Genomic DNA, 56,680 nt, shown 5'->3' with positions numbered 1-56,680 from the left:
AAAGGCGCCAGTTCGGCGTCCATCGAAAAGGTCTCGACGGTCATTGCCGGCTGGCCGCCGCGACCGCCGGCGACAGTGACATTCGAGAAGGTCACCGAGGGAAACGGCAGCAGTTTCGCTGTCGCAGCGCCCTGAACGGTGACCTTGCGCCCCAGAATGGCGCTCGCCTCGCGCTCGAAATCGGCACGGTAGCTCGTCCAGTCGATAAAATACGGCACCACCAGCGCCGCACACAGCACCAGCACGAAAAAGCCACCGAAGATCACGAACAGGCGTGCGAGCATCAACCCCCAAGCAGTTGATTGAAAATCAGCCGCACTCTACCCGCATCAGCGTGTCGATAAAGAGGCAAATCGATCGCGCCAAGAGCAAAAGGCTCTAGTCGGCCGGCAGTATCTTCCCAGGGTTCATAATGTTCTGCGGATCGAGCGCCTGCTTGATCGTGCGCATGATGTCGACGCTGCGGCCGAGTTCATGGCGCAGGAAGCCGATCTTGCCTTGTCCGATGCCGTGCTCGCCGGTGCAGGTTCCATCCATGCCGATCGCCCGCATGTTCAGCCGCGCGACAAACTCTTCCGTCTGCTCGATTTCTTTCGGATCGTCCGCGTCCATCAGCACCAGCACATGGAAATTGCCGTCACCGGCATGGCCGACGATCGGCGCGATCAGTCCCATCTCGGCGATGTCGGCCTCGGTTTGCGTGACGCATTCGGCAAAGCGCGAGATCGGCACGCAGACGTCGGTCGACAGCCCTTTGGCGCCCGGCCTGAGCGTCAGCGACGACCAATAGGCGTCGTGCCTGGCCTTCCACAGCTTCGTCCGTTCCTCGGCGACGCTGGTCCACAGGAATGGTCCGCCGCCATATTCTTCGGCGATCGTGCCGAAGGTTTCGGCCTGCTCGGCAACGCCGGCATCACTGCCATGGAATTCGACGAACAGGCACGGGCTTTCGGGGTAATCGAGTTTCGAATAGCTCTTCATCGCCCGCATCTGCAGCGCGTTGACCAGTTCGATGCGCGCCACCGGAATGCCCATCTGGATTGTCGCGATCACCGCGTTGCAGGCCGCCTCGACGCTGGAAAACGGGCAGACGCCGCCGGAAATCGCCTGCGGAATGCCCTGCAGCTTAAGCGTCAGCTGGGTGATGATGCCGAGCGTGCCTTCGGAGCCGATCAGGAGCCGCGTCAGATCGTAGCCGGCAGAGCTCTTTTTTGCGCGCTTGCCGGTCGTCAACGTCTCGCCGTCGGCCATCACGGCCGTCAGCGACAACACATTCTCGCGCATCGTGCCGTAGCGCACCGCATTGGTGCCCGACGCGCGCGTCGCCGCCATGCCGCCGAGCGACGCATTGGCGCCCGGATCGATCGGAAAGAACAGGCCGGTGTCGCGCAGGTGCCGGTTGAGATCCTCGCGCGTCACACCGGGCTCGACAGTGCAGTCGAGATCCTGCGGGTTGACCGCGAGGATGCGGTTCATCCGCGACGTATCGACAGAAATGCCGCCGCCCGGCGCGTTGGTATGGCCCTCCAGCGAGGAGCCGACGCCGAAGGCGATCACCGGCACGCGGTGCGCGGCGCAGGCCGACACGATCTCCTGCACCTCCGCCGTCGTCTCTGGAAATGCCACGCCGTCCGGCGCCTGGGTCGGAATGTAGGTGGTGGTATGCGCGTGCTGGGTACGGATCGCCTGCCCGGTCTGGAACCGTTCGCCGAGCCCCTGCTTGAGGATGCCGAGCACCGCGGCGATGCCTTCTTCGTTGCGCTCGACCGGATTGAGGTCGCTCAGAGCCATCGTTTCCTCCGCGAATGGACAAGTGTCCACCCTTGTTATGGACTTATGGATGCCTATCGCATCGGCCCGAAAATCGAAATCGATTTTCGGAAAGCACGATGCGAAGATTCAACGTGCTAGAGCGTACTTTGTGCGTCCAATTGGACGCACGTCGCTCTAGTCTCACCAACCACGTCCTGTCCAGCGAGAAGGAAATTTTCGATGTCCACCCCTGCCCCCTTCGTCTCTCCCCCCATGGCCATCGAAAAAGACTGGATCGACTATAACGGCCATCTCAACATGGCCTATTACAACGTGCTGTTCGACCGCTGCTCCGACGAAGCGTTCGAAATGATGGGAATGGGGCTGGACTATGCGAAGCAGCGGCGGTTGACGATCTACACGGCGGAAGTCCATCTCTGCTATGTCAGGGAGCTGCATCTCGACCACAAGGTCGATGTCTCGTTCCAGCTCCTCGACCATGACGACAAGCGGCTGAGAGCCTACCAGGAAATCCGCCATGTCGACGGCTGGCTCGCCGCCACTTCCGAATCACTGTCGCTGCATGTCGACATGTCCGGACCGAAGGTGGCGCCCTTCCCGGCCGATGTCCTGGCCAAGGTCGAAGTCATGCGCGCCGCCCATGCGGCGCTGCCGATGCCTGAGCGCGCCGGCCGTTCGATCGGTATTCGTCGCAAGACGCTTGAACCGCAGTCAGACCGCCGTTAACCTTACCAGGATTTTAACGTGAACAAGCCGAATTGAGGCATTGAACGACTCAGCGCGGCGTTCGAGAACCGTCCGCATTGCGATACGGGCGGCGGGGGCTGAAGCGGTTCGGGGAACGTGCATGAAAACCGATATTAAGGTCGAGGCGGACAGGCTGGCGGCCGACCCACGCATCAGCGACTATGATTTCTGGCGATCGCTGAAGAACCTCAACAATGAAATTTTTACCATCGCCAACAACAACGAGCCGATCCCTTTCGCCATGATCCGCTGGCGCGCCATCCTGAAGCAAGCGCGGATGAAGCGCGGCCACGCCTGATCGGTGCGGAAAGAAATGGCCTCGTCCTCCGGTTGCATTTTTCTGGGGCGTTTGCGCCGCCCCTCATCCGGCTGCCGCCACCTTCTCCCCGTATAGTGACCTATCGGATTCACACATCGCAAAAATCGACTCAGGATCAATAACTTAGATGACCATCGGTGTTGGAAGCGCCGGATGCAGCGCGCGACCGGCGACGTTGAAAAAACTCGCTTTTCCAGCACGTTCCCTCGTGATCGATCAATCTCGGCAGAGATGTGTGAACATGATAGGTATAGTGACGGGGAGAAGGGAGCTTGCCGCAGCTTGTCGCTCTTCCTGCAACACTCGAGAATAGCGAATTCCCGTCGCGAAGGCGTCCTTCTCCCCGTCTCTATACTGTCTCTATACGGGGAGAAGTGCCCGGCAGGGCGATGAGGGGCGGCACGACGTTTCCAGTCAAGATGATGTACTGACGAGCGACCACCACCACCTTCAGGGCTGCCGCTTCACCGCCGCCAGCGGCGAACGCGCCACCACCGGTGACGACTGGATGATTGCGGTGTTGGTCATCGCAAACGGAATGATGCGGTCGATCACCCGTTCGAGCTCGGCCACCGAGCCGACATGCGCCAGCGCGATGAAACAGTCCTCGCCGGTCACCCGATCGCATTGCGCGATTTCCGGCAAGTCGCGGATGATCTCGGCGACCACAGCCAGTTGCCCCGGCACCGGCCTGATCCGCAGCCATGCCGACAGCTTCATGCCGAGCGCGGCCGGGTTGATCCGCACCGTGTAGGCCTCGATCACGCCGCTCTCCTGCAGCCGCTTGATGCGTTCGGCCACACTCGGCGCCGACAGGCCGACCGAGCGCGCCAGTTCAGCGGTGCTGGTGCGTGCATCCTTTTCCAGCAGGCGCAGGATTTTCAGGTCAACCGCATCCAGGTCGGAATTTTCGTTTTGAAGGCGTTTCAGGGAAAGTTTCCTTTGCTTCGGAAAGCTGATTGTCTCTCCGACTAATCTCTATCCATATAAACCGGAAAGAATGCCTGCGATGATGATCGCATGGATGATCCAGCGCAATCCCCAGCTGCAATCCCTTCCCTCGCCGGCCCTGTTTTTGGCAAGCTGGCGACCTCGCTGCCGCCGCATGTCTGGTTCGGCGTCAGCGCCGTGTTCCATTATCTCGGGCCGGCTTTCGCCGTTCTGCTTTTCCCACATGTCGGCGTGCTCGGTATGGCCTGGCTGCGGATCGTCACGGCAGCCCTTGTCTTTACGCCGCTGACCCGGCCCTGGAGGGTCTTCGCCCGCGCCGACCGGCCGACACGGCTGCTGCTTCTCGGTTTTGGCGCCTGCCTCGGCGTGATGAATTGCGCCTTCTACCTGGCGCTCGACCGCTTGCCGATCTCGCTGGTCGCGGCAATCGAGTTCGTCGGCACCATCGGCGTCGCGCTTGTCGGCGTCAGAAGCCCGCGCAATCTCGCAGCCCTTGCCGTTGCCGTCATCGGCACCTTGCTGCTGATCGACGTCAAATGGTCAAGCGACCCGATCGGCCTGTTCTGGGCCTTCCTCAACGGCGCGCTGTTCGTCGGCTATATCGTGCTTGGCCATCGCGTTGCCCGCGCCGGCGCTGGCGACGGCATCGCCGGCCTAGGCGCCGCCATGGCGGTCGCCTTCCTCGTCGTGCTGCCGATCGGCTTCACCGATGCGCTGCCGGCCTTCTCGGCGCCGCCACTGCTCATCGCCGCCATCGGCGTCGGCATCTGCTCCTCGGTCATCCCCTATATCTGCGACCAGCTTGCCATGTCGCGGCTGCCGCGATCGAGCTTCGCGCTGATGCTGTCGTTGCTGCCTGTCACCGCCACGCTGATCGGCGTCATTGTGCTCCGCCAGATACCCAGCCCTATCGATTGCATCGGCATCGCGCTGGTGGTGGCCGGCGTCGCTTTCCACAAACCGGCAAATGCCTGATCAGGCAAGCTTCTCCTTTAGAAAGGCGATCGTCCGGCCCCAGGCGAGGTCGGCCGCGTTCTTGTCGTAGCGGGCCGCTGACGTGTCATTGTTGAAGGCATGATTGGCACCTTCATAGACATAGAGCGTGTACTCGACCTTGGCTGCATCGAGCTCTTTCTTGAAGGCGTCGATACCGGCATTGATGCGGGTGTCGAGCCCGGCATAATGCAGCAACAACGCCGCCTTGATCTTGGGCACGTCCTCGGCCTTCGGCTGCATGCCGTAATAGGCGACACCGGCGGTGAGGTCAGGCGAATTGACCGCCAGCATGTTTACCGTGCCGCCGCCCCAGCAGAAACCGACCGCGCCGACCTTGCCGTTGCCATCCTCGCGGCCCCTGAGGAAAGCCACCGTTGCGACCGCATTGGCGACGGTCTGCGCCGGATCGAGTTTGGAAAACTGGTCACGCGCCTTGTCTTCGTCGGCCGGCGTGCCGCCCAGGGGTGACAGGAAGTCCGGGGCAAGCGCCACAAATCCTTCCAGCGCCACGCGCCGCGCCACATCGCGTATATGCGGGTTGAGCCCCCTGTTCTCGTGCACGACGATGACGGTGCCGAGCTTACCGGACTGGCTGGCTGGCTTGACCAGATAGCCCTTCATCTCGCCACCGCTGCCGGGATAGCTGATATCCTCGCCCGTCACGCGTGAATCGTCCTCGGCAATAATCGCCGCCCGGGCTGAATTCGCCGCCAGCAGCGGTGCGATTGCTGCGGCAGCGGCACCTGATCCGGCAAGCCTGGTCAACTGTTCCATGAAGCGCCGCCGGTCGAGCGTCAGATGCGTGTATTCGTCATAGGCGTCGATCATCGCCTGGGTAATGGCGGGTCTCTTCACGGCTGGGCTGGCAGGGCTCGGTTTTGTCATTGCGCTCTCCTCGGCTTCGGCAACATGTCCGCCGCGCAAGATAGGGTAGCAGCCCGCACGGTCCAGTCACGGATCAGTGAGGCGCTGCTGACACAACTGCAGGTCCGCCAGACCGGCGGCTGGTCCAGGATGACACCGTTCGACTGGTGCGCTGTCCCACTTTCTCCGACCCGCCGTGCCTGTCGAGCAGGCCGGCGCTATGGCTGGCGTGCCATCGGATTTGCAACTGGACAGAGAACAAAACAGAGACACTTCTGGCCTTTCGCTGCCGAATCACTACATTCGGGGCAGATGTCCGGCTTTTCGGAAGATATGCCTTTTTTTGATGAACCGAACGCGCGGCCCGTGGCCCCGTCGGGCATTGCTGCGCGCGCCATGGCTGCCCGCAGCGGCCATACCAATGCGCCCGATTATCTGAACGGGCTCAACCCCGAGCAGCGGCTGGCGGTGGAAACCACCGAGGGTCAGGTTCTGGTGCTGGCCGGCGCCGGCACCGGCAAGACGCGCGTCCTGACCACCCGCATCGCTCACATTCTCGCCACCGGCAAGGCCTTCCCGTCGCAGATCCTCGCCGTCACCTTCACCAACAAGGCGGCGCGCGAGATGAAGCAGCGCATCGGCCTGCTGATCGGCGAAGGCAATGTCGAAGGCATGCCGTGGCTCGGCACCTTCCACTCGATTGGAGTGAAGCTGCTGCGCCGTCACGCCGAGCTTGCCGGGCTCAAATCCGACTTCACCATTCTCGACACCGACGACGTCGTGCGCCTGATCAAGCAGCTCATCCAGGCCGAAGGACTGGACGACAAACGCTGGCCGGCCAAGCAGTTCGCCCAGATGATCGACGGCTGGAAGAACAAGGGGCTTGGCCCCGCAGAGATTGCCGAGGGCGACGCCCGCGCCTTCGCCAACGGCAAGGGCCGCGAGCTCTACAAGGCCTATCAGGAGCGGCTGAAGACGCTGAATGCCTGCGACTTCGGCGATCTTCTGTGCCACCCGATCCGCATCTTCCGTGCCAATTCGGACGTGCTGAAGGAATACCACAAGCGCTTCAAATACATTCTCGTCGACGAGTACCAGGACACCAACACCGCCCAATACATGTGGCTGCGGCTGCTGGCGCAGCGGCCGGATGCCGGACGCGCTTCAACATCAACGGATTTGCGTTCGGCCGAAGGCCGCAAGCCCGACCGGGCGCCGGCCGGCCAGGCCGCCCCCGCGGAGGCCAGCGAGCGAAGCTCGCGCGCGGCCGTGAGCGAAAGCAAAGTAAACATCTGCTGCGTCGGCGACGATGACCAGTCCATCTACGGCTGGCGCGGGGCCGAGGTCGACAACATCCTGCGCTTCGACAAGGATTTCCCCGGCGCCACCATCATCCGGCTGGAACGCAACTACCGCTCCACCGCGCACATACTCGGCACCGCCTCCCACCTCATCGCCCACAATGAAAGCCGCTTCGGCAAGACGCTGTTCACCGAAAAAATCGCCGAGGATGACGAGAAGGTGCATGTCCATGCCGCCTGGGATTCCGAGGAAGAGGCCCGCGCCGTTGGCGAAACCATCGAGGCCTACCAGCGGCAGAAGCACAATCTCAACGATATGGCCATTCTTGTCCGCGCGTCCTTCCAGATGCGCGAGTTCGAGGATCGCTTCGTCACCCTCGGACTCAACTACCGCGTCATCGGCGGCCCGCGCTTTTACGAGCGCCTCGAAATCCGCGACGCCCTGGCCTTCTTCCGCGTTGTCGCGCAAGGGGCAGACGACCTCGCCTTCGAGCGCATCGTCAACGTGCCGAAGCGCGGGCTGGGCGAAGCCACCATCCGCCAGATCCACGACACCGCCAGGGCGCTGCGCATCCCGATGCTGGAGGCTGCGGAAAAACTCGCTGAGAGCGACGAGCTGAAGCCGAAGCCGCGCGCAGCGCTGCGCGAGGTCGCTGCCAATTTCGAGCGCTGGCAGAAGGCGCTGGAGACCACGCCGCACACCGAGCTGGCCGAGACCATCCTGGAGGAGAGCGGCTATACCGACATGTGGAAGAACGACCGCTCGGCGGAAGCGCCGGGCCGGCTGGAAAACCTCAAAGAACTGATCCGCTCCATGGAGGAGTACGAATCGCTGCGCTCCTTCCTCGAACATGTGGCGCTGGTGATGGACGCCGAGCAGAACGCCGAGCTCGACGCCGTCAACATCATGACGCTGCATTCGGCCAAGGGCCTCGAATTCGAGACGGTTTTTCTGCCTGGCTGGGAGGAAGGACTGTTCCCGCATCAGCGCGCGCTCGACGAGGGTGGCCGCTCCGGGCTTGAGGAAGAGCGGCGGCTGGCCTATGTCGGGCTGACCCGCGCCAAGAAGAACCTGCATTTGTGGTTCGTCTCCAACCGCCGCATCCACGGTCTGTGGCAATCGACGATCCCGTCGCGCTTCCTCGATGAATTGCCGGAAGCCCATGTCGAAATCGCCGAGAGCGGCAACTCCTACGGTGGTTACGGCAATTCCTATGGCGGCGGCTCCGTCGCCTCCGGGCGGGGCGGCCAGGGGGCAGGACGGCAGAATCCTTATGGCGCTTCGCGCTTCGACAATGTCGGCGCAGAAAAATCCGGCGCCTTCTCCAGCACCTATGCAACGCCGGGCTGGCAGCGCGCGCAGCAGAACCGCACCGAGGCGACCGACCGCAACTGGGGCTCGCGCTCCGGCCACCAGGTCGAGCGCATCGGCTATGGCGAGACCGACAGTGGCTATGGCGCCGGCCGCACCTCGATCAAGGGCCGCACCATCGACGGCGAGTTGGTCGCCAAATCCGTTGCCGACACGCCATCCCGCTTCAGCGTCGGCGACCGCGTCTTCCACCAGAAGTTCGGCAACGGCAACATTGCCGCCATCGACGGCAACAAGCTGACCATCGACTTCGACAAGGCCGGCCAAAAACGCGTGCTGGACGGGTTTGTCACCGGCGCTTGAGTATCCCCCTCACCGATACCGCGCCTGGTTCCATTTGTGGCCGAGCAGCGACAGGATGATGATCAGCCCGTTGAAGAACTGGACATAGAAGCCGCTCAGGCCTGCCGCGACGACGCCGGTCTGGATGAACGACACGGTGACGGCGCCGATGGCGCCGCCGACCACGGTGCCGACGCCGCCCCAGGTCGGCGTGCCGCCAACGAACACCGATGCCAGCACCGGCAGCAAATAGCCGTCGCCGGCCGTCGGCCACCAGGTGAAGTTGATCATCACCGAGAAGGTGCCGGCGATCGCCGCCCCGATGCCGACGAAGACGAACACTTTCACCCGCACGCGCTTGACGTCGATGCCCATCTGCTGGGCGCTGTCGGGATTGTCGCCGACCACCTTCACCTGCGCGCCGAAGCGATGCCTGTTGTAGAGCAGCGCCGACAGCACGACGAAGCCGATGGCCCAGAAGATCTGCACCGGGATGCCGTAGAGCTGGCTGGAGAAGATCTTGTAGGCCCAGCTGTCGGCAAGGCTGGTCAGCGCCGTCGCCTTGCCTTCGTTGATGATCTGGATCAGGCCGCGCAGCAGGAAGTTCATGCCGAGCGTGGCGATCAGCGACGACAGCCCGCCATAGACGACCAGCGACCCGACCAGGAAGCCGAGCAACGTGCCCGTCGCAATGGCGGCGGCGATGCCGAGAAACGGGTCGTAGCCGGCCTGCACGACCAGCGCGAAGACCCATGAGGCAAAACCCATCGTCGCCGGAAACGACAGGTCGATCTCGCCGCAGGTGACGACGAAGACCAGAGGCACCACCACGAACAGCGCAACCGGCAGCGTGGTGAGCACGGAACTGTAGAGGTACCAAGTGGTGAAGACGGTCGGGTTGGCGATCATGAACACCGTCATCATCACCACGAACACGGCAAGCGTGCCGAGTGCGGCGCGGTTGTCGAGGATGAAGCCGCGCATCCAGTGATCGGATGGGTGTTTCCACTCTTTCCGGGGATTGCCGGGACCGGAGATTGCGGACGGCTCGTGCAGATCGGGCTCCATTGTCTTGCTCATCGTGCGCTCTGCCCCGGGTCGCCGGCGTCGTGCAGTCCCGGCAAACCACCGGGGTGCGCGACGTCTTCCATGAAGTTGATGAGGTCTTCGGCCGACTTGACTTGGCTGCGGTCGGCGGTGAGCGCGACCTTGCCGCGGTCCAGCACGACGAAACGATCGGCGATGTCGAAGACGTGGTGGATGTTGTGGCCGATGAACAGGATCGACCGCCCGCTCGCCCGCACCTGGCGCACGAAATGGAAGACTTTGGCGGTCTCGGTCAGCGACAGCGCCGTCGTCGGCTCGTCGAGGATGATCAGGTCGGCCTGCTTGTAGATGGCCCGTGCGATCGCCACGCCCTGGCGTTCGCCGCCGGAGAGCTGGCCGACGATCGATTGCGGCGTGAACACTTTCGAGGTGAAGCCGATCTCGCGCATCAGCCGGCTCGCCTCCTCGATTTCCTTTTTGACCTTCAGCCAGCCGAGAAAGCCGGTGAGTTCGCGGCCCATGAAGATGTTGCGCACGATCGTCTGCTGCACGGCCAGCGCCCGGTCCTGGAATACCGTCTCGATGCCGGCGTCGCGCGAGCGCGCGGCGCTCCAGCCGGTCACCGGCTGGCCGCGGATGAGGATCTCGCCGCTGGTCGGCTTGACCACACCGGAGAGGATCTTGATCAGCGTCGACTTGCCGGCGCCGTTGTCGCCGATCAGGCCGACCACCTCGCCGCGGTCGACGCTGAGATTGACCCCGCCGAGGGCATAGACCTGACCGTAGGACTTGCTGATGTCGCGCAGTTCGATGATGCGTTCGGCCATGGCGATCCTCACTTGGTTCCGGCTGCGGTCGGAAGACCGGCAGCCGTGTTAAAGGTCAGCGCAGCGCCTGCTTGGCGAGCTCGGCGACGATCTCGTAATTGTCGGGCGTGACGAAGCCGGCGCCGGTGTCGACATTCATTGGCGCCAGGCCAAGCACCACCTGCTGGCAGAGGCTGAGGATCGGCAGATAACCCTGCAGGAACGGCTGCTGGTCGGCCGTCAGCTGGACCCAGCCACCCTTGAAGCCCTCGACGATCTGCGGGCTGGTGTCGAAACCGAAATTGAAGATATCGCCCGCCTTCCTGCCCGCCGCCTGCATGTAAGTCGGGACGTTGCCCAGCATCTGTCCGCCGGGATAGCCAACCGCCTTGACGTCGGGATTGTTGAGGAGTGCTGCGGTAATCACCGGAATGGCCAGATTAGGGTCGGAAGCCCATTCGCCGCTCGGCGGCGAGGAGAGCTGGATAACCTCGACGCCCGCCTCCTTCAGGGCGGCGACCGTGCCGCGCTCGCGCGCGCCGCGGCTCTCGTTCTCGAACGGGCCGATCATGATCGCCTTGTCGCCGGCCTTGAGCCCGGCCAGCTTGAACGCCTCGGCGCCGAGCGCGCGGCCCTGCTCTTCCTGCTGGGCGCCGACATAGCCGCCGCCGAACGCTGCCGTGACCTTCGGCACCGGCACGTTCTGGTACATCATCCTGATGCCGTCCTTGTGCGCCTGTTCGGCCAGCGGCATGATTGAAGCATCGCCCGGGTGGCCCATCATGGCGATGCCGCCGGGCTTGACCGCGACGGCCTCGCGCAATTGCTGCACCATCTTCTCGACATCCCACTGGGAGAAGATGTAGTCGACCTTCGGCCCAAGATCGGCCTCGGCCTGCTTGGCGCCATTGTAGACGATGGTGCCGAAGGCGTCGCCCTCGGCGCCGCCGACGAAGAAGCGGATGTGGACGTCCTTGCACCACTGGGCATCGAGCGCCTGGGCAGGCAATGTGGAGATTGCGGCGGCGAGCGCCGTGGCGGCCGCCACGACGGTCGCGCGCAGAACTGTCCTTCTCATCGTGATGCTCATGCACTTATCCTCCCTTTGTCCCTCGCAAGCCGAGGGGTCTTCGACGAATGCTTCGGCTTCTCGCCGCAATGCTTCGCTGGCCGGCTCCCTGTTTGATGCATGTCGTTGTCGCAAAACCGCTGCACACTTTTGCGCGACATGCATTAGCCTCACGCCGGGTTCGGCAGATACGTCGCACCTCCCCGGCATTGCTTGAGATAGTCCAGCGCCCGCACTTGCCCTGTAATCTCAAGGTCGCCGCGATAGACCGGGTCGTGCCAGCCTTCGATGTCGATGGCGCCCTTGTATCCGGCCAGCCGCAATTCGCTGATCACCCGCGTCCAGTCGCTGTCGCCGAAGCCAGGCGTGCGCATTTGCACGAACGGCAGCCGGCCGAACACGCCATGCTCGCGGATCACGTCCCAGCGCACCGTCGCGTCCTTGCCGTGGACATGGAAGATGCGCGGCGCCCATTTGCGGATCTGCGGGATCGGATCGATCAGGTAGACGAGTTGGTGGCAGGGCTCCCATTCCAGGCCGAGATTGTCATCGGGCAATTCGTTGAACATCAACTCCCAGGCGTCCGGGTTGTGGGCGATGTTCCAGTCGCCATCAGCCCAGTTGCCGTCCATCGCGCAATTCTCGAAGGCGATGCGCACGCCCTTGTCGGCGGCGCGCCGGGCCAGTGGTCCCCAGACCTCGCGGAAGCGCGGCAGGCTGTCGGGCAGCGGCTTGCCGCGGAGGCGACCGGTGAAGCCGCTGACCATCGAGGTGCCGAACAGATGCGCATGGTCGATGAGTGTTTCCCAAGCCTCGAGCACGCCGCGATCGGAATCGCCGCTTTCCAGCGGATTGCCGAAGACGCCGAGTGAGGAGACGACGACGTCGGCGTCGCCGATCGCTTCGTGGATCTGGCCGGCCAACCGTGGCAGATCCTTGCCGCCCAGCGTCTGCCAGAAGAAGGGCTGGATGCTCTCGAAGCCGAGCGGCAGGATCGCCTTGATATAGGCGGCCGGGTCATCGAGATTGGCCCGCACCATGGTGCCGATCCTGATGTCGAGAAGCGGGTTTGGCATCCTCACCCTTCCTGTGCGATCGCGACCCGGCGCCCGGTTTCGGCGCTTTCGATCGCGGCAAAGACCATGGCCAGGCTCTTGATGTTGTCGGCGCCGCGCGTCTCCGGCTCGCTGCCGGTTTCGACGGCGCGCACAAAATCCTGGATGATGCCGAGATGGCCGCCGATGCGGTCTCTCGGATCGAGCGGCGGCACAGTGAGCGGCTCTGTGCGATCGAACAGGCCTTCACGGACAGGCCGTGCGACTTCCGCCCTCAGCCCATCCTCACCGTCCCAGACCAGGCTGCCGTGCTCGGCGACGATGCGCCATGTGCTCTCCCAACTGGTGCGAAACCCGTCGGCGCACCAGGAGCCGGCATAGGTGAACAGCTTGCCGCCGCCGAGCTCGAAGATTGCGGTGGCCGACGATCCCTGCCGGTACCAGGAATTGACCGGCTCCCATTCTTGGCAGTAGACGCTGGCCGGTGCAGCGCCGACCATGTAGCGGGCGGCGTCGAAAGTATGGATCGCCATGTCGAGCAGCAGGACATGGCGCATCTCCTCGCGAAACCCGCCGAAATGCGGCGCGACGAAGAATTCGGCGTGGATGCTGGTTGGCGCACCTATGGCGCCGGAATCGAGAAAACGCCTGATGCGCCTGACGTTCGCGACATAGCGGCGGTTCTGGACGACAGCGTGCACGCGCTCGGTACGTCGGGCAGCCTCGACGATGGCGCGTGCGTTCTCCGGGCTGTCGGCCAGCGGCTTCTCCGTCAGGAGATGGCAGTGATGGGCAAAGGCCGAAAGCGCGACTTCGCGCCGGGCCGCGGGGACCACCACGTCGAACACAGCGTCGGGCTTGGTCTGGTCGAGCACGGCGTCAAGATTGGTTCCGACAATGGCGCCGGCAAGCTCATATTCGCGCGCCCTCGCCTTCGCCCTGTCGGCATTGAGGTCGACAAGGCCGACTATAGCGAGCCCGTCGATCTGCCTCGCCGCATCGAGCCAGTGCTTGCTCATCGCTCCGCAGCCGACCAGGACGACATTCATCATCCAGCGCTCCTCCTCCGCTCGGCCCTCCAGACCGACCGTCACGGCATTCACAGCATGGCCGTAAACGTTTTGCCGTAAACGTTTACGAGAACACACCCGAAGGCGTAGAATGTCAATTGGCCGCTCGCGAAAATCACCTTGATTAGCTTGGCCTGAAGAGCGGCCGATGATAGCCAAGCAAGGGGAGAACCGTCCTTTGGCGTCCAGCATCCACGACCTTGCGCGTCACCTGAACATTTCGATCGGCACCGTGTCGCGCGCGCTCAACGGCCGTGCCGACGTCAATGCCGACACCCGCCAGCGCGTGCTCGATGCGGCGGCAAAGCTGAACTATTCGCCGAACCAGTCCGGCCGCAGCCTGCGGCGCGGCGCCACCCAGTCGATCGCCTTCATGCTGCAGCCGCATCCGGGCGACCAGCAATATGGCGAACCGTTCTTCATTCCGTTCCTGACCGGACTGCAGGCGAAACTCGCCGAAAGCGGGCTCGACCTGATCGTGGTGATGGGCGCGCCGGGCGACTACCAGCAGGAGCGCCTGCGCCGGGTGGTCGAGACGCGTCGGGCCGACGCCGTGGTGCTGGCCTATACGCGTCGCGAAGACGAGCGCATCGATTACCTGACCAGGGTCGGCTTCCCGTTCGCGACGCTCGGCCGCAGCCGCTCCGGCGGCAAGACCCATCCGTCGCTCGACCTCGACTTCGAAAAAGCCGGGGCGGACGCGGTCGACCGCCTGGTGGCACGCGGCCATCGCCGCATCGCCGCCATCCGCCCGTCCCTCAACCTCAATTTCGGCTATCTGTTCCTGGCCGGCTATCGCAAGGCCTTGCGGAGGCACGGCATCGAGGTCGACCCCGGGCTGATCGCGAAAGGCTTCATCAACGAGGCCGGCGGCAACGCGGTGACGCCGCAGGTCATGCGCTCGAAGGACCCGCCGACCGCCATCATCTTCAACAATGACGCGATGGCGCTCGGCGGCTGCAAGGCGCTGGCCGAGATGGGCATAAAGCCGGGCCACGACATTGCGGTGATCGTCATCGTCGAGACGCCGCTCTGCCGCTATTTTTCACCGGCACTGACCGGTTTCCGCCCTTCCCTGGAGCCGATGGGACGGCGGCTTGCCGAAATATTGCTGGCGTCGATCCCGGCCTTCGCCGGCCCCGACGGCGCGCGGATCATCCGTGAGGTCTGGCCGCTGGAGCTGATCGCGCGCGACAGCGATTGACGATGGCCGCACTCACCTTCCCGCTGTTGCTGATCGGTCCCTGTTGCTGATCGCCCCCCTGTAGTTGATCGGCGAGGAGGCGCTGTGGTAGAGCTTCCGGTCGGTGCCGAGCTCGTTATCGCGCGTCATGGCAATCATTTCGAGGTCCGTTTGTCCGGGAATCGTGACGCTAACGCCGCTTTCGCGCCATGTGGTCCCTTCCCGGAGTTGCTCCTGATAGATTTAGCGGTTTTGCCGGTGGCGCCGCGCGAAATCATCCTTAAACTTCAGCGCATTGGTAGGAAGAATCCATGGGCAAGGGCCGGGTCGAGGCATTTAGCGATGGCGTCATAGCCATCATCATCACCATCATGGTGCTGGAATTGAAGGTGCCGCATGGCGCGGAGTTTTCCGCGCTGGCACCTCTATGGCCCACTTTTCTCAGCTACGTGCTGTCCTTCATCTATGTCGGCATCTACTGGAACAATCTGCACAACATGTTTCACACCGTGCAGCAGGTGGATGGCCGCGTGCTGTGGGCCAATCTGCATCTGCTGTTCTGGCTGTCGCTGATGCCCGTGACCACCGCTTTCATGGGTGAAAACCATTTCGCGCCGGTGCCTGTCGCAATTTACGGTGTTGTCCTGGCGCTTTGCGCGGCCGCCTACTTCATTCTGGTCGTCATGCTGCATCGGCTGCATGGCAACGACACTGCCTTCGCCAGAGCGGTAGGCACCGACCGCAAGGAAAAGATCTCGCTGATCCTCTACATCGCCGCCATTCCGCTGACCTTCGTCAATCAATGGATCAGCGTCGCGCTCTATGTGCTGGTTGCCATGATCTGGTTCGTACCGGACAGGCGGTTCGAGAGGCTGCTCGAAAAATAGGTCTGCCTATTCCCGCATCGCTTTCAGCTTTTCCGCCACCGAGGCCGCAAGGTCGGCATAGCGCTCCTCAAGCCGCTCGGCCGCTTTGATCACCGAAAAATCATGGCCGAATTTCTCCAGCGCCATGCGCAGCTTCTCGACGAATTCCGCCTGTTTTTCGAGCGCCGAGAACAGCGTCCTCACTTGCGCTTCGCTGATGTCGGGATTGGCAAGCATTTGCGGCACCTCGCGGCTCATCTGGTCGCCGGTGGCGGTCTGTTCTTTCAGGATCTCGATCCAGTCGGTCAATCGGTAATCTCCTTCTTACGCGTACAGCATGCGCAGCGCCTGCCGATGTGGTCAACCCAAGGACGCCCAAACGGGCTTGCGCGAGCCTGTCGCCGCGTTAAGTTCGGCGCAACCTGAACGAGGACACCATCGATGACCACCGACGCCGAAATCCAGAGCGCTTTGCCTGCCCTTAGCTCCGGCAACGTTGCCGTCATCACCGGCGGCGCCAGCGGCATCGGCCTTGCTGCGGCCAGGCGGCTGGCGGCAATGGGCCTGAAAATCGTGCTTGCCGATATCGGCGGCGCGCGGCTCGATGAGGCTGCCCGCGCCGTTGCCACGATTGCCGGGGACAGCGCCGTGCTCGCTGTCGCGACCGACGTCTCGCAGCCCGACGAAGTCGACCGGCTGGCCGAAAAGGCATTCGATGCCTTCGGCGGCGTGTCGCTGTTGATGAACAATGCCGGCGTCGGCAACAATCCCGGCAAACCCTGGGAGAACCGCGACGGCTGGAAGCGGCTGCTGGACATCAATTTCTGGGGCGTCGTCCATGGCGTCGAGGCCTTCGTGCCGCGCATGCTGGCGGCCGGAAAACCGGGCCTGATCGTCAACACCGGCTCCAAGCAAGGCATCACCACGCCGCCCGGCAACCTTGCCTACAACGTCTCCAAATCGGGCGTGAAAACCTTCACCGAAGGCTTGGCACATGCGCTGCGCAACGAGCCCGGTGCCAACATCGCCGGCCATCTGCTCATTCCTGGGTTCACTTTTGCCGGCCTGACCGAAGGTGCGACCGAAAAGCCCGCCGGCGCCTGGACCGGCGAGCAGGTGATCGACTTCATGCTGGCCGCGCTGGTGCGTGGCGACTTTTACATCCTGTGCCCCGACAACGAGGCGACGCGGCCCATGGACGAGAAACGCATGGCCTGGGCGATCGGCGACATTATCGAAAATCGCCCTGCTCTGTCGCGCTGGCACCCGGACCACAAGGACGCCTTCGCTGCGTTCATGGACAGCTGACGCTCACGCCGCATGCGTCTTCGAGCCGTGCTTTTGCGCAGCGGCTTTCTTGACCGCCATATCAGAGACCTGCCGGTCATGCCGCTTCGCCGCCCGCTCACATTTCTCGCGGATTTCCTCGACCTCGGATTCGGTCAGATGCTCGATGCCGATAAAGCTGTTTTTGGCTTTGCTGACCCGGATCAATTCATCGAGCTTCGCCTGGATCGCGGCGCCGTCACGGTTTTGGGTGTTCTGGATAAGGAACACCATCAGGAAGGTGACGATCGTCGTGCCGGTGTTGATGATGAGCTGCCATGTATCGGAAAACCCGAACATCGGTCCGCTTGCCCCCCAGGCGACAATGATCAGGAAGCAGACGGCGAATGTCGACGGCAGACCGGCTTGATGCGCAACATAGTTGGCGATCCTGGTGAAAAGCTTCTCCATCATGGCAGGAGAAACAACCAGCATCCGCTCCGGGTTCCCTCCTTTCACCGCAGTAGCCGTTCACAGACCCGCAAGGATCAGGGGCTTTCGTGCTCCCAGCGATCGAGGAAGACCTCGATCGGCATTGCCTGCATATCGGGAATGGCCCTGGCGAGTTTTTCGACCGACCAGTCCCACCAGCCGAGGCATTCAATCCGCGCAGCGGTCTTCTCGGCAAAGCGCTGGCGCAGCGGCTTGGCCGGAACCCCGGCGACGATCGCATAGGCAGGTACATCGCGCGTCACCACCGCATTGGCGCCGACGATCGCGCCATTGCCGATGGTCACATCGGGCATGATCACCGCGCCATGGCCGATCCAGACATCGTGGCCGATGCTGACGGTTTGCGCCCGTCGTCGTTCCCGAAATCCGGCGTCGACGCCGAGCCAGCGAAAATACTCGTTCGGGCGATAGCTGACCTTGTGCTGGGTCAGCCGCTCGATCGGATGCTCGAGCGCGTTGATCCGGCTGTTGGCGGCGATCGAACAGAACTTGCCTGTTGTCGTGTAGATCGCCTCGGCGTGGCGCTCGAAATAGGAGAAGTCGCCCACTATGACTTCGCGCAAGATGACCCGCTCGCCGATCGAGGCGTAGCGCCCAAGCTTGCATGCCTTCAATTCCGCGGTCGGATGGATGCGCGGCTCGGGGTCTTTCAGGACAAGATTTTCGGGACGGTCCATGCCGGCGGCTTTACGCCCGAGCGATTGGTCCCGCAAGCGGGACCGTCACCTGTTTCCAGAACCTATTTCGGCTTGCCGTTGGTCCACATCACGTTCTGGCCATAGAGCGGCACCGTGGTGACCGACATTTTCGCCGAACCGTCCTGCACCTGGCGCGAGTGCGACAGATAGATCAGGGTCTCGTTGGCCTTGTCGTAGATGCGGTTCACCACCTGCTTCTTCCAGATCAGGCTGATGCCTTGCTTGAACACCTCCTCGCCGGCCTCGCTCATGTCGATGTCGCCGATGGTGATCTGTCCGGTCTGACGGCAGGCGATCGAGGAATCGGACGGATCCTCGAACCAGTTGCCCTTCTGCAGGCGATCGATCACGCCGCGATCGAAATAGGAGACATGGCAGGTCACGCCTTCGACCTTCGGGTCCTTGATCGCCTCGACGATGATGTCGTTGCCGAGCCAGTCGACGCCGACCTTGCCGACCTCCTGGGCGACAGCCGCACCAGCACCGATGACAAGGCACGCGGCCAAAGCGCCGCCGATCAGTTTTCGCCCAATCATTCCTTGCCCCATCAGACGTTGCAACAAAGCCTCCTGCCGTTCGAGTTTTGCCGACCTCAGGTGGGACGGGCGGCAGCACATTGCAAGCCGAACATTTTTTTAAGGGAAAGCCGGTTGCGGCAACGCGACATCTTTGCGCGCGCCAGATCAAACCGTTAAGAGTGTTCGCCCAACAAGCTCCAAGGGCGCCGACACGGCGCCAATGAAAATTGCGACGGACAGCCAATTGATGATGCGTTCAATACTGGTCGGCATTCTCGTCCTGATGGCGGCGGGCATCGGCTGGCTCACCTTCGAATGGTACCGCGGGCATTATGGCGGCGAGCCGTTCGGCGCGCCGTTCACGCTGGTCGACCAGAAGGGCGCTCCGGTAACCGAGGCTGCCTTTCGCGGCCACCCCAGCGTCGTCTTCTTCGGCTTCACCCACTGCCCGGAAGTCTGCCCGACCACGCTGTTCGAACTGGCCGGCTGGCTGAAGACGATGGGTGACGATGGCAAGAACCTGCGCGCCTATTTCGTGACGGTCGACCCGGAGCGCGACACGCCCGAAATCATCAATGCCTATATCAGCAACTTCTCTGACCGCATCCTCGGCATCACGGGCGACCCCGAAAAGGTCCGCGCCATGGCCAAATCCTTCGGCATCTATTCGAAGAAGGTCGATACCGGCAACGGCGACTACACGATGGACCACACCGCTTCGGTGCTGCTGCTCAACGCCAGGGGCGATTTCGCCGGCACCATCGCCTATGGCGAAAGCCCCGACGCCGCTATCGCCAAGCTCAAGCGACTGGCGGCAGGTTAGTGCATGGTCCCGAATCGAAGGTCGGCGCCAGCGAAAAGTGGGAACCGGTTTTCGGACAAGATCATGCTCACAAAGAAAATCGTTTGATGACCCAAACGCGACTTTATTTCACCACTGGAAAGATCGAGGCCGACCGTATCTTCGCGGCGTTCGAAGCGGCATTCGAAGACGAGGGCCTGCCGATTGGCCTGGTCGAAGTCGACGAGGACCGCGATATCCACGAAGTGTCGCTCTATGCCGACGGCGATGTCGATGCTGTGGAGGCGCGCACGAAGGAGATTCTTGCCGGGCTGGCCCTGTCGAGGCCGATTGCGCGCGAGCCCGTGCCTGATGTCGACTGGGTGACGCGTTCTTTGGAGGGACTGAAGCCGGTGCGCGCCGGCCGTTTCCTCGTCCACGGCGCGCATGACCGCAGCAAGCGCCACAGCGGCGAACTCGCCATCGAGATCGAAGCGGGCCTGGCTTTCGGCACCGGCCATCACGGCACCACCGCCGGTTGCCTCGAAATGCTGGAACAGGTCGTGCGGCGCGAGCGCCCGCGCAACGCGCTCGACCTCGGCACCGGCAGCGCGGTGCTGGCCATCGCGCTGGCCAGGCTCGCCCATATTCCGGTTCTGGCGACCGACATCGATCAGGTCGCCATAAAAGTCGCCGCCGCCAACGCGCGGCTCAACCACGTCAAGGCGCTCGTCGAAACGGTGACGGCGCCGGGCTTCCACCATCCGATTTTTGCCGCGCGCGGCCCCTTCGACCTCATCGTCGCCAACATACTGGCGCGGCCGCTGATGCGGCTGGCGCCCGAAATGGCGGGGCATGTCGCCTCGGGCGGCTCGATCGTGCTGTCAGGCATCCTCGACCGGCAGCGCGACGCGGTGATCTCGGCCTATGTCGGCCAGCAGTTCCGCCATGTCAGTACCCTGCATCGCGAGGGCTGGGTGACAATCCACCTCAAGCGGTGACGCGCAGCAATCGCTCAGACGTAGCGCGACCTTGACCTCTTTTTCAGTTCTTCGCGATCATAGCCGTGCGCTTTCAGCGTTTCGTCGTCAAAGCCAAGCAGAACGCCGCTCACATAACGGCTCGCTTCGCGCTGGCGCGCTTCGATGAGAGCATTCACAGCGCTTCTGAAAAATCCGCGTCTGGCTGGAATCGTGGACATGATGGTCTCCTTTGCAGGGCAACAAGACTCTTTCCTCCACATCGAAAAGGTAAGCTCTGCTGACCTTTTTTTAAATCGCTGATTCTGCATGGCGTCCATGCGAAAAAGCGCACGTCGATGACCACTGTCGATGGCGGCGCTGCCCCTCATTGCCCTGCCGGGCATTTCTTCCCGTATAGTGACGGGGAGAAAGACACCTTCGCAAAGGATTTCGCCAACCTCCAGCGTTGCGGAAAGGATGCCGAGGTTGCCGCCAGCTCCTTCTCCCCGTCACTATACGGGGAGAAGATGCCGGCAGGCAGATGAGGGGCAGCGCAGACCTGAAGCGATTGCCCTGCTGGACCGAATCCGGCCGATTGTCGGCCGGCGGCTGGCGTAGCAAAAGTCGATTCCGAATTTCGGGGTCATGCGCTACGCTCACATCCAGCATCCGAGGAGAGGCCATATGTTCCAGACTTTTGATTCCGCAGGCGACCCCGCCGTCGGCAAGTCGCGTGTGGCGTTGCTGCGTCAATGGCTGGCGGCCAATGGGCTGGATGGCTTCATCGTGCCTCGTGCCGACGAGCATCAGGGCGAATATGTCGCCGACCGCTCGGCGCGGCTGAAATGGCTGACCGGCTTCAGCGGCTCGGCCGGCGTCGCCATCGTGCTTGGCGACCGCGCCGTCATGTTCGTCGACGGGCGCTACACGCTGCAGGTGCGCCAGGAGGTCGATCTCGACGTCTTTTCGATCGAAAGCCTGGTCGACAATCCGCCCGCCACCTGGATCAAGGCCAATCTCGGCAAGGGTGTGCGGCTTGGCTTCGACCCGTGGCTGCAGACGATCGGCGACGTGAAAGCGCTGAAAGCGTCGGCCGAAAAATCGGGGGCGACATTAGTGCCGCTCGAGAAAAATCCGATCGACGTCATCTGGGAGGATCAGCCCGAACCGCCGCTGGCGCCGGTCGAGATTCATCCGATCGGCTTTGCCGGCGAACTGGCCAAGGACAAGCTGGCGCGGCTGGCCGAGTCCATCGGCAAGGATGGCGCCACCCATGCCGTGCTGACCGACCCGTCCTCCATCGCCTGGGCCTTCGATATCCGCGGCGGCGACGTGCCGCACACCCCTGTGGCGCTCGGCTTCGCCGTGCTGGCCGCCGATCGATCGCATCTGCTTTTCATGGATCAGCGTAAGTTTTCACGCACCGTCGCGGCCTATCTGACGCAGCTTGCCGAATTTCACGAACCCGGTGAATTTGAAGCTGTTATCGCAGCCCTGGCCAAAGGTGGCGCGAAGATCGCGCTGGACCCGGTGCTGGCGGCGGAGAAGCTCAGGATGCTGGTCGAGGACAATGGCGGCACCGTCATCACCGCGCCAGACCCTGCCCGCATTCCGCGCGCGACAAAAAACCAGGCCGAGATCAACGGCGCCCGCGCCGCGCATCGCCGCGATGGCGCCGCGGTGGCCAGGCTGCTTTGCTGGCTCGACCGCCAGGAACCCGGCAAGCTCGACGAGATCGCGGTCGTCACCAAGATCGAGGAGTGCCGCCGCAGCACCGGCGAGGAAACGCAGATGCCGCTGCGCGACGTGTCCTTCGACACCATCGCCGGCGCCGGCCCGAACGGCGCCATCATGCACTACCGCGTTTCCCGCGCCACCAGCCGAAAGCTTCAGTCTGGCGAATTGTTCCTGCTCGATTCGGGCGGGCAGTATCAGGACGGCACCACCGACATCACCCGCACCGTGCCGATCGGCACACCAACCGAGGAAATGCGCGAACGCTTCACGCTGGTGCTGAAGGGCATGATCGGCATTTCCATGCTGCGCTTTCCCTCGGGCACGCGCGGCTCCGAGATCGACGCCGTGGCGCGCCTGGCGCTGTGGAAACACGGTTGCGATTTCGCCCATGGCACCGGCCATGGCGTCGGCTCCTATCTGGCCGTGCACGAGGGCCCGCAACGCATCGCCAAGACCGGCACCGAAAAGCTGCTGGCGGGCATGATCGTCTCCAACGAGCCGGGCTACTACAAAGAGGGTTTTTACGGCATCCGCATCGAGAACCTCATTCTGGTGACACCGGCCGAGCAGATAGAGGGCGGCGACATCGCCATGCACGGCTTCGAGACGCTGACGCTGGCGCCCATCGACACCAGGCTGGTGCGGTCCGACCTTTTGACGCGCGACGAGCTGCATTGGCTCGACACATACCACGCCCGCGTGCTGTCCGAGATCGGACCGATGCTCGACGGCGAGACGCTGGCCTGGCTGGAAAAGGCAACCGCACCGCTGCCGCACGACCAGAAGATTTGATTTTCGGCAAGGCGGTGGGTCAGCTTTCGACCCGGGGCAGACCGGCACCCCTTGGAAATTACGAGTGCGAATCGGACCTGGCTTGTGCTTAGCTGCCCGAAGATATCGCACAGACGATGCCGATCTGTAGTCTTATTGCTGCCAACCGGCTTTCTTCAACAGATGCGCCATATCGTCTGCCCAATGTAAATTGCGCAGCCTGAGCGGCGCCAAGGCATCGCCTGAAGGATTTTCCATTTCCCGCATCAGCTCAACGCAAGATCTTGCCTCCGGCAGGCGGCCGAGCGAAACGTAGCAGCAGGCGAGTGTTTCGTGAGTAGGCCGCCATGCGGGAGCGATCTTGCGCGCCTTGATGGCTGCGGCAAGCGCCTCGTTTGCCTGTCCTGCGAATAGGTAGGCGAGCGCCACGACATTGAACCAGACGAAGTTCTGCGGATCGTAAGGGTTCAACATAAGGCCGTGTTCGAGCGGCGCTATCGCTTCGGATGCGCTGCCGCGGAAAAGCTGCCCCATTCCCAATACCAGATGGCCAAGGGCGAAGCTTGGGCTGATCTCGATCGCCTTTTCCGCGGCAAGAACGGCCTGTTCCGGTGCATTGGCGTAGATGCTGCAGATGGCCAGCGCGTAATGCGAATAGGGGTTCTTCTCGTCGAGCCGAACCGCCTTCAAGGCTGCATCCAGGCCTTCCCGGATATCCTGTGCCGGCTTGTCGCTCCAGCCGTAAGCAACGATGCCGGCGCTCACGCGGCCGAGCCAGAGATGGGCCTCTGCGAGCTCAGGGTCGAGCCTGCATGCCTCCCGGAACAGCTTGCGGGCACTCAAGTGAGTTTGACGGCCGACATGGTGGAAATGCCAGGTACCTTGCCGCACCAGGTCCCACGCCGTCGCGCTTCCGCTGCTGCGTGCAGCGGCTGGAAGCGACTCCGTCTTGAGAAGTTCGGGCTCGATCGCGCCAGCCACCCGCTCGGCTATGGCATCCTGGACGGCGAACGCCTCCGTCATCTCCATCTCGTATCGTTCGGCCCAGATCTGATTGGCCGAGGCGGCATCAACCAGTTGCGTCGAGACCCGGATGTGCTCACCGGACCGGCGCACGCTGCCTTCCAGCACGTAACGGACGCCAAGCTCGCGGGCCACCTGCTTGGAGTCGACCGACTTGTCCTTGTAGACGAAGCTGGAACCGCGCCCGATCACCCGAAACCACCGGAACCTTGTCAGCGCTGTGATGATGTCCTCGGTGATGCCGCCAGCCAGGTAGGCCTGTTCCTTGTTGTCGCTCACATTGGCGAACGGCAAAACCGCGATGGATGGTCTTTCGGGAAGACTCGTCGGCTGGCCGGAACTAGGAAGCCCGCCATCTGCAGCGCCGTCCAGTACACGGACGCTGCCGGCGAAACGATATCCGGTGCGCGGGACCGTGGCGATCCACTCGCTGCCGTCCGGCTGTGAGCCGAGCAGCTTGCGCAGGGCGGCAACCTGCACAGAGAGATTGCTTTCCTCGACAACGGCATCGGGCCAAGCCGCTTCCATGAGTGCCGTCTTGCTCAGCACTTGCGTCGGTGCCGCCAGCAGGGCTTGAAGCAACGACAAGCCTTTTTGCCCGAGCGCAACCGGCCGGCCCTCTCGGACAAGCGCCCCGCGCAGCATGTCGAACACGAACGGGCCGAACGCTAAGCAGCGCGGTGATGCGACATTCCGTTTATCGGCTTCGGAAGAATTCGGAACTTTTCGCCTCCCCCTTTAGGACTTCGGCCGGACGAGCGGTCATTTTGGCCGTCTTCGCACAGACTAACACAAATGGAGGTCGAAAATGACGATGTTGAAGCAACCGTCCGGAGCGAACAGTGTGGCGCCCAGCGAGGGAAAGGCTGTGGTCGTCAGAGGTGGCAAGGCATATCGGGCCGAACAGGGGTCGGACTATCTACCGGGAATCAGTTCAGAGACCGTCGGCGCAAAGGCGCTTTGGCTGGGCATCGCCACAATGCCTCCGGGGAGACGGACCAAGGCCCACGTCCATGCGCGTCACGAAACAGCATTTTATATGCTGAGCGGAGACGAGCTGGAGATGTGGAGTGGGGATGAACTGCAATTTCGGGACGTCGTGCATCCCGGTGACTATCTCTACATTCCAGCCAACGTGCTCCACGTTGCCGTGAACCGGTCAAGCACGCCCGCCACCTTTATTGGCGCCCGCAACGAACCGACCGCGCAGGAAAGCGTCGTCCTGTTCCCGGAGATGGACGGGAGAATACCGTAGAAAGGCGACCTAGTAGGAATGATTGGTAGAGCCAGGTCAATCGGCATGGGATCAGCTGTGACGGAGGGGCTTGGCAACTCCGACACATCAGGGCAACGGGCTGCGAGTGCCGCACGACCAGAAGTCTTGATTTTTGAAAGGGCGCGGGCCGCCGCAGCAGACACACTGGGCTGCCGGTCTTGGCAAATTGCCGGCTAGATATTCTCGCGGGTGTATATTTCAAAGGGCAAGATGGTGGTGAAGTTGCCGTTCTCATTCGGGGCGGAGACGGCGCGCACCATGCCGGCGAGGGCTTCCTGCGCGATGCGGGCGAGTGGATGTGAGATGAGGAAGGTCAGCGTGCCGTCTAACAGCGCTGTGCGGGTCACGTCCATCAACTCGTAGCCGACGACGACCAGTTTGCCGGCCCGACCGGTTGACCGAAGCGCTGCGATCGCGCCGGTGATGCCGCCACCGGCGATGTAGAGGCCAGAAATATCCGGATTGTCGGCGAGCAGCTTCTCCGTCATCTCCTGCGCTATGGCTCTGGATTCGAAGGTCAGCACCGGCTCGAGCAGGGTGAAGCCCGGCGCGTGCTCGCGGAAATAGGAGCGGAAGCCGCTCTCGTTCATTTCCTGGCACCGGTAGCGGTGATTGCCAACGAGGATGCCGAGCTTTCCGGGCTCGCGGCAGACGTGTTCGAACACCCAGGCGGCTGTGCGCCCGACCTTCCAGTTGTCCAGGCCGATATAGTGAATCTCCCCGGTCGCCGATATCTGCGAGATAAGCGCAAAGACCGGCACGTTGCGGGCCTGCAGCGCCTCGACCGCCTGGACGACAAGCGGGTGGACCGCGGCGACCACGCCCAGGGCGTCGCATTCCCCGCCCAGCGCCAGCATGCGCGACGCAATGTTCTGCGGCGACAGGTCGTCGAGAAATTCCGTCCGCACCTCGATTTCGCAGTCGCCGACTGCTTCCGCCGCCAGACTCAGCGCCGAGGCCACGTTGTGATAGAAGGCGCGGCCGGGCTGATGCAGCAGGAAGCCGAACCTGTAGCGCGGCCGGGCGGCCGCGACGCGACTTCTGAGCGCGCCCATGCCGTAGAAGCCGACCTGCTCCGCCGCCAGCCTTACGCGCTCGCGTGTACCTTGCCGGACGACGCCCGAGCCGCTCAGCACCCGGTTGACAGTGGCCACGGAGACCTTCGCCTCGATCGCCACATCCTTGATCGTTGGACGCTTGCGCTGATCCATTCTATCTCATCCATACATTATAATGATACAAAAGTATCACAAATAAGGCCGTTCTGATACGAATGATACAAAAAAATTGGAATAAACGTTCTACTATTGATTCATTTTGGATCAAGATGTTTATCAGTCAAGAAGCAAGCAAGGCGGACGCGCCGCCAGCCGATGGATAACAGCTCCACAGATGCGTTCCGGCCTCCGGTATGGCGGGGCGAGGCTGCGCATGCGGGCTATCCTTGCCGGCGCTGCCCAGTGGAGGTTCTGGCATGGACGATCTCAAATACGGCGTGCGGGACAAGCGCGGAGACTGGAAGCCGAGCGGGCGCCTCGAGATAGCGCCGTTCTGGAGCTGGCCTCCGAAGCTGCCGAAGGTCCTGGCATGGCTGCCGGGCTACATCTGGCCGTGGAATGCCTTCCACATGGCCACCGCACTTCTCTACTGGTTCTACATCGTCCCCGACGTCGAGACGATGAAGACGATCAGCTGGGGCTGGGCGCTATGGCTTTATGCCGTCAATGCCGCGGCGATCTTCGTCTTCTACGGCATTTTCGAGCTGCGCTACTACGTCCAGCGCGCCCAGGCGACGCGCTTCAAATACAACCACAAATTCCCAGGCGACACGCCTTCGGATGTCTTCTGGTTCCAGAGCCAGAACCTGGACAACTTCCTGCGCTCTTTTTTCATCACGATCCCGCTATGGACTGTGGTCGAAGTCATCTTCCTGTGGTGCTTTGCCAATGGCTACGTGCCGTGGGTCGGCTGGCAGGACCACCCTGTCTATCTCGCAGCGCTGGTGCTGATCGCGCCCGCCATCCACGAGGTGCACTTCTTCTTCATCCACCGGCTGATCCACTGGGCCCCGCTCTATCGCTGGATCCACTCGGTCCATCACAATTCGATCAATCCCTCTCCCTGGTCATCGCTGTCGATGCATCCGGTGGAAGGCTTCCTCTATCATGCCGTCGCCTTCTGGCACCTGGTCATCCCGTCCAATCCGATTGTTGCGCTGTTCCAGCTGCATGTCGCCGGCTTCGGAGCGGTCAACGGCCATCTCGGTTTCGAAAAGCTGGAGCTGACTGAGGATACGGCCCTCTCAAGCGAAGCCTATGCCCACTACCTGCACCACAAATATTTCGAGGTGAACTACGGCGGCGAGGGGCTGATCCCGCTCGATAAATGGTTCGGCACTTGGCACGACGGCACCAAGGAGGGCGACGCCCTGATGGACGCCCGGTTCCGGAAAAAGCGGGAGCGCGTGAACGCCAGGGCGGCGAGCCACTGACGCGACACAAGGCGCGCAACCGGGAGGGAGGCGGCGCGCTCGAGATTTTCTAAAACCCCGTCTGAAGACGGCAAATGGGAGGAGAAAGATATGAAGCGTATCACCAAACTCTTGTCGGCGATCGTGCTGGCCGGCGTGGCTGCGACAGCCGCTACGTCCGCCATGGCGGAGTCCAAGGGAGCGAAGATCTTCGTCATCGGCGGCAAGGCCGATGATCCGTTCTGGTCGATCGTCAAGCGCGGAGCAGAGGACGCCGGCAAGGTCGTCGAGGCGCAGGGCGGCTCGGTGACGTGGCTCGGGCCGCAGAACTATGACAATCTCGGCGCCGATGCGGCTGACCTGATCCGGACCGCGATCTCGCAGCATGCGGACGCCATCGTCGGCCCGGACTGGGTGCCTGAATCCATGGACGAAGCCTTCAAGGCTGTGGTGGCGGCCGGCATCCCGCTCATTATCTACAATGCTGGTGGTCTCGACGCGGCCGACCGGCTTGGCGCCATGAACTACATCGGCAGCGACGACTACAAGGCGGGCTTTGCCGGCGGCGAGTATTTCGGGAACCACGACCTGAAGAACGTGGTCTGCGTTAATACCCTTCCTGGTGCTGCCAACCTTCGTGCGCAATGTGCGGGCCTGCTTGCCGGTATCGCCAAGCATGGCGGCAAGGGCGTCGAATTGCCCCTGCCGATGAGCAGCTTCGGCAACCCGACCGCAGTAGCACAGGCCCTCAAGGCGCATCTGCTGCAGAACCCGGACGTCGTCGGTGTGTACACGATCGGCAATGTCGACGCCAACAGCGCTGCAAACGGTATCATGCAGGCGGGCTTGAGCGACAAGGTCAAGCTCGGCGGCGTCAACATGGACCAGACTATCCTGGCCAACATCAAATCCGGATCGCAGTTGTTCACCATCGACCAGCAAGGCTACCTTCAGGGTTACCTGGCGGTGTCGATCCTGAACGGTCACGTCAACTATGGTCTGACCGTTCCGACACGCGAGATACTGACCGGCCCCGGCGTCGTCGATGCATCGAACGTCGATGCGACGATGGCGGGCGTGCAGGCTGGCGCGCGATAGCATCAGTCGCAAACGCTTCGCAATCGATGTGTCCGGCCTGAAAGCAAGGCCGACGGCCGGGCATATTCTCGCAGTGAGTACTGCGCCGCAGTGTGAGCAGCGCGTCTCAAAGAAACGCCGGGGATTCCCAATGAATTCAATGGTCGAAATTCAAACAGCTGCCAAGGCTGGGTCAACCCCCAACCTTTGGTCGTCAATCGGCATTCTCATGCGTCGCCCTGAAGTGGGATCTTTTCTGGGTATGGTGGCGGTCTTCGCGTTCTTCGCCATTTTCGGCGGCGCCAATTTCGTAACCGCGGGTGGCACGGCGAGTTGGCTGAACGTTGCATCCGAGATCGGGATCGTGGCGCTTCCGGTCGGACTCCTGATGATCGCGGGCGAACTGGATATCTCCATCGGCTCGGTCATCCCGGCGGCATCGATGACCGTCGCGACTATTTCGGGCTACTATGATCTTCCGATCATGGTCGGTGTTCTTGCCGCGCTGGGCCTCGGACTGCTCGTGGGCTTCATCAATGGGGTTCTCGTCATTCGAACGGCCGTGCCGTCGCTGATCGTCACGCTCGGCAGCCTCTTTGCCGTGGCAGGGCTAACGCTCGGCGTCGCCATCATTCTGACCGGCAGCACCGGCGTCGCGATCCGGGCCGACCCGTTGGCCAAGGCCATTTTGGGGCAATTTGTCGGCGGAATGTTCCAGGTCACCATTTTCTGGTGGCTAGGCGCCGCTATCATCGTCGGCTACCTGCTGCACTTCTCGCGATACGGCAACTGGATCCTCGCACTGGGCGGCGACAAGGTAAGCGCGCGCAACGCCGGGATACCCACCGACAGGGTGATCACCCTGTTGTTCATGGGCAGCGGCCTGTGCGCGGCATTCGTCGGCGTGTCGCAGGCGCTCCTGTACAACAGCGCTCAGGTTTCGACCGGCCAGTCATTCATCTTCAACTCGATAATATCGGTGGTCATCGGCGGCGTGCTGCTTACAGGCGGCTTCGGTTCCGTGGTGGGTATCGTTTTCGGAACAATCACCTTTGCCATTGTCAACCAGGGCATCTTCTACACCGGCTTCGATGCAAATTGGGCGAGCCTTATCATCGGTGTCCTGCTGCTGGCGGCAGTCCTCATGAACAACACGTTCCGCAAGATGGCGTTGACTTACACGCCGAAGAAGAAGTGAGGACGATCACTATGGCCGAACCAATTCTGCAGCTGTCGAACGTCAACAAGTCTTTCGGGCCTATTGATGTGCTCCACGACATCTCCCTTGCTGTTAAGGCCGGCGAGGTCCTCTGTTTGCTCGGCGACAATGGCGCCGGCAAGTCGACCCTGATCAAGATCCTTTCCGGCGTCCACCAACCGACTTCGGGTACGATCTTGATGGATGGTGAGCCGATCCAGTTCGCGAGCCCTCGCTATGCCAGCGATCTCGGCATTTCGACGGTCCATCAGTTCGGCGGAGCGTTTCCTCTGATGAGCATCGGGCGATCGTTCTTCGTGGGCGTTGAGCCGACAAGGAAATGGGGACCATTCAGCATCTACGATCGCAGGAAGGCGAATGAAATTGCCGTCAAAGCGGTCCAGGAGTTTGGCATAACGCGGATCGACGACGGCGACCGCCTCGTGGGCGGTCTGTCCGGCGGCGAACGCCAGTCGTTGGCCATTGCCCGTGCCGTCCATTTCGGTGCCCGGGTCCTGATCCTCGACGAACCGACCGCGGCGCTCGGCGTCAAGGAAGCAGCCCATGTGCTGAGGATCGTGCTCGAGGCGCGCAAGCGTGGCCTTGCAGTGATTTTCATCACCCACCAGGTCATTCACGCCCTGACCGTAGGCGATCATTTTGCTGTCCTCATCAGGGGTGCCCTGGCAGCCGATTTCCGCAAGGGCGAAAAGACTCGCGAGGAAATCACCGATCTTATGGCTGGCGGCGAAGCGATGGCGGAGCTCGAAGCCGAAATCGAATCGTATCAGTCGGCGCATGAAGGGCGCGCACCACCTGTTGCCGATTTGCGGTAGACAGCGCCCGACGAGGATCTCGGAAGTTGCCCACCTCCACAGGGGCATCTTCTGACCCGGCCGGCGGAATGAGCTGCTCCGCCGGCCGGTTTCTGCCAGAAACCAGAGAGAGAAAATCATGACTGTTCGCATCGCTGTAATCGGCGCCGGAATCATGGGCGCGGATCATGCGCGCATTGTTGCCGGCGATTTGCCCGGGGCCGTTCTGCAGGTGGTTTGCGACCCGTCGCAAGAGCGCGCCCGGACCCTGGCCGACGAATGCGGCGCAAAGGATGTTGCATCCGATGCGCTTGCGACGATTGCACGTTCCGACGTCGACGCCGCCCTGATCGCGAGCCCGGACGAAACTCACGCGTCGCTGACGCTGGCTGCCATTTGGGCCGGAAAACCCGTTCTCTGCGAGAAACCGCTGGCACCCAGTTCGGCCGATTGCATGCGTGTCATCCAGGCGGAAATGAAGGCCGGTCGACCGTTCGTGCAGATCGGCTTCATGCGTCGCTTCGATCCTGCCTATGCGGAGATGAAGGCGTTGCTCAGCGATGGCACCCTCGGCCAGGCAGTCATCATGCACAATTTCCACCGCAACGTCTCGGCGCCGGCAAACTTCACCGGGCTGATGGCGATCACCAATTCGGCGCCGCACGAATTCGACGTGGCGCGGTTCGTCCTCGACACCGACTATTCTTCGATCTCGGTCTTCCAGCCCGCAGGGGTCGACGCTTCACGGACCGGTGCGCCGGTCTTCATGGTGCTGGAAACATCTGGCGGCCAGCTGGTGAATATCGAGATCAACAACAATGCAGCCTATGGTTATGACGTACGCGGTGAGTTGGTGGGCGAGAAAGGCTCGGTCTTTCTGGGCGCGCCGGTCCACTCCCGCATCAATATCGAACTCCAGTCGCTGGAGCGCTACGCCCCCGATTGGCGTCCTCGTTTTGCCGAAGCCTACCGGCTACAGAACAAGGCTTGGCTCAAGTTCGTCGAGACGGGTGTGCCCTCGCCGATCGCAGCCAATGCGTGGGATGGCTACTGTGCGACGCTGACCGCCGAGGCCGGCGTAAAGGCGCTCTCCGAAGGCGGCAAAGTGGTCGTCGAATGCGCCGAAAAGCCTTCATTCTATCATCGCTAGGGAAAGCATCATGAAACTGGGTTTTGTATCCGACAGCCTTGGCAGTCGTACGTTTGAAGAGTTGTTGGACGAGGCGGTGCGTCTCGGTGTCGATGGTGTCGAGATTAACACCGGCGGATGGTCGACGGCACCGCATTTCGACCTGGCCAGGATGAAGTCCAGCGCAGGCGCCCGAACGGAATTTCGCAACGCCTTTGCGGACCGCGGCCTCGACGTGATCAGCCTGAATGCCAATGGAAACCCGCTGCACCCGACCGAGCCTGCCCAGGCAGAGTGCCTGAAGGACACGATCCGCCTCGCTGGCGAAATGGGCATCAAGACCGTCTGCACCATGTCGGGTTTGCCGGCCGGGAGTGCCGAGGACAGGATGCCGAACTGGGTCGTTTCGTCCTGGCCACCGGAGACCCAGTCGATCCTGCGCTATCAGTGGACTGACGTGCTCATTCCGTTCTGGGAAGAAATCACAGCGCTGGCGAGCGAAAGCGGCGTAGAACGCATCGCGCTCGAACTTCACGGCAACCAGTGCGTGTACAATGTGCCATCGCTGCTGAGGCTACGCCAGGCAGTCGGACCTCTCGTCGGTGCCAACCTCGATCCCTCGCACCTGTTCTGGATGGGTGCCGATCCGCTCGTCGCGGCCGAGGCCCTCGGCGGGGCGCTGTTCCACGTTCATGCCAAGGACACGATGCTGAACGCGCCAGTCCAGGCAACGACCAGTCTTCTGGAAAACGGCAGCCTGATGGACATCCCGGCACGTTCCTGGAGCTACATCACGCTCGGATTCGGCCACGGCGAGGAATGGTGGCGCAAGTTCTGCTACCGGCTGAAAATGGCCGGCTACGACGGCTGGCTGTCGATCGAGCATGAGGATGTCATGCTCAACAGTCTCGAAGGGCTGGAGAAGTCGGTTTCGCTCCTCAAAGACGTCATGCCTACCACGGCGAGCGACTACAAACCGCAAGAAATCTGAGGAAGAAAGATGACTGAATGGATCGACGCCTGCTCGGCAGACGACATCGAGAACGAAGACCTGATCCGCTTCGATCATGATGGCCGGACCTTCGCCATTTATCGCAGTCCCGATGACGAATTCTTTTGCACCGATGGCCTGTGCACCCACGAAAAGGTGCATCTGAGTGGCGGCCTGGTCATGCAGTACAGGATCGAATGCCCGAAGCATAATGGCGTGTTCGATTACCGGACCGGCGAAGCGCTGCGCGCACCGGTCTGCGTGAACCTGAAAACCTACAACACCAAGGTCGAGGACGGCCGCGTGTATGTTGAGATCTGAAATGGCTGGTACCTTTGTCCTTGCGGCCTGCGCCGAGCGACCGGCACAGGCGAGATCGACTACAGGGGCATCGCCCTGCACTGAAGGGCATGGGCTACCGCGGGCCGGTGGGGATGGAGGCGTTTGCCTCCGGCGATCCCGAGGTGGCGCTAGGCCTTCCGCGAAGCTTCACAGTCTGAGGGAACAAGAATGGTCACCAAGAGCACCCGACCCACCGTCGCCGACATACGCGCCATGAAAGGCCGTGCACAAAAGATATCCATGCTTTACGTCACTACCATCGAAGAGGCGGCGGCAGCGGACGCGGCCGGCGTCGACATGCTTTCGATCGAGGGCCGCTTCTTCTCGCCCGAGATGCGCGAGGCGGCCGGCCGATGCTTCGTTCAGGTCGGGCTCCCCTACGGCCCTGCCGGCGATCTGGCGACAGCCAAGGATTATCTCAAAGCCGCCTATCACTTCATGCGGCTGGGCGGCGATTGCTTCTATTGCGCCGCCTCACTCGATATCCAGAAGGCGCTCTGCGACAACGCGGTCCCGATCGTCGCCCACGTCGGTTTGATCCCTTCGCAATGCACCTGGACCGGCGGGTTCAAGGCCGTCGGCAGGACGGCTGAGAGCGCGCGCGTCGTGTGGGACCATGTGAAACGCCTGGAGGCCATTGGCTGCTTCGGCGCGGAGTTGGAGGTGGTGCCCGACCGGATCGGCGAACTGATCACCAGGAGTACGCCGATGATCATGCTCGGCATGGGTGCCGGACCGCACGCCGACGCGCAGTACCTTTTCAGCGAGGACGTGCTCGGCCACACCGCTGGCCACAAGCCGCGCCACGCGATAACCTATCGCAACTTCGCCGCCGAATATGAACGGTTGCAGCGCGAGCGCATCGCCGCCTATCGCGAGTTCATCTCCGACGTGCAAACCAGCGCCTATCCCGAGCCGCAGCACGTGGGCCCCATCACCGACGAAGAGCTTTCTGCATTCAAGGCGGGTCTGGGCCTCTAGACTGGCGAATTCCCCAACCCGGACCGAGCTCCGTCTCAGGTGAAAGACTTGCGCGCGGCGTACTCAGCCGGTCCGGTTAGCCGACGAACTGGCGGGCGAGGACCAGCACAGCGGCGCCGGCCAAAAACATCGCCATAAGCCCGCCGCGCAGCGAGACCAGCCCGGCGACGATCAATGCCGCCCATTCCGCCGGCCCGGCGCCAAGTGCTGCCGGCGCCACCAGCGTCGTCAGCACCGCGGCAGGCACGGCGTTCAGCCCGGCCTCGACGCGCGGATGGATGTTTTCGAAGCGCGAGATCACCAGATGGCCGCCGATGCGGGTCAGATAGGTCGCAATCGCACCGGCGATGATGATCCACAGGGTTGTGCTCATGGCCGCGCCTCAACACCGCTATGGTGCGGCGGCAGGATGACCGCGAGCAGCACGCCGGCCACGGCGCCAATCGAGACGTGCCAGGGCGAGCCTACCGTCTTGTAGGCGATGATGGAGGCGGCAGCACTGGCGACGACCACCGGCAGCCACAGCGGCCGTTTGCGAAAGCCCATGACCAGTCCGAGAAAATAGATCGGCAGCAGGAAGTCGATGCCCAGCGCATGTGTGTCAGGAATGAGCCTCCCGAACACCGCGCCAAGCGCGCTTTCGGTCACCCAGAACACATAGACCGGCAGGCCAAGCCCCATATACCAGGCGAAGCCGACCGTCTCGCCAGTCTCCGCCTTGCGCTCAGCCACTGCGAACTGCGGATCGGTGAGCAGAAAATAGCCGACGGCCTGCTGCACCGGCGGCCAGTGCGCGATGCGCCGGCCGATACCGGCGGAATAAAGCACATGGCGGAAATTCACGGCGAAGATCGACAGCACGATCAGCCATGGCGCGACATGCTGCCCGAATAATTCGATGCCGACCATCTGGCTGGCGCCGCCGAAAACCATGGCGCTCATCAGGAAGGCTTCAAGCACCGAAAAACCGTTGTCGACGGCAAGCGCCCCGAACAGCAGTCCAAATGGCGCCGCCGCCACCACGACGGGCAAGCTGAGCCGCACGCCTTGCCAGAAATCGCTTTTTGCGCGGTTTTCGGAGATTGCTTCCGCCGACATCAGCCACTCCTTAGAGCGCCGCTCGTCCTTTTGGACGAGCCAAGGACGCTCTAACACTTTGAATCCACCGAGCGCCGCTCGTCCTTTTGGACGAGCAAAGGACGCTCTAACATTTTGACTCCACGCGTCGGGCCATCCGAAAATCGATCCCGATTTTCCGGCCGATGCGGGGGAAAGAGCGTATGTAGGGAGCGCCGTCAGCCTTGTCACACCAATTCGCTTGAGCCAACGATCAGCGGAAATGATCCGTCGTCGCAGGTTCAGGCGTGTGCATTCGGCCAGGTGTTCAGTCCACCGGGACCTTGGCTTCGATCGCCCTGCCCCAGTCGAGCAGCGGTTTTGCCCGCAAGGCGAAATCGACAAGCTCGTCGACCAATGCCGGCCCATGGATTCCCGCAGGGTCGATTTCGTGCCGGACAGCGAAATGCCGGTTGCGGATGGCCGCCGCGAGATCGGCCTCCGTGACATGCTCGAAGCCGCGTGGCGCTCGCTTCATGCAGCCTTCCGCATCGAGTTCGAGACGGTTTTGCTTCAGCGCCTTGATCAGCGCCCGGAATTCTCCCGGCCGCGTCGCGATGGCGTTGCGCATCGCCAGCAACAGCGGCGGCCCGGGCTGCCACCAGGCAACGCCGGCAAAGCAGCGCTCAAGCCCGATATGGACGAAGAACACGCCCTGTTCCATCTTGGTGCCGTCAGGCGAGAGGATTGCCGACAGATGCCGGTTGTAGGGCCGCTTGTCCCTGGCGAAACGCACGTCGCGATTGATCCGGAACAACGACTTCTTGCGATCGCCGCGCAAACCCAGCCCTACCGCCGCGAAGCGCTCGGAGAGCGTTTCGACCAGATCGCCGAAGGGGTCGCGCAGCTCGCCTTCGAAGAGGTCGCGGTTTTCCAGAAACCACTCCCGGCTCTGATGAAAATCGAGCGCTTTGAGGAAGGGAATGGCCTTTTGGCCGAAACCGCTAAATGCCACCGTCACGCCTTGCCGATCCGCGCCAACCACGCATCCTCATCGATCACTTCGATGCCGAATTTGGTCGCATCTTTCAGCTTGGAACCGGCGCCTGGGCCTGCCACCACGAGATCGGTCGTCGCAGAGACTGAGCCGGCGACCTTCGCGCCGAGACGTTCAGCCATCGCCTTGGCCTCGGGGCGTGTCATCTTTTCCAGCGTGCCTGTAAACACGATCGTCTTGCCGGCGACCGCGCTGCCGGCTGAGACGTTCACAATGTACGGCTTCGGGTGGACCTGCGCGAGCAAGGCTTCAAGCACGTCGTCGTTGCGTTCATTGCCGAAGAAATCGCGAAGCGCGCCTATCACCGTGTCGCCGATGCCATTGATCGATGGAAAAACCGTGTGTGGATCGGCCGCCGCCGCAGTCTCCTTGCCGATGCGGATCAACTCCTCAATGGTTGAGAAGGTTCGGGCAAGTACAGCGGCCGTGGTTTCGCCGATATGGCGGATACCCAGCGCAAAAATAAAACGATCGAGTTCCGGTTCGCGGCGAGCGTCGATGGCGGCGAACAGCTTGTCGAGACCTTCGTAGTTGCGTTCCTCGACACCACGCACATTCTTGCGCGTCTTGCCCGATGCGGCCTCGCGCTGCCTGGCCTGCTCCTCGCGCCGCTCAGCCAGCGCCTTGGTCACGGCGGGACGGCGATCCTTGAGAGTAAAGATATCGGCGGCTGTTTTGATCAAGCCCGCATTGAAGAACAGGTCTATGTTTTCGGCGCCCAGGCCTTCGATATCCATGGCGCCACGTGACACGAAGTGGCGCAATCCTTCCACGGCCTGCGCGGGACAGATCAGTTCGCCGGTGCAGCGTCGGCGGGAATCTTCCTTGCCGGTCTTTTCGTTGATCTCGCGCGTTGCGGGTGAGCCGCAGATCGGACAGGTGTGCGGGAATTCGTAGGGCACGGCATCAGCCGGGCGCTTGTCGATAACGATGCTGACGATCTGCGGAATGACGTCGCCCGCCCGCTGGATGACGACTGTGTCGCCAATACGCACGTCACAGCCGTCGCGGATTGGCTGGCCGTTGCTGTCCAGACCCTTGATGTAGTCTTCATTGTGCAGCGTGACATTTTCGACCACCACGCCGCCAACGGTGACGGGCGCAAGCCGTGCAACGGGCGCCAGAGTGCCGGTGCGGCCGACCTGAATGTCGATCCTGAGCACGGTCGTCATTGCCTGTTCGGCAGGAAATTTATGAGCGATGGCCCAGCGTGGTTCGCCAGTGGCGAAACCCCATCTGCGCTGCAATTCCAACTGGTCCACCTTGTAGACGACGCCGTCGATGTCGTAGCCGAGCGACGAGCGCTGGGCCTCGATCAGGTGATAGTGCGCGACCAGTTCGTCGACCGACTTCGCCCGCACCATCAGCGGACTGATCTTGAACCCCCACTCAGCGAATTTTTGCACTGAATCGTATTGAGTCGGAGCGGGATCCTCTGACGTATAGCCCCAGGCGTAGGCCAAGAACTTGAGGTTGCGGCTGGCGGTAACGGACGGATCCTTCTGACGCAGGGATCCGGCCGCCGTATTGCGCGGATTGACATAGTCCTGGCCGCCAACCGCCGCCGACCGTTCCTTCAAAGCCTCGAACTCCGCATAGGTCATATAGACCTCACCCCGTATCTCGATCACATCAGGCCAGCCCGAGCCTTTCAGGTGCTTGGGGATGTCGGCGATTGTCCTGAGATTGGCGGTGATGTCCTCCCCGACGGCGCCGTCACCGCGCGTTGCTCCCTGCACGAACACACCGCCTTCATAACGCAGCGAAGCCGATAGCCCGTCGATCTTCGGCTCAGCCGTGAACGCAATGTCCAAATCCTTGTCGCGGTTAAAGAAGCGCCGGCCGCGTTCGATGAAGTCGGTGACATCTTGGTCGGTATAGGCCTTCGCAAGACTGAGCATCGGCACTGCATGGCGCACCTTGGCAAAGCCTTCCGCCGGTGGCGCGCCCACTCGGCGCGATGGCGAATCCTCTAGCACCAAAGCGGGGAAGCGCTGTTCGATGGCAAGGTTGCGCTGCGTTAGCGCGTCATATTCCGCGTCCGTTATAATCGGTGCGTCCTCGGTATGGTAGCGCCGGTCGTGCTCGGCGAGCTCCGCCGCCAGCCGCCTTAGCTCGCTTGCGGCTTCACTTTCGCTGAGCGAATCAACTGGTTTTTCGGCCATGCATTGCTCCCTTCCCGGTGGCGCGACACCATAGAACAGGATTTTCCCATGAGGGAGAGACCGGGTACCAGAAAATCATTCCTGAACAGCGGGATGGAGCCACATCCTGACTCGATTCACAACGCCGAGCATGAGCTCCGCAAATGCATGTCGCGCAAAAGTGCGCAGCGGTTTTGCGATAACGACATGCATAAAAACAACAAGCTAAAGCGCGTCGCATGAATCCGTTCAAATGCGATGCGCTTTAGGCCGCGGTGTTTTCGCGAAGCAGCCGCTCGGCCGCGGCACGCGCCTCGTCGGTGATGGTCGCCCCGGCAAGCATCCGCGCGATCTCTTCCTGGCGCGCCGCCCGGTCCATCTCGGCGATGCCGGTGGCGACGCGATCGGCGCTGCCGGATTTGGAGATCAGGAAATGCGTTGCCGCGCGTGCCGCCACTTGTGGTGCGTGCGTGACGGAAAGCACCTGCACGCGCTTCGACAGCCGCGCCAGCCTTTGGCCGATGGCGTCCGCCACCGCGCCGCCAACGCCGGTGTCGATTTCATCGAAGACCAGGGTCGGCGCCGAGCCGCGGTCGGCCAGCGCCACCTTCAGCGCCAGCAGGAACCGCGAAAGTTCGCCACCGGAGGCGACTTTCATCATCGGGCCTGGCCTTGTGCCGGGATTGGTGCGCACCCAGAACTCGACCTGATCGATGCCGTCTTCCATGCGGCTCTCGGCCTCGCTTGCCATCTCGACGATGAAGGCTGCCCGTTCGAGCTTCAGCGCCGGCAGTTCGGCCATCACCGCCTTGGTCAATCCGACCGCCGCCGCATGGCGAAGCGACGAAAGCTGTGCCGCGGCAATGTCATAGGTCTCGCGCGCCGCGGCGGCTTGCTTTTCCAGCCCGTGCAGGCGCTCCTCGCCGGCGTCGAGATCGGCGAGGTCGGCCACCATCGTGTCGCGCAATTGCGCCAGATCGTCGACCGCAACACTGTGCTTGCGTGAGGCGGCGCGCAGCGAAAACAGCCGCTCCTCGGCCTGTTCCAGCCGCCGCGGATCGTATTCGGTGGCGCGAAGTGCCGCTTCCACGCCCGATTGCGCCGCGTCGAGCGACAGCATCGCCTCATCGAGCGATTTGACCACGTCGTCGAGCAGGCCGGGCGCCTCGCTCACCTTGCGCTGCAGCCGCCGCAACAGGCTGGCGAGTTGCGGCAGAGGCGAGGACGGGCCCGAGAGCACATCTTGCGCATCGTGGATTTCCGAGGCGATCTTTTCCGCCCGCATCATCGAGGCGCGCAGCTCGGCAAGGTCGGCTTCCTCGCCGAGCTGGGGGTCGAGCTTCGTCAATTCGGCGACCGCGGCGCGCAGATAGTCGGCCTCACGGGCCGCCGCTTCCACCTTGGCGCGGTGTCGCGAAAGCTCCTGTTCGCAGGCCCGCCAGTACCGCCACGCCTCGCCGGTCGCCCGCACAGCGCCGAGATGACCGCCAAAACTGTCGAGCAATTCGCGGTGGGCGCCGGGATCTACCAGCGCACGCTCGTCATGCTGGCCGTGGATCTCGACCAGCGCGTGACCGACGTCGCGCATCAGTGTCACGCTGGAAGGCTGGTCGTTTACGAAGACGCGGGTACGGCCATCCGCCGTCTGCACGCGGCGCAGGATGATGTCGCCATCGTCCTCGATGGCGTTGTCGGCAAGCAGCATGCGGGCAGGATGGTTGCGCGGCACGTCGAACACGGCGATGACCTGGCCCTGTGCCGCACCATGCCGCACCAGCGAGGCGTCACCGCGGGCACCAAGCGCCAGCGACAGCGCGTCGAGCAGGATGGATTTTCCAGCGCCGGTTTCGCCGGTCAGCACCGAAAGACCGGACGCGAAATCGATGTCCAGCTTCTCGATCAGAACGATATCGCGGATCGACAGTCTGGAAAGCATGGTTGCGCGCCGCTCAGGCGCCGGTGATCAGCTTCCCGGCCTTGGCGATCCACGACCCGGCATTCTCGCGCGGCTCGAGCCCACCAGTCTGCAGGAGCTTGTAGGAATCCTTGTACCACACGCTGTCGGGATAGTTGGTGCCGAGCACCGCAGCGGCAGTCTGCGCTTCCGACGTCAGCCCCATCGCGTAATAGGTTTCGGTGAGGCGCGCGAGCGCTTCCTCGACATGGCGCGTGTTGGAATAGGTCTCCACCACGACGCGGAACCGCTTGACGGCGGCGATGTATTCACGGCGCTCGAGATAATAGCGGCCGATCTGCATCTCCTTGCCGGCGAGTTGGTCGTTGGCGAAGCGGATCTTTTCCTTGGCGTCGTCGACATATTCGGAATCGGGCCACCGCGTCACCAGATCCTGCATCGTCTGCACGGTCTGACGCGCTTCCTTCTGGTCCTGGGTGACATCCCTGATTTGCCGGTAGTAGCTCAGCCCGATGATGTACTGGGCATAGGCAGCGTCGTCGGTCGACGGATAGAGCGTGAGATAGCGCTTGGCCGAACCGATCGCCTCGGTATAGTTGCCCTGGCGATAATCGGCAAAGGCGCCCATCACCATCGATTTGCGGGCGTATTCGGAATAGGGATGCTGGCGGTCGACTGCACTGAATTTGCGGCTCGCCTCCTGCAGGCGCCCGGCATTCAGATTGGCGAGGCCCTGATTGTAGAGAACGTCTGCCGGCTCGGTCTGCTCGACATAGGTCGACAGGTCGACATCCTTTTCGGACGACATGCAGGCCGACAGGAACAGCGATGGAACAACCATCGAAAGCGCCAGGAGAACAGCCCGATGCGGCGCTTTCGATTGACCAATTCGCTTGAAGAACATGATTGGATTCCGCCCTTTCGGCGTCATTTCAGTCGACATTTCGCCCTGGGGCAGCAGGCATAACCATAATCGCCGTGCCCGGCAACGCTATCTCCGGCCATTCGCACATTTTTGTGGCAGCCTGACGCAGCCCGCACACTTGCGTGATTTCGCCGGCCGATGGTGCATTCATGCAACACGGGCCGGCGGCCATAAAACTCGAAAAACGTTAAGAATCAGATCATCCAGGGCGCGTAGACAGGTGCATAGACGGCGCTCTTTTCGACGGTGCGACCGCGCTCGCGGCGTGTCGTCTCGACGATCTCGAACGCCGAACGGTCCGACAAAAGGCGGCGCAGCGCTGCCGCATTCAGCCTGTGGCCGCCGCGATAGGAACGGAAGCAGCCAATGAACCGGGCGCCGGCCAGCGCCAGATCGCCCATGGCGTCCATCGTCTTGTGGCGCACGAACTCGTTGGGATAGCGCAAGCCTCCGATGTTGATCACGCGGTTGTCGTCGCCGATCACCAGGGAGTTTTCCAGCGAGGAGCCGAGCGCATAGCCGGCTGCCCACAGCCGCTCGACGTCCTTCATGAAACCAAAGGTACGGGCCCGCGCGATATCGCGGCGAAAAATGTCGGCGTTCATGTCGGATGCGAAGAGCTGACGGCCGATCGCCGGGCTTTCGAAATCGATCTCGATTTCGAAGCGCGTGCCGTCATAGGGCCTGAACTCCGCCCAGGAGGCACCGTTCTCGATGCGAACCGGCTTGACCACCCGGATGTAGCGACGCTTGACCGGCAGCTTATCGATGCCCGCCTGGTCGATGGCCTCCACGAACGCCATGGCGCTGCCGTCGAGGATCGGAACCTCACAGCCGTCGATCTCGATGACGACATTGTCGATGCCGAGCCCGAAAACCGTGGCCATCAGATGTTCGACGGTGGCGATGTGCTCGCCTGCCGGATCGCCGAGCATGGTGCAGAGATCGGTGGCGCCGACCTCGGAGACGAGCGCACGGAATTCCCGGGCTTCGCTTCCATTCGAAAGCTGGAACACGACACCCGTATCAGCGTCTGCCGGCAGGAAATGGACGGTAACGGAATTGCCGCTGTGAACGCCGGTGCCGGTCAGCGTCGCACGCGATTTAAGTGTCGTCTGATGGTCGTGCAAAACAAACCCCATAGCCCATACTGCCTTCGTCCGCTTCACTAGCCCAAGGGCGCGGCTCTTTAATCGGCAGGCAGGGCCACTTCCCCGAATCCCAGCAAACCGAAATTGATCGAGGCGAAGATAGTGGTCCGGCAGGAAGTCTCCAAATCACGGTTTCTTACTCTCTGTAACCGCAATCCGAAGCGGATACGGTCTCGCAACTCCCTGTTTTACAAGTACTTTTGACGTTAACAGGCAAACAATTTCTTGTCTGCCTGTTAACAACTGTTACGGACCGTTAACAGGTCAGTTGGCCTGGCGGCGCAGGAATGCCGGAATCTCCAGCTGATCGTCCTCCTGGACAGCCCTGCTCTGCGGCGTCAGCCGGCCCTGGTCGTCCAACTGGCCGCGGCGTGGCGCGTAAAGCTGCGGATCCTGGCTGGCAAGGCGGCGCACTTCGGGTGCCGCCTGGCGCAGTTTCGGCTCGCGCGGCTGCGCCGGCTGTAGCCGTGCAGGCTCTTCTTCGCGGCGGGTAAGGCCGTTGGTCAGGCGCTTGAGCAGTCCCATCGGTCCGCTGTTCTCGTGGTCGGCCGGACGGCTTTTGGCTTCCACCTCGGCTTTCACCACCGGCGGAAAGTCCTCGACGCGCGGCATGCGCTGGGGCGCTGCCGGCTGAAGCACTTCACGCTGCGGCGCGGGCTGCATCGCTTGCTGAACTATTGGCTGCAGCATCGGCTGCGGCTGGGCCGGCGGCGCCTGGAATATCTTGCTTTGCGGGCGGAAATCTTCCGCCTGGGAGGCCGGCGCGGGACGCGCCATCGCCGCCGCATTCGCCTCGGCGAGCTGGATTGCCTCGGCTACAGGATCGGCGGCGCGCGGCTCGTAGCCTCCCTGCTGGACAGGCGCCGGACGGCTTTCCGTGACCGGAGCGGCCGGGCGGCTGACCGGCTTTGGCGGAGCCGTGCGGATGGCGATCGGCGCGGCAGCGATTTCTGCTGCCGATTTGTCGATGCCGGTAGCGACCACCGAGACGCGGATGACGCCTTCGAGATCCTCGTCGAACGTCGCACCCAGGATGATGTTAGCTTCCTGGTCGACCTCCTCGCGAATTCGGGTCGCCGCCTCGTCGACTTCGAACAGGGTCAGGTCGCGGCCGCCGGTGATCGAGATCAACAGCCCCTTGGCGCCCTTCATCGAGGTCTCGTCGAGCAGCGGGTTGGCGATCGCGGCTTCGGCGGCGGCCATGGCGCGACCCTCGCCGGAAGCTTCGCCCGTCCCCATCATCGCCTTGCCCATCTCGCGCATGACCGAGCGGACGTCGGCGAAGTCGAGGTTGATCAGCCCTTCCTTGACCATCAGGTCGGTGATGCAGGCGACGCCGGAATAGAGCACCTGGTCGGCCATGGCGAAAGCGTCGGCGAAGGTCGTCTTGTCATTGGCCAGCCGGAACAGGTTCTGGTTGGGGATGACGATGAGGGTATCAACGCATTTCTGCAATTCCTCGATGCCCAGATCCGCCGTCTTCATGCGGCGCTGGCCTTCGAAATGGAACGGCTTGGTGACGACGCCGACGGTGAGAATGCCCTTCTCACGCGCGGCACGCGCAACGACAGGGGCGGCCCCGGTGCCGGTGCCGCCACCCATGCCGGCAGTGACGAAGCACATATGGGTGTTGGAAAGATGATCGACGATCTCGTCGATGCATTCCTCCGCCGCGGCGCGTCCGACTTCCGGTTGCGATCCCGCACCCAGGCCCTCGGTGACATGCGCGCCGAGCTGGATCAGGCGATCCGCCTTGGACATGGTCAGCGCCTGCGCATCGGTATTGGCCACCACGAATTCGACGCCGCGCAAGCCAGCGGTAATCATGTTGTTGACGGCATTGCCGCCGCCGCCGCCGACACCGAACACGGTGATACGCGGCTTCAGCTCGGTGATGTCCGGCTTCTGCAGATTGATGGTCATTGTCTCCGTCCTTTGCCTTTCCCGCCGCTTCGCCGCTGCGGCCGCCTATGGGGCTGTCCCCGTCAATTTAAAAACTGTCTCTCAACCACTGACTCATTCGATGCAGTTTTCCGCCTGTTCCGGTCATCCTGAGACCAGAAATTCCTTTCGCCGGATGGCTCTCGAAATTCGCCATCTGCGGGTAGATCAGAAGCCCGACCGGCGTCGAGAAAGCCGGCCCCTTGGCCGCCTCCGGCAGGCCCGCTACACCGAGCGGCCGGCCGATGCGCACATTGCGTCCGAGAATGCGGCGCGCTGCCTCGGGCAGGCCGGAAAGCTGGCTGGCGCCGCCGGTCAGCACGACGCGCTTGCCTACGGCGTTGCCGTAGCCGGACCTGTTCAGCCGGTCGCGCAACAGTTCGAGCGTCTCGTCGATGCGCGCCCGGATGATGCGCGTCATCACCGAACGCGGGATCTGAAGCGGCACCTCGCCATCCTCGCCGATCGGCTGTATCGAGACCAGGTCGCGGTCGTCGGCACTGCCGGGCAGCGCCGAGCCATGCATCACTTTCAGCCTCTCGGCGGCGTCGAGCGAGGTTGACAGGCCCTTGGCCATGTCCAGCGTGACGTGGTTGCCACCGATGGCGATGGCGTCGCCATGAACGAACTTGCCTTCCGAAAACATCGAGATCGTCGTGGTGCCGCCGCCCATGTCGATGCAGGCTGCGCCCATCTCGAGTTCGTCGTCGACCAGTGCGGCAAGCCCGCTGGCATAAGGCGTCGCCACCATGCGCTCGACCGACAGGTGCGAACGGTTGATGCAAAGCTCCAGATTGCGCAACGGTGCCGCGTCACCCGTCAGCACGTGCATGTCGACGCCGAGCTGGTCGCCGACCATGCCGCGCGGATCACGCACGCCGCGCTCGGCGTCCAGCGAAAAGCCGACAGGAAGCGAATGGATCACCTCGCGCTCGGCCCGCAGCGCCTGCTTGGCGCCGGCGGCAAGCACGCGCTTGATGTCGGCCTCGTCGGCCTCGTGGCCGCCAAGGTTGATGGTTGCCGAGAAGCTTTCGCTCTTCAGCCGGCCGGCCGTCATGTTGACGATCAGCGAATCAACGGTCAGCCCGGCCATGCGCTCGGCGGCGTCGACGGCAAGGCGGATGGCGTGCTCGGCCCTGTCGAGATCGATGACGACACCCGATTTCACGCCTTGCGATTTCTGGTGGCCGATGCCGATCACCTGTATGCGATGCGAGCGCCCGCGCAGCAGCATGCCGTCCTCGCGCGGCTTGAGCTTGGCCACCACGCAGCAGACCTTGCTCGAGCCGACATCCAGCACCGTCATGATGCCGGACCGGCGCGACGAGGCGTCGCTGTTGCCGCCAAGCCAGCTCATATCTTCGTCTCCGGCTTGCGCTTCGGCATTTTCGGCTTTTCATTGAGCGCGGCCTGACGCTGCGTCGCCGCCTCCGGCGTCAACTGGACGACGAGGCGATCGGAAAGGCGCATGTCGACGCCGGCGATATCGCGCGTCAGCAGCCCGTTCTCTCGGTCCATCCTGACCAGATCGGCGATCGCCTGGTCCTCGCCATCCTCGGGAAGCTTGACCGTGATGCCGTTTTCCAGCTTCAGGTCCCAACGCCGTTCGCCGATGCGGATATAGCCTTTGATCCGTGCGGCAAACTCTGGATATTTCTTGATCCTGGCCAGGAAATCCGGCGCCTTGGCCGGCGCGCCGGTGCCCACAATCAGGGGCAGCAGCGACTGCTTGCCGCCGGAGAATGGCGCGATCACGGCGCCGGACCGCTCGATGACGGAAAGCTCGCTGCCCTGCTGCCAGAGCGCAAAAGGCTCACGCTCCTCGATGCGCACCTCCAGCGTGTGCGGATAGACCTTGCGCACCGCCGCAACCTCGACCCAGGGCAGCGTGGCGATGCGTTCCCGCGCGGCTTCGGCATCGAAGCCGATCAGCGACGTCCAGCCATCAAGCTGCATCCTGTCGAGAATATCGATCTCGGAGGTTGCGCGGTTGCCGACGACCTTGATCTGGTCGACGGCAAAGCCGGTGCGGGCAGTGATGCCCTGGACGATACCGTCGACATGTCCGCCGAGATAGGCGCCATAGGCACTGCCCGATACGAGCAGCGCCGCCGACAGCATGGCTGCGGAAAACGGCGGCACCTCGAAGTCGCCCTCGCCCAGGCGCGCCAGCATGCGCGCCGGCCGGCGAAGCAGACGCGGCAGCACGAAATGGTCGAACGACAACGACACACCGAACAGCGTCGGCCCAGCCGCGCCCTTCCCCTTGCCCTGTCCCCACCTCAACGCAGACACGAAGCGTCCTCCACCATCCAACTCAACAAATCGCCGAACGAGTGTCCCGACTGCGCGGCGATTTCAGGCACCAAGGATGTCGGCGTCATGCCCGGCTGAGTGTTGATCTCGAGCCAGACAATTTCGCCGTTCTCGGAGTGTCGATCATCATAACGGAAGTCCGATCGGGAAACGCCCCGGCAGCCGATAGCTTGGTGAGCCTTGAGCGTCAGTGTCTGTATTTTTTGGTAAATATTCGGTGAAATTTTTGCAGGGCATTCGTGTTTTGATCCGCCCGCGACGTATTTTGAATCATAGTCGTAGAAGGAATGGCCGGTCGGGATGATCTCGCAGACGCCGAGCGCCACATCGCCCATCACCGCGCAGGTCAACTCCCGCCCGTGAACATAGCGCTCCACCATGACGGTATCGCCATACTTCCAGTCGGACGAACCGATGACCTGCGACGGATGCGACTGCCCTTCGTGCACGATGACGACACCGAAGCTCGACCCCTCATTGACCGGCTTGACGACGTAGGGCGGCTTCATCGGGTGCTTGTTCTGGATGGCGAAGCGATTGACCACCTTCGATTCGGCGACCGGAATGCCGACAGACCTGGCGATCTTCTTGGCTTGCTCCTTGTTCATGGCAAGCGCCGAGGCGAGCACGCCGGAATGGGTGTAGGGGATGGCAAGATATTCGAGGATGCCCTGGATGGTGCCGTCCTCGCCGAAAGGACCATGCAGCGCATTGAAGGCAACATCAGGCTTGAGCTCAGCCAGCACCGATCCAACATCGCGCGAGACGTCGACGCGAGTGACCTGGTAGCCTTCCGTCTCGAGCGCATCAGCACAGGCTTTCCCCGAAGACAAGGACACGGGCCGCTCGGACGAGAATCCACCCAGGAGGACGGCCACGTGCTTGCTTTTCATTTCCCGTCATTCCCTCTCACGGCGGGCCCTTTCACGGCGGGTCTGCATCTCACACGCCCCGGATAAGGGCCATACACTCGAACGCTCGGAGCAGCCCCTGCTCTGATGATTTCTGCAACATCGAGTCCCCTAGTCTCCCGGCAGGCTGCCCCTGACGGAAAAACGCTGGTGACGCGTCAAAACGACTCAAATCAGGAAACGCTTCAGGGCAGAGAATCAGAGAGTTGAATCGCTGGCAAGTCCTTACGATTCCGCGAGATTCACTTTCGGCAAAAACGGCCGCGAAAACTGTGTTGTCGAGTCCTTATAGCAACTGTCCGAGGAATTCCTGGACCTCGTGCCCCGGCCGGAATTTGCCGATGCGCTTGATTTCCCAATGCAGCCGGATGCCCGACCTTTCGAGCACGCGCGTGCGCACCGTCTCGCCAAGATATTCAAGGTCGTAGCCGGTCGCGGTTCCCGTGTTGATCATGAAGTTGCAATGCATCGGCGACATCTGCGCGCCGCCGATCATCAGCCCCCGACAGCCCGCTCTGTCGATCTCCTTCCAGGCCGAGGTGCCCTCCGGATTCTTGAAGGTCGAGCCGCCGGTCTTTTCGCGGATCGGCTGCACGGTCTCGCGATGGTGCTGGACGGCGTCCATTGCCGCCTTGATCGCGGCCTTGTCTGCCAAAACGCCTTCGAACACGGCCGATGTGAAGATCAGCCCGGCAGGTGCTGCCGAATGGCGATAGGCGTAGCCCATATCGGCGTTGCTCAGCGTATGCACATTGCCCTTGCGGTCGAGCGCCCGCACCTCGACAACGCGCTCGCGCGTCTCGACGCCATTGGCGCCGGCATTCATCCTCAGCGCACCGCCGATGGCGCCCGGAATGCCGTGGTAAAACTCAAAGCCGCCTATACCAGCCTGATAGGCGACAGCGGCAAGGCGTTTGTCGGGCGTGGCCGCGCCCGCCTTGATCGTGGTCGGCGCAATCACTTCGGCTTCGCCAAAGCCCTTGGCCGAAAGCCGGATGACGAAGCCCGCAATACCGCCGTCACGGACAAGCAGGTTCGAGCCGATACCGACGGTGGTCAGCGGTATCTCCTCGGGCACTGCTCTCAGGAACGCAGCGAGATCATCTTCGTCGGCCGGCTGGAACAGTGCGTCGGCCAGCCCGCCGGCGCGGAACCAGGTGATCTTGTCCATCTCGGCATTCGGCGTGATGCGACCGCGCAGGCCGGCAAGCCGGCCGCCAAGCTTGTCGATCAACGCCTGACCGCGCGTCATGAGGCGGTCCCGCCGAGTTCCCTGGGCAGCGCGTAGGCCCATTGCGTGATGTTGCCGGCGCCGAGGAAGACGATGAAATCGCCTGGTTTGGCCAGGTCGCGGATAACCGGCGCAATCGCCGCGGGGCCTTCGATGTAGCGCGCGTCGCGATGGCCGCCGGAGCGGATTCGCGACACCAATGCCTCGGACGTCACTCCATCGATCGGCTCTTCGCCAGCCGCATAGACCGGCGCCACCATCACCGTGTCGGCATCGTTGAAGCAGACCGAGAACTCGTCGAACAGATCATGCAGCCGGGTGAAGCGGTGCGGCTGGGCAATGGCGATGACGCGGCCCTGGGTGGCATCGCGCGCCGCCTTCAGAACCGCTGTGATCTCGACCGGATGGTGGCCGTAGTCGTCGAACACATCGATGCCGTTCCACGAACCGGTACGCGTAAAGCGCCGCTTGACGCCGGCGAACGACGACAGGCCCTTCCTGATCGCCTCGGCCGAAAGGCCGAGCTCATGCGCGACGGCGATCGCCGCCGTCGCATTGGCGACGTTGTGCCGGCCGGGCATCGGCAGGCGCAGGCCTGATATCGTCGACTGGCCGCGGGTCTTGCGGTCGCGGATCACCACGTCGAACTCCGAGGTCGGGCCATCCATGTGGTGATTGATGAAACGCACGTCGGCCTGTGCGTTCTGGCCATAGGTGATGACGCGCCGGTCCTCGATGCGGCTGACCAGCGCCTGCACCTCCGGATGGTCGGTGCACATGACGCCGAAGCCGTAGAACGGCACGTTCTCGACGAACTGGCGAAAGGCCTCCCGCACCTTGTCGAAGGAGCCGTAATGGTCGAGATGTTCGGGATCGATGTTGGTGACGACGGCAATCTCGGCCGGCAGCTTCAGGAACGTGCCGTCGCTCTCATCGGCCTCCACCACCATCCATTCGCCATCGCCCATGCGGGCGTTGGTGCCGTAGGCATTGATGATGCCGCCATTGATCACGGTCGGATCGAGCCCGCCGGCTTCGAGCAGCGTCGCCACCATCGAGGTCGTTGTCGTCTTGCCATGCGTGCCGCCGATGGCCACCGCCTGCCGGAAGCGCATCAGTTCGGCCAGCATCTCGGCGCGACGGACGATGGGAAGCAGTTTCTCGCGTGCGGCCTTCAGCTCGGGATTGGATTTCTTGATCGCCGTCGAGACGACGACCACTTCGGCATCGCCGATATTGTCGGCATGATGACCGACAAAGCACTCGATGCCCTTGTCGCGCAGCCGCTGCACATTGGCGCTGTCGGCCTGGTCGGACCCTTGCACCTGGTAGCCGAGATTATGCAGCACCTCGGCGATGCCGCTCATGCCGATACCGCCGATGCCGATGAAATGCAGGAGGCCGATCGTCTGCGGCATCTTCATACGTGCGTCTCCTTCCTGAATTCCGATACGCTTTTCTTCGACGCAATAGCCTCTGTCAGATCGGCGAGCAACCGTGCCGCGTCCGGTTTTCCGGCCGATTTCGCCGCCGCTGCCATTGTGGTCAGCCGCTCCGGATCGTCCATCAGGGCTCCGACGAGCGCGGCGATGCGCTCGGACGAAAGCGTCGATTGCGGATGCACTTCGGCGCCGCCTGCCGCGGCCAATGCCGCTCCATTGGCCGCCTGGTCGTGGTCGAGCGCATGCGGATACGGCACCAGCAGCGCCGGCCGGCCGATCACCGCGATTTCCGATACGGTCGATGCGCCGGACCGCGACATCACCAGATGCGCCGCAGCCATGCGCGCCGCCATGTCGGGGAAGAAGGGCGACACCTCAGCCTCGACGCCAAGGGCGGCATAGGCCGCCTTCACCCGCTCGACGTCGTCGGCACGCGCCTGCTGGGTGATATCAAGCCGCTTGCGTTGCGCATCGGAAAGCTGTCGAACCGCCGCCGGCACCGCATCGGAAAAGAACTGTGCGCCCTGGCTGCCGCCGAACACCAGAAAGCGGAACGGCTGCTCCCCGGTCGACGCCGCATAGGGCGTCTTTGCCGCCTCCAGCACTTGCGGCCTGACCGGATTGCCGGTCGTCACCGTCTTGGCGCCTGCAGCGCTTGAATCTTCCGGCAAGAACCCGCCGGCGATGGCATCGACACGGCCGGCGAGCGCCCGGTTGGCGCGCCCCATCACCGCGTTCTGCTCGTGGATCAGCGTCGGCACCTTGCGCCGCGTCGCCGCATAGAGCGGCGGCAGCGTCGGATAGCCGCCGAAACCGACCGCGACGGCTGGCTTGACCCGGCCGATCACAGCCGATGCCTGCCGCACCCCGCCCCAGATCTTCCAGAAGGCGGCGAGCACGGCGAAGGGGTTTTTAGAGCCGATGGTCGCCGACTGGATCGGATGGATGCCCGCGGCCGGGAACTGGCCGGCAAAACGCTCGGCACGATCATCGGTGGCCAGATGCACCGTCCAGCCGCGCCTGATCAGCTCGTGCGCCAGCGCCTCGGCCGGGAAGAGATGCCCGCCCGTGCCGCCGGCCGCCAGAAGGATCGCGCCCCTCGACATTTCACTCCGCCGGCATGGCGCGCTGCGACGGCGCGAAGCCCAATTGCTTGCGCTTTTCCGGCCGCTTGCGCGTCAGCGCCAGTACCATGCCCATCGAGATTGCGATGGCGATCTGCGAGGAGCCGCCATAGGAGATGAACGGCAAGGTCATGCCCTTGGCCGGCATCAGCTGCAGATTGACGGCCATGTTGATGACCGACTGCAGACCGAAGACCGTTACCAGGCCGCCAACCGCATAGCGCGTGAAATCGTCCTGCTCCTTGAGCGCGGTGCCGAGGCCGCGCAGCACGATGAAGGCGAAGATGGTCATGATGAAGAAGCACATGATCAGTCCGAACTCCTCGCCGGCCACCGAGTAGACGAAATCGGCATGGCTGTCGGGTATCACCCGCTTGACGGTGCCCTCGCCCGGCCCGACGCCGAACCAGCCGCCATTGATCAGCGCATCACGGCCCATGTCGACCTGGAACGTGTCGCCCTCGCCGGTCATGAAGCGATCGATGCGGCCGGCGACATGCGGGAACACGGTATAGGCGGCAAACACGCCGCCGACGCCGGCAGCGCCCAGCGCGATGATCCACAGCCATGGCAGTCCGGCCATGAAGAACATCACCCCCCAGGTGCCGAGCACCAGCATGGTCTGGCCGAAATCGGGCTGGGCCACCAGCAGCGAGATGACAAGGGCCAGCAGCAGCATGGCGAACAGATTGCCTGGAATGTCGGGCTGGCGCTTGTGTTCGGCAAACAGCCAGGCACAGATGATGACGAAGGCAGGCTTCAGGAATTCCGACGGCTGGAGCGACACGCCGGCGAGCGACACCCAGCGACGCGCGCCCTTCACCTCGACGCCGATGTAGAGCACCGCCACCATCAGCACCAGCGCGATGCACAGCATCGCCAGGGCCATGCGCCTGATCTGCCGCGATTCCAGGAAGGAGACGGCCAGCATCACGCCAAGTGCGGGAATGGTGAAGATGATCTGTCGGGTGGCGAAGTGAAAACTGTCCAGGCCGATGCGCTGGGCCACCGCCGGGCTTGCCGCGAAGGACAGCACGATGCCGAGCCCCATCAGCGACAGGAACGCAGCCAGGAACCAGCGATCGATCGTCCACCACCAGGTGGCAACCGGGCTTTTGTCGAGACGGCTTTGCATTATCGTGCCCCTCCGATGAGCTTCACGCCATCAACAGTGCTCGCAGCTTGCCTGAAGGCTTCGCCGCGCACTTCGAAATTCTTGAACTGGTCGAAACTGGCGCAGGCCGGCGAAAGCAGCACCACTACCTCGCCATTGCCAACGTCCTTGGCCGCGTCGCTTGCGGCATGCTCGACTGCCGCGGCCAGCGTGCCGGAAATCTCGTAGGGCACCGCCTCGCCGAGCGTCGCCGAGAAGGCTGGTGCTGCCTCGCCGATCAGATAGGCCTTGGCGATGCGCGGAAAGAGGCCGCGCAACGGCTCGATGCCACCCTCTTTCGGCAACCCGCCGGCGATCCAATAGATGCGCGGAAAGGAGGACAAGGCGGGCGCTGCCGCATCGGCATTGGTCGCCTTGGAATCGTTGATGAACAGCACATGGCCCTTACGGCCGACCTGCTCCATACGGTGCGCCAGCCCGGGAAAGCTCTCCAGCCCCGACTGGATCTCGCCCAGCTCGAGCCCGACCTTGAGGCAGGCGGCGAGAGCGGCCAGGGCATTCTGCGCATTGTGCTGGCCGCGCAGCGAGCCGATGCCCTCGAGAAAGGCGACCCGGCTGTAACGGCCGTGCACCGCCTCCATCAGATTGGTGCCGTCGGCGAAATAGCCGTCGGTCAGCGGCAGGCGCTTCGAAATGCGGATGACGTGCCGGCCTGCCCGCTCCAGCCGGTCGGCGAGCTGGGCGCACCAGGAATCGTCGACGCCGACGATGGCCGTCTCGCTGCCGGCCGCCAGCCGCTCCTTGATCGCGGCGTAGTGCTGCATCGTGCCATGACGGTCGAGATGGTCGGGCGTCAGGTTGAGCAGGACGCCGGCAGTCGGATTGATCGAGGGCGCCAGGTCTATCTGGTAGGACGAGCATTCCACGACATAGTGCCGCCCCGTTTCCGGCGGATCGAGCGTCATCACCGCGCGGCCGATATTGCCGCCCATCTGCGTGTCGCGTCCGGCCGATTTCAGGATATGCGCCGTCAGCGCCGTGGTCGTCGATTTGCCGTTGGTGCCGGTTATGGCGATGAAGGGTGCAGCCGGCGCCAGCAAGGTCCGCTGCCGGCAGAACAGCTCGATGTCGCCAATGATCTCGACGCCTGAAGCGCGCGCCAGTTCCACTGTCCAGTGCGGCTTCGGATGCGTCAGCGGCACACCGGGCGACAGCACGAAGGCCGAGAACTTCGCCCAGTCGGCGCCACGCAGGTCGCCGGTCGCGATACCGACGGCCGCGGCATTGGCGACACTGCCGGGATTGTCGTCCCAGGCGAGCACCTCCGCCCCACCCTCGATCAACGCGCGCGCAGTAGCGATCCCCGAGCCGCCGAGCCCGAAGAGCGAAACGCGCTTGCCTGCGAAGGATGCGGCGGGGATCAAGCGGCCTCCTATCGGAGCTTGAGGGTCGACAGGCCGACCAGCGCCAGGATGACGGCGATGATCCAGAAGCGGATCACCACCTGGCTTTCGGTCCAGCCGAGCTTTTCGAAATGATGGTGGATCGGCGCCATCAGGAACACCCGCTTGCCGGTCATCTTGAAGTAGCCGACCTGGATGATGACCGACAGGATCTCGACGACGAACAGGCCGCCGACGATGACCAGCACGATCTCGTGCTTGGTGGCAACCGCAACCGTGCCGATCAGGCCACCAAGCGCCAGCGAGCCGGTATCGCCCATGAAGATCGCCGCCGGCGGTGCGTTGAACCAAAGGAAGCCGAGGCCGGCGCCGATCACTGCGCCGAGGACCACCGCCAATTCACCGGTGCCGGGCACGAAATGGATCTGCAGATACTCGGCGAACACCGCATTGCCGGACAGGTAGGCGATGACGCCGAAGGACGCCGCCGCGATCATGATCGGCACGATCGCCAGCCCGTCGAGGCCATCGGTCAGGTTCACCGCATTGCCGGCGCCGACGATGACGAAGCATGAGAACGGGATGAAGAACCAGCCGAGATTGATGAGGAACTCCTTGGCGAAGGGAAAGGTCAGCGACGACGAGAACGGCGCCTGGCCATTGTGCATGATCACCCAGGCGGCGATGCCGGCGATGACGAATTCAAGCCCCAGCCGCGCCTTGCCGGAGAAGCCAAGGTGCGATTGCTTCGTCACCTTGAGATAATCGTCGTAGAACCCGATCGAGCCGAAACCCAGGGTCACCAGCAGCACTACCCAGACATAGATGCTGGACAGGTTCGCCCACAACAGCGACGAGCCGATGATGCCGCACAGGATCATCAGCCCGCCCATGGTCGGCGTGCCGGCTTTCTTGAAATGCGTCTGCGGCCCGTCGGCGCGGATCGGCTGGCCCTTGCCCTGCCGCAGCCTCAGCGAATTGATGATGGCCGGGCCGAAGATGAAGACGATCAGCGCCGCGGTGATCAGCGCGCCGCCGGTGCGGAAGGTAATGTAGCGGAAGACGTTGAAGACCGAGATCTTGTCCGCGAATTCGACGAGCAGTGTGAACATGCGATTCGGTCCCCGGACCTGGCTCTAGGTCTGTTTGGCGGTTGCGGCTGCCGCCGGAAATTTGCTGAGCAGTGCGTCGACCAGTTTGGAAAACCCGATGCCTTTCGACGATTTGATCATCACCACGTCGCCAGGCTTCAGCGCCGACAGAAGCACCAGTTTCAGATCCTCTGCGCCGGCGCGATACTCTGTCTCGATCTCATCAGGCAGGATATCGGCCAGCGCCCGCATTTCCGGGCCGGCGAGAAAGACCCTGCGCGTTTCGGTGCCGACGATGAGATCGGCAAGGGCTGCGTGCAGCTTCGCCGAGTGGTCGCCGAGTTCGAGCATGTCGCCGAGCACCGCGATGCGCCTGCCTTCGCCCGACACCGGCGTCGCGTTGAGCAGCGCCATTGCTGCGCTCATCGACGCCGGATTGGCGTTGTAGCTCTCGTCGATCAGCGTGATCGGACCTTTCGGGTGGCGCAGCACATGGCGCTTGCCGCGTCCGCGTTCGGCCGAAAGATCGGCCAGCGCCAGCGCCACCCTGGCGATGTCGGCGCCGACCAGATGCGCAGCGCCGAGCACGGCCAGCACATTCTGCACCATGTGGCGGCCCGGTGCGCCTACCCTGGCGGTGATCTCCTGACCGCCGATCTTGGCAGTGATGACGGAATGATCGGCATCCAGCGCGCATTTCAGCAGTTTGAAGGTCGCACGGGCGTTCTCGCCAAAGCCGTAGATGTGCTCGACGCCGGCGGCTCTCGCCATCTTGTCCAGAAGCTTCCAGCGCGGGTCGTCGCGGTTGAGAAGGACGGCGCCGTCTAGTTCCAGCCCTTCGAAAATCTCGGCCTTGGCCTTGGCGATCTCGTCCAGATTGCGGAAGAAGCCGAGATGTGCCGCGGCGATCAGCGTGACGATGGCGACATGCGGCCGGACCATCTTGGCCAGCGGCCGGACCTCGTCGGGATGGTTCATGCCGATCTCGAACACGGCATAGTCGCACTCCGCCGGCATCCGCGCCAGCGTCAACGGCACGCCCCAGTGGTTGTTGAAAGACTGCGCAGATGCGTGCACCTTGCCGACCGCGGACAGCACATGGCGCAGCGCTTCCTTGGTGGTGGTCTTGCCGGCCGAACCGGTCACCGCGATAATCCTCGCATTCGAGCGCGCGCGGGCGGCCAGCCCTAGCTTTTCCAGCGCGGCCAGCACGTCCTGCACGACGATCATCGGCGCCGTCAGCCGCCCGAGCGACGGCAGCTTGCCCTCCGCGACGACCAGCACGCCCGCGCCGGCCTTGATGGCGGCGGTCGCGAAATCATGGCCGTCCATCGCCTCTCCCTTGATTGCGAAGAAAGCATCGCCCGGCGCAAGGCTGCGGCTGTCGATCGAGATGCCGCTGATACCTTCGGGCATCGGACCGAGCGGTCGTCCGCCCATGGCGGCGACGAGATCCTCTGAGGTCCACAGGAAGCTCATGCGGCGTGCTCCTGGAGCGCGGCGCGGACTTCCTCATGGTCGGAGAAATGCAACGTCTCGGCGCCGATGGTCTGGCCTTCCTCATGCCCCTTGCCGGCCACGATCAGCGTGTCGCCGGCATGGAGCATGGC

At 63.0% G+C, this 56,680-nt stretch carries 54 protein-coding genes and 1 pseudogene (2 of these 55 running past the window's edge); 20 read left to right on the top strand and 35 right to left on the bottom strand.

What is annotated here, in order from left to right; translation table 11 throughout:
- Both NMG80_RS31870 and NMG80_RS31865 read right to left on the bottom strand, forming a co-directional pair.
- Positions 1-284, bottom strand: partial view of an AsmA family protein gene (locus tag NMG80_RS31870; RefSeq protein WP_254021797.1) — the 5' end (the start) only. 3,745 nt of this gene lie to the left of the window's left edge; only the first 284 of its 4,029 coding nucleotides appear in the window; the start codon lies at positions 282-284; its stop codon lies off the left edge, out of view.
- 94 nt (positions 285-378) lie between these two features.
- Positions 379-1,791 (bottom strand): FAD-binding oxidoreductase, encoded by a 1,413-nt coding sequence (locus NMG80_RS31865; protein ID WP_254021796.1) that lies wholly within the window; start codon positions 1,789-1,791, stop codon positions 379-381.
- Between the two features lie 201 nt (positions 1,792-1,992).
- Here NMG80_RS31865 and NMG80_RS31860 point away from each other — a divergent pair, with 201 nt between their 5' ends.
- Both NMG80_RS31860 and NMG80_RS31855 read left to right on the top strand, forming a co-directional pair.
- The gene (locus NMG80_RS31860; RefSeq protein WP_254021795.1) at positions 1,993-2,499 is read left to right on the top strand and encodes a thioesterase family protein; all 507 of its coding nucleotides are present in this window, start codon (positions 1,993-1,995) and stop codon (positions 2,497-2,499) included.
- A 121-nt stretch (positions 2,500-2,620) separates the two neighbouring features.
- Complete coding sequence (locus tag NMG80_RS31855; protein WP_077383251.1) at positions 2,621-2,818, top strand: hypothetical protein; 198 nt, start codon at positions 2,621-2,623, stop codon at positions 2,816-2,818.
- Between the two features lie 471 nt (positions 2,819-3,289).
- Here NMG80_RS31855 and NMG80_RS31850 read toward each other — a convergent pair whose 3' ends face one another.
- Entirely contained in the window at positions 3,290-3,769 is a 480-nt protein-coding gene (locus NMG80_RS31850; RefSeq protein WP_254021973.1) for an Lrp/AsnC family transcriptional regulator, read from the bottom strand.
- A gap of 90 nt (positions 3,770-3,859) precedes the next feature.
- On the opposite strand from NMG80_RS31850, the gene NMG80_RS31845 reads away from it, so the two are divergent.
- A complete protein-coding gene (locus tag NMG80_RS31845; protein WP_254021794.1) occupies positions 3,860-4,765 on the top strand; it encodes an EamA family transporter in 906 nt (301 codons plus the stop codon).
- On the opposite strand, the gene NMG80_RS31840 is transcribed toward NMG80_RS31845, so the two are convergent.
- Positions 4,766-5,671 (bottom strand): dienelactone hydrolase family protein, encoded by a 906-nt coding sequence (locus NMG80_RS31840; protein ID WP_254021793.1) that lies wholly within the window; start codon positions 5,669-5,671, stop codon positions 4,766-4,768.
- Positions 5,672-5,962: 291 nt separating this feature from the next.
- Between NMG80_RS31840 and NMG80_RS31835 the strand changes: the two genes are divergently transcribed.
- Complete coding sequence (locus tag NMG80_RS31835; RefSeq protein ID WP_254021792.1) at positions 5,963-8,626, top strand: ATP-dependent helicase; 2,664 nt, start codon at positions 5,963-5,965, stop codon at positions 8,624-8,626.
- Between the two features lie 9 nt (positions 8,627-8,635).
- Here NMG80_RS31835 and NMG80_RS31830 read toward each other — a convergent pair whose 3' ends face one another.
- The 5 genes from NMG80_RS31830 to NMG80_RS31810 form a co-directional block, all read right to left on the bottom strand.
- On the bottom strand, positions 8,636-9,685 hold the full coding sequence (locus NMG80_RS31830; RefSeq protein WP_254021791.1) for an ABC transporter permease: 1,050 nt from the start codon (positions 9,683-9,685) through the stop codon (positions 8,636-8,638).
- Positions 9,682-10,479, bottom strand: a complete 798-nt coding sequence (locus tag NMG80_RS31825; protein WP_254021790.1) for an ATP-binding cassette domain-containing protein — start codon at positions 10,477-10,479, stop codon at positions 9,682-9,684. Before NMG80_RS31825 ends, NMG80_RS31830 begins: the two co-directional genes overlap by 4 nt.
- A 55-nt stretch (positions 10,480-10,534) precedes the next feature.
- The gene (locus tag NMG80_RS31820; protein WP_254021789.1) at positions 10,535-11,548 is read right to left on the bottom strand and encodes a substrate-binding domain-containing protein; all 1,014 of its coding nucleotides are present in this window, start codon (positions 11,546-11,548) and stop codon (positions 10,535-10,537) included.
- 149 nt (positions 11,549-11,697) lie between these two features.
- Positions 11,698-12,603: a sugar phosphate isomerase/epimerase family protein gene (locus tag NMG80_RS31815; RefSeq protein ID WP_254021788.1), complete on the bottom strand. Its 906-nt coding sequence runs from the start codon at positions 12,601-12,603 to the stop codon at positions 11,698-11,700.
- A 2-nt stretch (positions 12,604-12,605) separates the two neighbouring features.
- Positions 12,606-13,634 (bottom strand): Gfo/Idh/MocA family protein, encoded by a 1,029-nt coding sequence (locus tag NMG80_RS31810; RefSeq protein WP_254021787.1) that lies wholly within the window; start codon positions 13,632-13,634, stop codon positions 12,606-12,608.
- 196 nt (positions 13,635-13,830) lie between these two features.
- Between NMG80_RS31810 and NMG80_RS31805 the strand changes: the two genes are divergently transcribed.
- Positions 13,831-14,856 carry a LacI family DNA-binding transcriptional regulator gene (locus NMG80_RS31805; protein ID WP_254021786.1) on the top strand — a complete coding sequence of 342 codons (1,026 nt, stop codon included), beginning with the start codon at positions 13,831-13,833 and terminating at the stop codon, positions 14,854-14,856.
- A gap of 290 nt (positions 14,857-15,146) precedes the next feature.
- A complete protein-coding gene (locus NMG80_RS31800; protein WP_254021785.1) occupies positions 15,147-15,722 on the top strand; it encodes a TMEM175 family protein in 576 nt (191 codons plus the stop codon).
- Between the two features lie 6 nt (positions 15,723-15,728).
- On the opposite strand, the gene NMG80_RS31795 is transcribed toward NMG80_RS31800, so the two are convergent.
- On the bottom strand, positions 15,729-16,010 hold the full coding sequence (locus NMG80_RS31795; RefSeq protein ID WP_023798763.1) for a hypothetical protein: 282 nt from the start codon (positions 16,008-16,010) through the stop codon (positions 15,729-15,731).
- Between the two features lie 132 nt (positions 16,011-16,142).
- Here NMG80_RS31795 and NMG80_RS31790 point away from each other — a divergent pair, with 132 nt between their 5' ends.
- Positions 16,143-17,009, top strand: coding sequence for an SDR family NAD(P)-dependent oxidoreductase (locus NMG80_RS31790; protein WP_254021784.1), 867 nt, complete (start codon positions 16,143-16,145; stop codon positions 17,007-17,009).
- 3 nt (positions 17,010-17,012) lie between these two features.
- Here NMG80_RS31790 and NMG80_RS31785 read toward each other — a convergent pair whose 3' ends face one another.
- The 3 genes from NMG80_RS31785 to NMG80_RS31775 form a co-directional block, all read right to left on the bottom strand.
- Complete coding sequence (locus tag NMG80_RS31785; RefSeq protein ID WP_254021972.1) at positions 17,013-17,438, bottom strand: low affinity iron permease family protein; 426 nt, start codon at positions 17,436-17,438, stop codon at positions 17,013-17,015.
- Positions 17,439-17,515: 77 nt separating this feature from the next.
- Positions 17,516-18,157 carry an LbetaH domain-containing protein gene (locus NMG80_RS31780; RefSeq protein ID WP_254021783.1) on the bottom strand — a complete coding sequence of 214 codons (642 nt, stop codon included), beginning with the start codon at positions 18,155-18,157 and terminating at the stop codon, positions 17,516-17,518.
- Positions 18,158-18,219: 62 nt separating this feature from the next.
- Positions 18,220-18,714, bottom strand: a complete 495-nt coding sequence (locus NMG80_RS31775) for a CreA family protein (RefSeq protein ID WP_254021782.1) — start codon at positions 18,712-18,714, stop codon at positions 18,220-18,222.
- A gap of 229 nt (positions 18,715-18,943) precedes the next feature.
- Here NMG80_RS31775 and NMG80_RS31770 point away from each other — a divergent pair, with 229 nt between their 5' ends.
- Together NMG80_RS31770 and NMG80_RS31765 are read left to right on the top strand one after the other, a co-directional pair.
- Positions 18,944-19,519 (top strand): SCO family protein, encoded by a 576-nt coding sequence (locus tag NMG80_RS31770; protein ID WP_254021781.1) that lies wholly within the window; start codon positions 18,944-18,946, stop codon positions 19,517-19,519.
- An 86-nt stretch (positions 19,520-19,605) separates the two neighbouring features.
- Positions 19,606-20,478, top strand: a complete 873-nt coding sequence (locus tag NMG80_RS31765; RefSeq protein ID WP_254021780.1) for a 50S ribosomal protein L11 methyltransferase — start codon at positions 19,606-19,608, stop codon at positions 20,476-20,478.
- A 14-nt stretch (positions 20,479-20,492) separates the two neighbouring features.
- Here the strand turns inward: NMG80_RS31765 and NMG80_RS37555 are convergent, their stop codons facing one another.
- Entirely contained in the window at positions 20,493-20,843 is a 351-nt protein-coding gene (locus NMG80_RS37555; RefSeq protein ID WP_367186041.1) for a hypothetical protein, read from the bottom strand.
- A 280-nt stretch (positions 20,844-21,123) separates the two neighbouring features.
- Between NMG80_RS37555 and NMG80_RS31755 the strand changes: the two genes are divergently transcribed.
- On the top strand, positions 21,124-22,968 hold the full coding sequence (locus tag NMG80_RS31755; protein ID WP_254021779.1) for an aminopeptidase P family protein: 1,845 nt from the start codon (positions 21,124-21,126) through the stop codon (positions 22,966-22,968).
- Between the two features lie 132 nt (positions 22,969-23,100).
- On the opposite strand, the gene NMG80_RS31750 is transcribed toward NMG80_RS31755, so the two are convergent.
- A complete protein-coding gene (locus NMG80_RS31750) occupies positions 23,101-24,558 on the bottom strand; it encodes a winged helix-turn-helix domain-containing tetratricopeptide repeat protein (RefSeq protein WP_367186040.1) in 1,458 nt (485 codons plus the stop codon).
- A gap of 220 nt (positions 24,559-24,778) precedes the next feature.
- Between NMG80_RS31750 and NMG80_RS31745 the strand changes: the two genes are divergently transcribed.
- Positions 24,779-25,225, top strand: coding sequence for a cupin domain-containing protein (locus NMG80_RS31745; protein WP_254021778.1), 447 nt, complete (start codon positions 24,779-24,781; stop codon positions 25,223-25,225).
- Between the two features lie 194 nt (positions 25,226-25,419).
- Here NMG80_RS31745 and NMG80_RS31740 read toward each other — a convergent pair whose 3' ends face one another.
- On the bottom strand, positions 25,420-26,457 hold the full coding sequence (locus NMG80_RS31740) for a LacI family DNA-binding transcriptional regulator (RefSeq protein WP_254021777.1): 1,038 nt from the start codon (positions 26,455-26,457) through the stop codon (positions 25,420-25,422).
- A gap of 263 nt (positions 26,458-26,720) precedes the next feature.
- On the opposite strand from NMG80_RS31740, the gene NMG80_RS31735 reads away from it, so the two are divergent.
- The 9 genes and pseudogenes from NMG80_RS31735 to NMG80_RS31695 all read left to right on the top strand — a co-directional run bounded on the left by NMG80_RS31735 (position 26,721) and on the right by NMG80_RS31695 (position 34,249).
- A complete protein-coding gene (locus tag NMG80_RS31735; protein ID WP_254021776.1) occupies positions 26,721-27,737 on the top strand; it encodes a sterol desaturase family protein in 1,017 nt (338 codons plus the stop codon).
- Positions 27,738-27,827: 90 nt separating this feature from the next.
- Positions 27,828-28,814 carry a sugar ABC transporter substrate-binding protein gene (locus tag NMG80_RS31730; protein ID WP_254021775.1) on the top strand — a complete coding sequence of 329 codons (987 nt, stop codon included), beginning with the start codon at positions 27,828-27,830 and terminating at the stop codon, positions 28,812-28,814.
- 139 nt (positions 28,815-28,953) lie between these two features.
- Positions 28,954-29,991: an ABC transporter permease gene (locus tag NMG80_RS31725; RefSeq protein ID WP_254021969.1), complete on the top strand. Its 1,038-nt coding sequence runs from the start codon at positions 28,954-28,956 to the stop codon at positions 29,989-29,991.
- A gap of 11 nt (positions 29,992-30,002) precedes the next feature.
- Positions 30,003-30,827 carry an ATP-binding cassette domain-containing protein gene (locus tag NMG80_RS31720; RefSeq protein ID WP_254021968.1) on the top strand — a complete coding sequence of 275 codons (825 nt, stop codon included), beginning with the start codon at positions 30,003-30,005 and terminating at the stop codon, positions 30,825-30,827.
- A 118-nt stretch (positions 30,828-30,945) separates the two neighbouring features.
- Positions 30,946-31,956: a Gfo/Idh/MocA family oxidoreductase gene (locus NMG80_RS31715; RefSeq protein WP_254021774.1), complete on the top strand. Its 1,011-nt coding sequence runs from the start codon at positions 30,946-30,948 to the stop codon at positions 31,954-31,956.
- 10 nt (positions 31,957-31,966) lie between these two features.
- Positions 31,967-32,926 (top strand): sugar phosphate isomerase/epimerase family protein, encoded by a 960-nt coding sequence (locus tag NMG80_RS31710; RefSeq protein ID WP_254021773.1) that lies wholly within the window; start codon positions 31,967-31,969, stop codon positions 32,924-32,926.
- A 9-nt stretch (positions 32,927-32,935) separates the two neighbouring features.
- Positions 32,936-33,247 (top strand): MocE family 2Fe-2S type ferredoxin, encoded by a 312-nt coding sequence (locus NMG80_RS31705; RefSeq protein ID WP_254021772.1) that lies wholly within the window; start codon positions 32,936-32,938, stop codon positions 33,245-33,247.
- A 30-nt stretch (positions 33,248-33,277) separates the two neighbouring features.
- Positions 33,278-33,426 (top strand): annotated as a pseudogene (locus NMG80_RS31700) (hydroxypyruvate isomerase); the annotation flags it as partial.
- A gap of 10 nt (positions 33,427-33,436) precedes the next feature.
- Entirely contained in the window at positions 33,437-34,249 is an 813-nt protein-coding gene (locus tag NMG80_RS31695) for a 3-methyl-2-oxobutanoate hydroxymethyltransferase (RefSeq protein ID WP_254021771.1), read from the top strand.
- Between the two features lie 76 nt (positions 34,250-34,325).
- Here the strand turns inward: NMG80_RS31695 and NMG80_RS31690 are convergent, their stop codons facing one another.
- The 19 genes from NMG80_RS31690 to NMG80_RS31600 form a co-directional block, all read right to left on the bottom strand.
- Complete coding sequence (locus NMG80_RS31690; RefSeq protein WP_077383210.1) at positions 34,326-34,622, bottom strand: AzlD family protein; 297 nt, start codon at positions 34,620-34,622, stop codon at positions 34,326-34,328.
- Positions 34,619-35,347, bottom strand: a complete 729-nt coding sequence (locus NMG80_RS31685; RefSeq protein ID WP_254021770.1) for an AzlC family ABC transporter permease — start codon at positions 35,345-35,347, stop codon at positions 34,619-34,621. Before NMG80_RS31685 ends, NMG80_RS31690 begins: the two co-directional genes overlap by 4 nt.
- Before the next feature lie 286 nt (positions 35,348-35,633).
- Entirely contained in the window at positions 35,634-36,326 is a 693-nt protein-coding gene (locus NMG80_RS31680) for a DUF2461 domain-containing protein (protein ID WP_254021769.1), read from the bottom strand.
- Positions 36,323-38,527 carry an NAD-dependent DNA ligase LigA gene (gene ligA, locus NMG80_RS31675; RefSeq protein ID WP_254021768.1) on the bottom strand — a complete coding sequence of 735 codons (2,205 nt, stop codon included), beginning with the start codon at positions 38,525-38,527 and terminating at the stop codon, positions 36,323-36,325. Before ligA ends, NMG80_RS31680 begins: the two co-directional genes overlap by 4 nt.
- Before the next feature lie 244 nt (positions 38,528-38,771).
- Complete coding sequence (gene recN, locus NMG80_RS31670; RefSeq protein WP_254021767.1) at positions 38,772-40,442, bottom strand: DNA repair protein RecN; 1,671 nt, start codon at positions 40,440-40,442, stop codon at positions 38,772-38,774.
- 13 nt (positions 40,443-40,455) lie between these two features.
- Entirely contained in the window at positions 40,456-41,325 is an 870-nt protein-coding gene (locus tag NMG80_RS31665; RefSeq protein ID WP_254021766.1) for an outer membrane protein assembly factor BamD, read from the bottom strand.
- 215 nt (positions 41,326-41,540) lie between these two features.
- Positions 41,541-42,488: a UDP-3-O-acyl-N-acetylglucosamine deacetylase gene (gene lpxC / locus NMG80_RS31660; RefSeq protein ID WP_254021765.1), complete on the bottom strand. Its 948-nt coding sequence runs from the start codon at positions 42,486-42,488 to the stop codon at positions 41,541-41,543.
- A 273-nt stretch (positions 42,489-42,761) separates the two neighbouring features.
- Positions 42,762-44,420 (bottom strand): cell division protein FtsZ, encoded by a 1,659-nt coding sequence (gene ftsZ, locus NMG80_RS31655; RefSeq protein WP_254021764.1) that lies wholly within the window; start codon positions 44,418-44,420, stop codon positions 42,762-42,764.
- Between the two features lie 67 nt (positions 44,421-44,487).
- The gene (gene ftsA / locus NMG80_RS31650; protein WP_254021763.1) at positions 44,488-45,795 is read right to left on the bottom strand and encodes a cell division protein FtsA; all 1,308 of its coding nucleotides are present in this window, start codon (positions 45,793-45,795) and stop codon (positions 44,488-44,490) included.
- Entirely contained in the window at positions 45,792-46,733 is a 942-nt protein-coding gene (locus NMG80_RS31645; RefSeq protein ID WP_254021762.1) for a cell division protein FtsQ/DivIB, read from the bottom strand. Before NMG80_RS31645 ends, ftsA begins: the two co-directional genes overlap by 4 nt.
- Entirely contained in the window at positions 46,721-47,647 is a 927-nt protein-coding gene (locus NMG80_RS31640) for a D-alanine--D-alanine ligase (protein WP_254021761.1), read from the bottom strand. The genes NMG80_RS31645 and NMG80_RS31640 overlap by 13 nt, the downstream gene beginning before the upstream one ends.
- Positions 47,648-47,951: 304 nt before the next feature.
- Entirely contained in the window at positions 47,952-48,917 is a 966-nt protein-coding gene (gene murB, locus NMG80_RS31635) for a UDP-N-acetylmuramate dehydrogenase (RefSeq protein ID WP_254021760.1), read from the bottom strand.
- Positions 48,914-50,320: a UDP-N-acetylmuramate--L-alanine ligase gene (murC, locus tag NMG80_RS31630; protein WP_254021759.1), complete on the bottom strand. Its 1,407-nt coding sequence runs from the start codon at positions 50,318-50,320 to the stop codon at positions 48,914-48,916. The genes murB and murC overlap by 4 nt, the downstream gene beginning before the upstream one ends.
- Positions 50,317-51,444 carry an undecaprenyldiphospho-muramoylpentapeptide beta-N-acetylglucosaminyltransferase gene (gene murG, locus NMG80_RS31625; protein WP_254021758.1) on the bottom strand — a complete coding sequence of 376 codons (1,128 nt, stop codon included), beginning with the start codon at positions 51,442-51,444 and terminating at the stop codon, positions 50,317-50,319. Before murG ends, murC begins: the two co-directional genes overlap by 4 nt.
- A 1-nt stretch (position 51,445) precedes the next feature.
- On the bottom strand, positions 51,446-52,597 hold the full coding sequence (gene ftsW / locus NMG80_RS31620; protein WP_254021757.1) for a putative lipid II flippase FtsW: 1,152 nt from the start codon (positions 52,595-52,597) through the stop codon (positions 51,446-51,448).
- Positions 52,597-54,000: a UDP-N-acetylmuramoyl-L-alanine--D-glutamate ligase gene (gene murD, locus NMG80_RS31615; RefSeq protein ID WP_254021756.1), complete on the bottom strand. Its 1,404-nt coding sequence runs from the start codon at positions 53,998-54,000 to the stop codon at positions 52,597-52,599. Before murD ends, ftsW begins: the two co-directional genes overlap by 1 nt.
- Before the next feature lie 8 nt (positions 54,001-54,008).
- Entirely contained in the window at positions 54,009-55,091 is a 1,083-nt protein-coding gene (gene mraY / locus NMG80_RS31610) for a phospho-N-acetylmuramoyl-pentapeptide-transferase (protein WP_023798736.1), read from the bottom strand.
- A 24-nt stretch (positions 55,092-55,115) separates the two neighbouring features.
- Positions 55,116-56,549: a UDP-N-acetylmuramoylalanyl-D-glutamyl-2,6-diaminopimelate--D-alanyl-D-alanine ligase gene (locus tag NMG80_RS31605; protein WP_254021755.1), complete on the bottom strand. Its 1,434-nt coding sequence runs from the start codon at positions 56,547-56,549 to the stop codon at positions 55,116-55,118.
- Positions 56,546-56,680: the end of a UDP-N-acetylmuramoyl-L-alanyl-D-glutamate--2,6-diaminopimelate ligase gene (locus NMG80_RS31600; protein WP_254021754.1), read on the bottom strand. 1,320 nt of this gene lie beyond the right edge of the window; only the last 135 of its 1,455 coding nucleotides appear in the window; the start codon falls outside the window, past its right edge; its stop codon occupies positions 56,546-56,548. The genes NMG80_RS31605 and NMG80_RS31600 overlap by 4 nt, the downstream gene beginning before the upstream one ends.

It is taken from the genome of Mesorhizobium escarrei (assembly GCF_935825525.1).
GTDB lineage: Bacteria > Pseudomonadota > Alphaproteobacteria > Rhizobiales > Rhizobiaceae > Mesorhizobium > Mesorhizobium escarrei.
The sequence above is the reverse complement of the archived record's forward strand: the minus strand, read 5'-3'. Positions and strand labels throughout refer to the sequence as shown.

Excerpts from the sequence above, each read along its gene's own strand:
- recN (WP_254021767.1), bottom strand. The coding sequence starts at position 40,442 with ATGCTTTCCAGACTGTCGATCCGCGATATCGTTCTGATCGAGAAGCTG.
- NMG80_RS31725 (WP_254021969.1), top strand. The coding sequence starts at position 28,954 with ATGGTCGAAATTCAAACAGCTGCCAAGGCTGGGTCAACCCCCAACCTT.
- NMG80_RS31780 (WP_254021783.1), bottom strand. The coding sequence starts at position 18,157 with ATGGACCGTCCCGAAAATCTTGTCCTGAAAGACCCCGAGCCGCGCATC.
- NMG80_RS31820 (WP_254021789.1), bottom strand. The coding sequence starts at position 11,548 with ATGAGCATCACGATGAGAAGGACAGTTCTGCGCGCGACCGTCGTGGCG.
- NMG80_RS31720 (WP_254021968.1), top strand. The coding sequence starts at position 30,003 with ATGGCCGAACCAATTCTGCAGCTGTCGAACGTCAACAAGTCTTTCGGG.
- NMG80_RS31730 (WP_254021775.1), top strand. The coding sequence starts at position 27,828 with ATGAAGCGTATCACCAAACTCTTGTCGGCGATCGTGCTGGCCGGCGTG.
- NMG80_RS31800 (WP_254021785.1), top strand. The coding sequence starts at position 15,147 with ATGGGCAAGGGCCGGGTCGAGGCATTTAGCGATGGCGTCATAGCCATC.
- NMG80_RS31735 (WP_254021776.1), top strand. The coding sequence starts at position 26,721 with ATGGACGATCTCAAATACGGCGTGCGGGACAAGCGCGGAGACTGGAAG.
- NMG80_RS31770 (WP_254021781.1), top strand. The coding sequence starts at position 18,944 with ATGATGCGTTCAATACTGGTCGGCATTCTCGTCCTGATGGCGGCGGGC.
- NMG80_RS31840 (WP_254021793.1), bottom strand. The coding sequence starts at position 5,671 with ATGACAAAACCGAGCCCTGCCAGCCCAGCCGTGAAGAGACCCGCCATT.
- NMG80_RS31755 (WP_254021779.1), top strand. The coding sequence starts at position 21,124 with ATGTTCCAGACTTTTGATTCCGCAGGCGACCCCGCCGTCGGCAAGTCG.
- NMG80_RS31810 (WP_254021787.1), bottom strand. The coding sequence starts at position 13,634 with ATGATGAATGTCGTCCTGGTCGGCTGCGGAGCGATGAGCAAGCACTGG.
- ftsZ (WP_254021764.1), bottom strand. The coding sequence starts at position 44,420 with ATGACCATCAATCTGCAGAAGCCGGACATCACCGAGCTGAAGCCGCGT.
- NMG80_RS31785 (WP_254021972.1), bottom strand. The coding sequence starts at position 17,438 with ATGGAGAAGCTTTTCACCAGGATCGCCAACTATGTTGCGCATCAAGCC.
- ftsW (WP_254021757.1), bottom strand. The coding sequence starts at position 52,597 with ATGCAAAGCCGTCTCGACAAAAGCCCGGTTGCCACCTGGTGGTGGACG.
- ligA (WP_254021768.1), bottom strand. The coding sequence starts at position 38,527 with ATGGCCGAAAAACCAGTTGATTCGCTCAGCGAAAGTGAAGCCGCAAGC.
- murG (WP_254021758.1), bottom strand. The coding sequence starts at position 51,444 with ATGTCGAGGGGCGCGATCCTTCTGGCGGCCGGCGGCACGGGCGGGCAT.
- NMG80_RS31815 (WP_254021788.1), bottom strand. The coding sequence starts at position 12,603 with ATGCCAAACCCGCTTCTCGACATCAGGATCGGCACCATGGTGCGGGCC.
- NMG80_RS31690 (WP_077383210.1), bottom strand. The coding sequence starts at position 34,622 with ATGAGCACAACCCTGTGGATCATCATCGCCGGTGCGATTGCGACCTAT.
- NMG80_RS37555 (WP_367186041.1), bottom strand. The coding sequence starts at position 20,843 with ATGCCCGGCAGGGCAATGAGGGGCAGCGCCGCCATCGACAGTGGTCAT.
- lpxC (WP_254021765.1), bottom strand. The coding sequence starts at position 42,488 with ATGGGGTTTGTTTTGCACGACCATCAGACGACACTTAAATCGCGTGCG.
- mraY (WP_023798736.1), bottom strand. The coding sequence starts at position 55,091 with ATGTTCACACTGCTCGTCGAATTCGCGGACAAGATCTCGGTCTTCAAC.
- NMG80_RS31855 (WP_077383251.1), top strand. The coding sequence starts at position 2,621 with ATGAAAACCGATATTAAGGTCGAGGCGGACAGGCTGGCGGCCGACCCA.
- NMG80_RS31605 (WP_254021755.1), bottom strand. The coding sequence starts at position 56,549 with ATGAGCTTCCTGTGGACCTCAGAGGATCTCGTCGCCGCCATGGGCGGA.
- murC (WP_254021759.1), bottom strand. The coding sequence starts at position 50,320 with ATGAAGATGCCGCAGACGATCGGCCTCCTGCATTTCATCGGCATCGGC.
- NMG80_RS31830 (WP_254021791.1), bottom strand. The coding sequence starts at position 9,685 with ATGAGCAAGACAATGGAGCCCGATCTGCACGAGCCGTCCGCAATCTCC.
- NMG80_RS31705 (WP_254021772.1), top strand. The coding sequence starts at position 32,936 with ATGACTGAATGGATCGACGCCTGCTCGGCAGACGACATCGAGAACGAA.
- NMG80_RS31835 (WP_254021792.1), top strand. The coding sequence starts at position 5,963 with ATGTCCGGCTTTTCGGAAGATATGCCTTTTTTTGATGAACCGAACGCG.
- NMG80_RS31775 (WP_254021782.1), bottom strand. The coding sequence starts at position 18,714 with ATGATTGGGCGAAAACTGATCGGCGGCGCTTTGGCCGCGTGCCTTGTC.
- NMG80_RS31865 (WP_254021796.1), bottom strand. The coding sequence starts at position 1,791 with ATGGCTCTGAGCGACCTCAATCCGGTCGAGCGCAACGAAGAAGGCATC.
- NMG80_RS31665 (WP_254021766.1), bottom strand. The coding sequence starts at position 41,325 with ATGTTCTTCAAGCGAATTGGTCAATCGAAAGCGCCGCATCGGGCTGTT.
- NMG80_RS31765 (WP_254021780.1), top strand. The coding sequence starts at position 19,606 with ATGACCCAAACGCGACTTTATTTCACCACTGGAAAGATCGAGGCCGAC.
- ftsA (WP_254021763.1), bottom strand. The coding sequence starts at position 45,795 with ATGAGCTGGCTTGGCGGCAACAGCGACGCCTCGTCGCGCCGGTCCGGC.
- NMG80_RS31845 (WP_254021794.1), top strand. The coding sequence starts at position 3,860 with ATGGATGATCCAGCGCAATCCCCAGCTGCAATCCCTTCCCTCGCCGGC.
- NMG80_RS31740 (WP_254021777.1), bottom strand. The coding sequence starts at position 26,457 with ATGGATCAGCGCAAGCGTCCAACGATCAAGGATGTGGCGATCGAGGCG.
- NMG80_RS31860 (WP_254021795.1), top strand. The coding sequence starts at position 1,993 with ATGTCCACCCCTGCCCCCTTCGTCTCTCCCCCCATGGCCATCGAAAAA.
- NMG80_RS31685 (WP_254021770.1), bottom strand. The coding sequence starts at position 35,347 with ATGTCGGCGGAAGCAATCTCCGAAAACCGCGCAAAAAGCGATTTCTGG.
- NMG80_RS31695 (WP_254021771.1), top strand. The coding sequence starts at position 33,437 with ATGGTCACCAAGAGCACCCGACCCACCGTCGCCGACATACGCGCCATG.
- NMG80_RS31790 (WP_254021784.1), top strand. The coding sequence starts at position 16,143 with ATGACCACCGACGCCGAAATCCAGAGCGCTTTGCCTGCCCTTAGCTCC.
- NMG80_RS31710 (WP_254021773.1), top strand. The coding sequence starts at position 31,967 with ATGAAACTGGGTTTTGTATCCGACAGCCTTGGCAGTCGTACGTTTGAA.
- NMG80_RS31640 (WP_254021761.1), bottom strand. The coding sequence starts at position 47,647 with ATGAAAAGCAAGCACGTGGCCGTCCTCCTGGGTGGATTCTCGTCCGAG.
- murB (WP_254021760.1), bottom strand. The coding sequence starts at position 48,917 with ATGACGCGCGGTCAGGCGTTGATCGACAAGCTTGGCGGCCGGCTTGCC.
- NMG80_RS31715 (WP_254021774.1), top strand. The coding sequence starts at position 30,946 with ATGACTGTTCGCATCGCTGTAATCGGCGCCGGAATCATGGGCGCGGAT.
- NMG80_RS31825 (WP_254021790.1), bottom strand. The coding sequence starts at position 10,479 with ATGGCCGAACGCATCATCGAACTGCGCGACATCAGCAAGTCCTACGGT.
- NMG80_RS31745 (WP_254021778.1), top strand. The coding sequence starts at position 24,779 with ATGACGATGTTGAAGCAACCGTCCGGAGCGAACAGTGTGGCGCCCAGC.